General features: G+C 56.0%; 23 protein-coding genes (1 of these 23 running past the window's edge). 18 read left to right on the top strand and 5 right to left on the bottom strand.

Translation table 11 applies throughout. The annotated features are described in order from the left end of the window. The 4 genes from IDH45_RS19000 to speE form a co-directional block, all read left to right on the top strand. Positions 1-951: the 3' portion of an ABC transporter ATP-binding protein gene (locus tag IDH45_RS19000; RefSeq protein WP_190929701.1), read on the top strand. It extends 33 nt beyond the left edge of the window; 951 of the gene's 984 nt are visible here — the last part of the coding sequence; the start codon falls outside the window, past its left edge; the stop codon is at positions 949-951. Beyond that, positions 948-1,928, top strand: a complete 981-nt coding sequence (locus IDH45_RS19005) for an ABC transporter ATP-binding protein (RefSeq protein ID WP_190929702.1) — start codon at positions 948-950, stop codon at positions 1,926-1,928. The genes IDH45_RS19000 and IDH45_RS19005 overlap by 4 nt, the downstream gene beginning before the upstream one ends. Beyond that, positions 1,925-2,740, top strand: coding sequence for a metallophosphoesterase (locus IDH45_RS19010; RefSeq protein WP_190929703.1), 816 nt, complete (start codon positions 1,925-1,927; stop codon positions 2,738-2,740). The genes IDH45_RS19005 and IDH45_RS19010 overlap by 4 nt, the downstream gene beginning before the upstream one ends. Before the next feature lie 458 nt (positions 2,741-3,198). Further along, the gene (gene speE / locus IDH45_RS19015) at positions 3,199-4,089 is read left to right on the top strand and encodes a polyamine aminopropyltransferase (RefSeq protein ID WP_190929704.1); all 891 of its coding nucleotides are present in this window, start codon (positions 3,199-3,201) and stop codon (positions 4,087-4,089) included. 125 nt (positions 4,090-4,214) lie between these two features. Here speE and IDH45_RS19020 read toward each other — a convergent pair whose 3' ends face one another. Beyond that, positions 4,215-8,888 carry an S-layer homology domain-containing protein gene (locus tag IDH45_RS19020; protein ID WP_190929705.1) on the bottom strand — a complete coding sequence of 1,558 codons (4,674 nt, stop codon included), beginning with the start codon at positions 8,886-8,888 and terminating at the stop codon, positions 4,215-4,217. 474 nt (positions 8,889-9,362) lie between these two features. On the opposite strand from IDH45_RS19020, the gene IDH45_RS19025 reads away from it, so the two are divergent. The 4 genes from IDH45_RS19025 (at position 9,363) to IDH45_RS19040 (ending at position 12,811) form a co-directional block, all read left to right on the top strand. After that, complete coding sequence (locus IDH45_RS19025) at positions 9,363-10,271, top strand: GNAT family N-acetyltransferase (protein WP_190929706.1); 909 nt, start codon at positions 9,363-9,365, stop codon at positions 10,269-10,271. 136 nt (positions 10,272-10,407) lie between these two features. Beyond that, positions 10,408-11,808 (top strand): hypothetical protein, encoded by a 1,401-nt coding sequence (locus tag IDH45_RS19030; protein ID WP_190929707.1) that lies wholly within the window; start codon positions 10,408-10,410, stop codon positions 11,806-11,808. Positions 11,809-11,898: 90 nt separating this feature from the next. Next, positions 11,899-12,342, top strand: a complete 444-nt coding sequence (locus IDH45_RS19035; RefSeq protein ID WP_190929708.1) for a GNAT family N-acetyltransferase — start codon at positions 11,899-11,901, stop codon at positions 12,340-12,342. 76 nt (positions 12,343-12,418) lie between these two features. Next, complete coding sequence (locus IDH45_RS19040) at positions 12,419-12,811, top strand: GNAT family N-acetyltransferase (protein ID WP_317891235.1); 393 nt, start codon at positions 12,419-12,421, stop codon at positions 12,809-12,811. A 946-nt stretch (positions 12,812-13,757) separates the two neighbouring features. Here IDH45_RS19040 and IDH45_RS19045 read toward each other — a convergent pair. Next, entirely contained in the window at positions 13,758-15,269 is a 1,512-nt protein-coding gene (locus IDH45_RS19045) for a diguanylate cyclase domain-containing protein (protein WP_190929710.1), read from the bottom strand. 149 nt (positions 15,270-15,418) lie between these two features. Between IDH45_RS19045 and IDH45_RS19050 the strand changes: the two genes are divergently transcribed. From IDH45_RS19050 to IDH45_RS19065, 4 genes are all read left to right on the top strand, one after another. Next, positions 15,419-20,452 carry an AAA family ATPase gene (locus IDH45_RS19050; RefSeq protein WP_190929711.1) on the top strand — a complete coding sequence of 1,678 codons (5,034 nt, stop codon included), beginning with the start codon at positions 15,419-15,421 and terminating at the stop codon, positions 20,450-20,452. Between the two features lie 17 nt (positions 20,453-20,469). Further along, positions 20,470-21,114, top strand: a complete 645-nt coding sequence (locus tag IDH45_RS19055; RefSeq protein WP_317891236.1) for a response regulator transcription factor — start codon at positions 20,470-20,472, stop codon at positions 21,112-21,114. A 136-nt stretch (positions 21,115-21,250) separates the two neighbouring features. After that, positions 21,251-21,979: a Stf0 family sulfotransferase gene (locus IDH45_RS19060; RefSeq protein WP_190929712.1), complete on the top strand. Its 729-nt coding sequence runs from the start codon at positions 21,251-21,253 to the stop codon at positions 21,977-21,979. Positions 21,980-22,801: 822 nt separating this feature from the next. Continuing rightward, positions 22,802-23,743 carry an aminoglycoside phosphotransferase family protein gene (locus IDH45_RS19065; protein WP_190929713.1) on the top strand — a complete coding sequence of 314 codons (942 nt, stop codon included), beginning with the start codon at positions 22,802-22,804 and terminating at the stop codon, positions 23,741-23,743. A gap of 155 nt (positions 23,744-23,898) precedes the next feature. On the opposite strand, the gene IDH45_RS19070 is transcribed toward IDH45_RS19065, so the two are convergent. Together IDH45_RS19070 and IDH45_RS35010 are read right to left on the bottom strand one after the other, a co-directional pair. Next, positions 23,899-25,719 (bottom strand): sensor histidine kinase, encoded by a 1,821-nt coding sequence (locus tag IDH45_RS19070; RefSeq protein WP_190929714.1) that lies wholly within the window; start codon positions 25,717-25,719, stop codon positions 23,899-23,901. A gap of 11 nt (positions 25,720-25,730) precedes the next feature. After that, positions 25,731-27,032 (bottom strand): response regulator, encoded by a 1,302-nt coding sequence (locus IDH45_RS35010; RefSeq protein WP_190929715.1) that lies wholly within the window; start codon positions 27,030-27,032, stop codon positions 25,731-25,733. 328 nt (positions 27,033-27,360) lie between these two features. Here IDH45_RS35010 and IDH45_RS19080 point away from each other — a divergent pair, with 328 nt between their 5' ends. The 4 genes from IDH45_RS19080 to IDH45_RS19095 all read left to right on the top strand — a co-directional run bounded on the left by IDH45_RS19080 (position 27,361) and on the right by IDH45_RS19095 (position 34,365). Further along, on the top strand, positions 27,361-29,037 hold the full coding sequence (locus IDH45_RS19080) for an extracellular solute-binding protein (RefSeq protein ID WP_190929716.1): 1,677 nt from the start codon (positions 27,361-27,363) through the stop codon (positions 29,035-29,037). A gap of 61 nt (positions 29,038-29,098) precedes the next feature. After that, positions 29,099-30,952 (top strand): hypothetical protein, encoded by a 1,854-nt coding sequence (locus tag IDH45_RS19085; protein WP_190929717.1) that lies wholly within the window; start codon positions 29,099-29,101, stop codon positions 30,950-30,952. Between the two features lie 140 nt (positions 30,953-31,092). Then, positions 31,093-32,454: an ABC transporter substrate-binding protein gene (locus IDH45_RS19090; protein WP_190929718.1), complete on the top strand. Its 1,362-nt coding sequence runs from the start codon at positions 31,093-31,095 to the stop codon at positions 32,452-32,454. 36 nt (positions 32,455-32,490) lie between these two features. Then, positions 32,491-34,365, top strand: a complete 1,875-nt coding sequence (locus IDH45_RS19095) for a tail fiber/spike domain-containing protein (protein ID WP_190929719.1) — start codon at positions 32,491-32,493, stop codon at positions 34,363-34,365. 732 nt (positions 34,366-35,097) lie between these two features. Here the strand turns inward: IDH45_RS19095 and IDH45_RS19100 are convergent. After that, the gene (locus IDH45_RS19100; RefSeq protein WP_190929720.1) at positions 35,098-36,198 is read right to left on the bottom strand and encodes a PRK06851 family protein; all 1,101 of its coding nucleotides are present in this window, start codon (positions 36,196-36,198) and stop codon (positions 35,098-35,100) included. A gap of 977 nt (positions 36,199-37,175) precedes the next feature. Here IDH45_RS19100 and IDH45_RS19105 point away from each other — a divergent pair. Both IDH45_RS19105 and IDH45_RS19110 read left to right on the top strand, forming a co-directional pair. Then, the gene (locus IDH45_RS19105) at positions 37,176-38,525 is read left to right on the top strand and encodes an ABC transporter substrate-binding protein (RefSeq protein ID WP_190929721.1); all 1,350 of its coding nucleotides are present in this window, start codon (positions 37,176-37,178) and stop codon (positions 38,523-38,525) included. Positions 38,526-38,742: 217 nt separating this feature from the next. Continuing rightward, positions 38,743-40,674: a carbohydrate binding domain-containing protein gene (locus IDH45_RS19110; RefSeq protein WP_190929722.1), complete on the top strand. Its 1,932-nt coding sequence runs from the start codon at positions 38,743-38,745 to the stop codon at positions 40,672-40,674. Positions 40,675-41,467 lie beyond the last annotated feature (793 nt).

Genomic DNA, 41,467 nt, shown 5'->3' on the forward strand with positions numbered 1-41,467 from the left:
GAAGTGGCGTTTACGATCGGGAAGAAGACCTATCCGGCGCTGCAGCAAATTTCGTTTCAGGTGAAGGAAGGAGAGACGGTCGGAATCGTCGGGGAATCCGGCTGCGGCAAAAGCTTGACGTCGTTGTCCGTGATGGGCTTGCTGCCCGAGACGGCGGCGATGACCAAGGGCGGGATCGTGCTGGACGGCAAGTTTATGGAGCCGGCCTCTCCGGAAAGGTGGGGCGCGGTCAGAGGCAAGCAGGTATCGATGATCTTCCAAAATCCGATGTCGGCGCTGAATCCGCTGATGCCGGTCGGCAAGCAGATCGCCGAGATGGCGATGACCCATCTGTCCGTCTCGAAGCCGGAAGCGAAGCGGCTCGCCACGGAGATGATGGTCAAGGTCGGCCTGTCCCGGGTGGAGCGGTTGTACGACGATTATCCCCACCAGCTCTCCGGGGGCATGATGCAGCGGATTATGATCGCGATGGCGCTCATCTGCAGCCCGAAGCTGCTGATCGCCGACGAGCCGACAACGGCGCTCGATGTGACGATCCAGGCGCAAATCCTCGATCTGCTGCGCGAGATGAACCGCTCGACAGGCACCGCCATTTTGTTGATTTCCCACGATCTGGGGGTCATTCGCGAAGTATGCGACCGGGTGATCGTCATGTATGCCGGGTATATCGTCGAGGACGCTCCGGTCGGGGATATTTTGGATCATCCCAAGCATCCGTACACGGCGGGGCTGCTGCAATCGCTGCCGGGCGCAGACAAGCGGGGGCGTCCGCTGTATACGATTCCCGGCCGGGTGCCGGCGCTGGCCGACCGGCGGTCCGGATGCCCGTTCGCGGGACGCTGCCCGAGTGCAACGGACCTGTGCGAGTCGGTCGCCCCGGATCTGCTGCAGGCGGCCGCCCATCACCGGGTCCGGTGCCACTTGTATGCGAACGGCGGGAGGGCGGTATGACGGAGGCGCTCATTCAAGCCAGCTCGCTGACCAAGCATTATCCCGTTCCGAGGCAGAAGCTGTTCGAGAAGCGGCACATGCTGCGGGCGGTGGACGGTGTTTCGTTTCGGATCGCGGAGGGGGAAATATTCGGACTGGTCGGCGAAAGCGGCTGCGGCAAATCGACGACGGGCCAACTGCTCGTGCAGCTTGTGAAGCAGACGGGCGGAGAGCTCTTCTACCAGGGCCGGAACATAAGCGAGCTGTCGGACGGCGAGATGAAATCGCTGCGCAGAGACATTCAGATCGTCTTTCAAGACCCGTATTCGTCCCTGAATCCGAAGAAGACGATCGGCTGGATTCTCGAAGAGCCGCTGATCATTCATCGGATCGGCGACAAACGGTCGAGGCGGAAAATCGTCGCGGAGACGCTGGAGCAGGTCGGCCTCGACCCCAGCTATGCGGGCCGGTATCCGCACGAGCTGAGCGGAGGACAGAGGCAGCGTGTCGGCATCGCCGCGGCTCTCGTGCTTACGCCCAGGTTCATCGTCATCGACGAAGCGGTCTCCGCGCTCGACGTATCCGTGCAATCGCAAATTTTGAACCTGCTCAAGGAGCTGCAGCAGAAGCGGGGATTAACGTATTTGTTCATCTCCCACGATCTGAACGTCGTCGAATATATCAGCGACCGGGTAGGCGTTATGTATTTGGGGAAAATGGTGGAGATTTTCACAGTCGGCGAGGCCGGGGACGGCCCGCTTCATCCTTACACGCGGGCGCTATTCTCGTCGATCCCGGACGTGAAGATGAAGCGGGAACGGGTGACGCTCCAGGGCGAGGTGCCGAGTCCGATCCATCCGCCCGGCGGCTGCGCGTTCCATCCGAGGTGTCCGCTGGCGACGGACAAGTGCCGCGTAACCGCTCCGGAATTAAGGCGCGTTGCGGCCGGGCACGAAGTCAGCTGCCATTTATACGAGGAGGCGAACGATACACCGTGAAATTGGGCGTCATATCGGATTTGCACGTGGATCTTAACGAGCTTGACGGCGAGCCGCCGATCGAAGAAGCACTGCTGGAGGTCGCCGCCGAGCGCGGCCTGGACGGCTTGATTATTGCCGGAGACATCTCGAACGACATGAACCGGAGCCTCGCCGTCCTTCATGAATTAAAGGAACGGTGCGGCTTCCCCGTTATGTTCGTTCCGGGTAATCACGATTACTGGAGCAAGGACAACGGAATCCGCGACACGTGGCACATTTACCGGCAATTGCAATCGTTCGAAGGATGCTTGAGCGAGAGACCCTGCGAGCTGGATAACGGCTGGGTCGTCGTCGGCGGCTCGGGCTGGTACGATTACACGATGGGAGAGCCCGACTACTCGTTCGACGATTTCGAGCGGATGCACGCGATGGACCGGACGTGGCAGGACAGCATCTATGTCGCGTGGGGGAGGAGCAACCGCGATATTCACCGGTACTTCTACGAACGTCTGGAGCGGGAGCTGGCGGAGCACCAGGGTAAGCCGATTGTGATGGTTACGCATATGCTGACGCATCCGTATTTTAAAGTGCCGATGCCGCATCCGCAATGGTCGTACTTCAATGCGTTTCTGGGAAGTACGGAGTATGCCGAGCTCTACCGGCGTTACGGCGTGCGTTACGGAATTATGGGGCATGTCCATTACCGGAAACGGCACACGGATCGGGGAACGGAGATGATCTGCGCTTGTCTCGGATACCGCAAGGAGTGGCGGAAGGCGTCTGCGGTTGAGGAGATCCGGGATTGCTTGCAGACGATTGTTTTGGTTTAACCTATAGATTCGCGCGACAGCGGACCGTCCGGGTGGTTATGACCGGACGGTTTTTCGTCTGTGCTGCTCGGCCTCGTACGTCCCCTGCTTAGGAGCGGGGAAGGAGTCGAACGGGTGAATAGGGGTGGTTTGTACCTCTTATTTTGCCCGAAACCTGCTTGGGTGGCGGAATAAGAGCGGTTTGAGGCTCTTAAAATTCGCGGAAATGGGGCAAACGTGTCCTGCTGGTTGAAGTAAGGGGCGCAAACCGCTCTTAAACGCCTCGGCACCCCGACTAGGCCGAAAATAGAGGGTGCAAAAAACCGTTATTTTCGTGCTGGAGCTGTCGGCGGAGCATAATTTTTTTACCGAGCCGCAGCCGTTAAATAACTCTTTCGCCGAAGCTTTTGGGCTGTACAACGTTCCAACCCCCGTTTTTTTGATACAATAGATTAGATTACGATTAGGGGAGGTTGAAAATGGTACGGTTACCAAAGTATATTCATAACTCACAGGGTACACTGTGGTTGACCGAGGACGAAAGGGACAATCTGAAAATCAGCTACCGCATCAAGGAAGTATTGTTTGAGGAATCGAGCCCGTTTCAGCATGTGATGGTGCTGGATTCGTTCGATTTCGGTCCCATGCTCGTGCTCGACGGCGTCGTGCAGACGACTTCGAAGGACGGACACATCTACAACGAGATGATTACCCACGTTCCGTTAACGTTCCACCCGAAGCCCAAGGATGTGCTGATCATCGGAGGGGGCGACTGCGGCGCCGCCAAAGAAGCGGCCAAGTATGAGGGGGTCGAACGGATCGATCTGGTCGAGATCGACGAAGCCGTCGTGAGAGCCAGCAAGCTGTACATGCCGGAAGTGTCCGGCAACTTGTCCGATTCCAGAGTCAAGTATCATTACGCCGACGGCGTTGATTTTGCCAAGAAGCAGTCCGCCGCCTACGATGTCATTATCGTCGATTCGTCCGATCCGGTCGGACCGGCGCAGCAATTGTTCGAACCCGCCTTCTACGAAAGCCTGCACCGGGCTTTGCGCGAAGACGGCTTGATGGTATGTCAAAGCCAATCCCCGATTTTCCACGGCGACGTTTTGGAGCAGACGTACCGCCGGATCGGGAACATTTTCCCTTACTGCCGCCTATACACGGCTGTCGTACCGACTTACCCGGGGGGCTTGTGGAGCTTTACGATCGGCTCCAAGCGAGAGCTCCCCGCTCCGGAACGAATCCGTTTCGATAAATCAGCGCTGTATGCAAACGAAGAATTGATTCGCCGCTGCTTTTCCTTGCCCGCCTTCCTGAAAGAGAGACTGGAGCTTCCGCTGAACGTAAGCGCGGGCCTGGCTCAATAGCCGGGACCGGGGCGGGCGCGGAAAGCGAAGCCGTGCGGCAGAATCGCATAAACGACAAAACGGGAGGATGGCCGTTCGGCCACTCTCCCGTTTTTTTGTTAGTTGAAGTGCAGTCTGCCTATGTTCTAGCGGTCCATCAAACCGAACTGGATCGCCAGACGTTTCAGGATAACGACGGCTTGCGCGCGGCTCGATTGCTGCTTCGGCTCGAACGCGTCGTCGCTCATTCCGTTCATCAAGCCTTCGGCGACAGCGAAAGCGGCTGCGTTTCTAGCCCAGTCGCTGATCGCGGAGGCGTCCGCGAACGGCTGCAAGGCACTCGCTGTTCCTTTGGCAGGCTGGCTCGTGACGAAGGCGGCAGCGCGTTCGGCCAGAACGGCCAGTTCCTCGCGGCTGATCACCTGGTTCGGACGGAACGAGCCGTCCTCGTAACCGTTGATCAGTCCGGCGCCGGCTGCCGCAGCTACCGCTTGCGCATACCAGTCGCCCGAACGCACGTCGTGAAACGAGGCGTCGTCCTGGCGTTCGGTCAGACCGAGCGCACGGACGAGCAGCGCTGCGAATTCGGCCCGGGTAATCGGGCGGTCAGGAGCGAATTCGCGATCCGTAACGCCCTTAGCCAGCAGCTTCGAGGCCAGCAGATCGATATCGGCCTGCGCCCAGTGGCCTTGCGTATCCTGGAAAGCTTTGTCGGCTGCAACAATCGCGTACAGGCTGTTGCCGGTCCGCTTGATCGTTACGATCGTTTTGCCGTCTGCTTGCTTGAACCGGGCCGGTACGAACGTCATCTCCCCGGTGACCGGATCGAATACGACTGCGGTGGCATAGCTCGGTACACCGCCCGAAAGGGCAATCGAGCGTTCCACGTACCGGTTGCCGAAATCACGGACTTCCAGCGACTCGCTTCCGGCTTGGACGAGGATACGGAAATCATAGACGTCCCCGATCATTTCGCCGCCTTCCGCTTTTATCGCATCCGCGACAGGTTTTGCATCCGCTCCGGATTTTTTCTCGATCGAGAGCGTAACTTGAAGGTCGTCCACTTTGGCGCCGAGCCTGGCGGCCAGCGCAGCGCTATCAAGCAGATCGGCCGGCAGCTTGTAGCTGACATCGCCGACTTTTACGGTAAGCACCGCGCCCGCTACCGAATCGGCGGCCTTGACGAGATCTTGCAGGGAAAGCGTCACGAGAGCGGTCGGCTTCGTGGCCGGCACTTCGACGACGATTTCTTTCGCTGCGCCGCCTTGCTTCTTCAGCGCGTCCAGCGCTTGAGCGATCGCCTTCGCGTCCAGGGCTACTTTCATGGCAGGCTTGCCTTGAGCGTCGGTCGTCTCGGATGCGGTCGAAGGCAGGACTACGCCGCCGTCAACCGGCTTCGGCTCCGGAGACGGTGTGGACGGTCCCGGTCCGAATCCTCCGCCGGTGGAAGGGGAGGTCGAATCGTCCGGCTCTTCCGTGCTGCCCGGCGTGTACGTCAGCTGGATCGACTTCTCGTTTGTTTTCATCCCATCGACATAAACGGCGAAGGTGACGGTGTTGCTGCCTTGCTGCAGTTGGACGGTACCGGTGAAATCACCGTTCGTTGCGACTGCAGCGGCCGTATTGTTCAGGCTGACGGCGACATCGGTTCCGGCGCCGAGCAGTTTGACATGTCCCTTGATCTGCGGGTAAGCGGTCGATACGGTCTTGCCGTCGTACGCCATGTATCCGGAAAGGGCGGCGGCCCGGATGTCGTCCCCGACGTTGTACGAATTGGCTACGAGCTGACGCTTCGTGCGTACCCCGTTCTCGTCGAGCGCGGAGATGACCATGCCACCCGCAGGAATCGCGCTGTTGTTGTCCTCTGGTGCGCCCCAGTTCCAGCTGATCGCCTGCGTTTTATTGGCGATCTTCGTTACTTTGCCGGTCGCGTCGGCTACGACTTCGACGCCGAAACGGTTCGCGCCGGTCGACGTGCCGAACTCTTCGTTGTACACGTTCAAGTCGCCGGAATTCCGGCTGACGTTGTAATAGCTGCCTTCGATAAAGGAAGAAGGATGGCCCGGCTTGCTCATGCCGATCTGATAATCTTTCACATACGCTTCGTTGTCGATGGACGCTTTCACAATCGGCCAGTTGGCGAGCGAAGCGTCAAACAGCATCAGGCCGTTCGAGCCGCCCAGCGCCGTTTGGAAAATTTCCCGCTGCAGGGCAGGGGACTGCAAGTCCGCAAGCGCCATCCCGGCATACAGCGGCACTTCGCCGTTCGTGACGATCGAGTCCAGCGTCAGATACCGCTGAATCTCCGGCGTTGTGCTGTAGTAAGTGCCGACCATCAGGAAATCCAGCGCATGGATATATCCGGTCTGATAATACTCATTCGTATAAATCGAATCGTTCGGGAACTTCAGACGGCTGTCATAGCGGAAGTTTTTGCTTCCCCAGTGAACCCCGTTCAAGTAATAAGACTCAAACCAGGCGCCGACATAGGCCGACGTTTGGATCTTCTTCCCTTTGGAGGACGAGTAGCGGTCGACCAGGTCGCGCGTTTCCTCCACGAAGCTTGCGATCGTGCCGGAGCGGAACTCCCACCAGTCCTGGAGAAGCGGACCGTCCACCCGTTTGCCGTCCACATAACGGAAGATATCGTCCGGCCATTTCGTAAGCGTTTTGCTGCGCTGCTGCAGGAACGTTTCGAACTTCGCTTTCGTCAAATCGCTGAAATCGGCGGTTTCGTTGTCGTAACGGCCGCGGTCGAGAATGATGCCGTCGACGTTGTAGTTTTTCAACACTTCCTCGAACGTCTTCAGCTGGAAGTCGCGGACTTCGTCATTCGAAGGATTGACGAACAGGACCGCTGCGCCGCCGGAACCTCCGGTTAGCCCTTTTTGGCCGTAGGCGCTTTCTCTCAGACGTTTGATTGCCCCGTTGTCTTCCGGACGGAAAACCCGCTCTTCCCAGTCCAGATGCTGGTCGATCACGGCAAAGTCTTTCACCGCGATGGACCCTTCGGCGAATACGTTAAAGGCTGCATGTACTTTCAGTCCGAGCGCATGGCCGTGCTGTAAAAACAGCTCCAGCAAGTCCAGATCGGGATTGGAGCCTTTCCGGTCGCTGGCTACCATCTCGCTGACGTAAGGGCGATGGGTCAGATCGCTTTGTTTGTAAGAGACGTAACCTTCAACCCCTTTGACGTCAAACGCGATGTCGGTCACGCCGGCTTCCTTCGCTTGGGTAAGGAAGTGAAGGACGCTTTGGCTCGACTGGAATTTCTTCGCGTTGGCCGCCTGGTCGACCCACAAAATGATTTGCTTGTCCGAAGTCAGGGAAGGCCGGCTGAATACGACGATCGATTTGCGGTCCAGCTCGTTTCCGTTTTTGGACAAGACGGCGTCGAGATAATTCGGTCCGGCCGCGAGCTCTGCGGTATGCTGGAACGTGCCGTCCGGTTGCAAGGCGACCGTATTGCCGCCGATCGTCAGGGAAGCGCCGGTCGGATTCGTAATTTTACCGGCGATCGTCGTCCGCGTATCGGCTGTCGTAAACATCGAGAGCCCGTCCAGCTGCATTCTCGGGACAGCGCCCGTACCGCTCATTAGGTCGGTGACGGAGACGACGTTGCCGTTTTTGCGCAGCTTCACCAGATCGCCGACTTTGAATTTGGTCGCCAAATATTTCTTGATGTCATACGAGTTGTAGCTGTTGTCTTGCGCCATGACGACATAGCCGCCCTGCGGAATCTCCAACTCGCCTCCGACCCACGACGGCGCGCTGTTGCCGCTGGCCGGATTGATCATCTTGGTTACTTTGCTGTCCTTGTCTACCTGAATCGCCACGTTAAAGGCGGGCACTTGAATTTTCGAGCCGTATTCGGGAGTGAACAAGGCAATAATATTGGATATGCTCGTCACATCTTTGTCGATGTAATTGATCGGTTTCTTCGGTCCTTCGACGACGATCGTAATGTCCTCCGGAGGAGCCTCGATCTCGATCAGGTCGCCGCTCTGCTTCTGATACACGAGCTGCAGCTCCGTTTCTTGCAGTACGGCGGCATTTTTCAGCAGCTGGACGGATACGGTATTGCCACCCTCGACCAGCGTCACCGTCTGGCTGAACGCTCCGTCGGCCCCGACTGCAACCGGCGTGCCGCCTACTGTGACGGACAGCCCGGCGTCCGGCTTATAGTTCAGCACCTTGCCCTGCACATTGTATGTGGCGGTCGTTACCGTCGCTCCCTCTGCCCCTTGGACTTGCAGGCTCGGCAGGTTCAGGACGTATTCCGGGGTGACCGGTGCTCCGCCGTGCTGGAGGAAAACCGTATCGCCCGCTTGGAACGCATGGTACAGCGCTTTGCGGAAATTTTTACTAGCCCAGCTGTTGTCGGAGGCCAGAATGATGAACCCGCCCGGCGGAATCGCGACAGTTTGATCAGGTTCCCATGCTACAGGCGCGTTGTTGGTCGGATTGAGGCCTCCGGTCGGGCCTGCGACCTTAAGGACGACGCCTTGTGCGTCCACCTGGATCGCTGCGTTGTTCTTTTTCACTTTCACCACGTTGCTGTTGCCTGCCACATTGGTGACCGGCGTCCCGCTTGTAAAGATCGCGAGATAGTCCGATTTCTGAGGATTGTCCACATCGACGTTAATGTGGTTTACTAACAGCTTCTTGCTTCCGTCCTGCGTCACGGCATACACCGCATTGCTGACGGCAGCGCTTTCATCGCCGCCCGCCGCTTGCGCCGTCGTTCCGAGATTCGGAAACAGCGAGACTAGCAGACAGACGACGAGGAGCACGCTCCACCTGGCCGTATTTTTACGCAATTTTTTCCACCTTCCCTTTTCTGGTTGTTTGGAATACGGTTTCATTATAGGTGGGCGCGGTATCCTCTTATAGAGCAGATGATGACAACTTTTGGCACTATGATGACATTCTAATTCAAGTCCGCACTTCGGCGGGACTCCCCCGAAGCCTTAGTGTTACGGAAGTCCCGATAGGCTCGGGACGTTGGAACTACTTGTACTGCCGGTGGAGAAAACGGCTGATTTTTTTCGGATACAGCTATTGACCCTCCTCTGAGGGGAGCCCCTAAATTTGATTTATACGGTTAGATATGCTGGATTCGGTGGAAGTGGACGCCCAAGGCGGCCTTTTCGCGATTCGCCGGCGGTCGCGCGTAGAAATCTAATAAATAGGATTTACAACTTGACCGGACGGAGGAGGGAAAATTATCCTGTTACTGAGAGCGATACTACCTGTGATTGAAGATTCGGAGCGCGAATTAAAGGAGACATGTCGTGAGTCACAACTACCAGTATGATTTCGAGTGGAATTACAATGCGGATGAACCGAAAAGAGAGCGGCTGTTTCCGTTGTTCAAAGCGGTATTCAATATGAAAGAATCGGACCTCAAGGCGTTATACGCAAGCGGATTCGCTAATCCTACGTACACCCCGTTTACTTATTTCCATGATGGCATTGCGGTTGCCAACGTTTCAATGTTCGAGCTGCCGATGAGGATCGGCGGGCGGAGGGTGAATGCGGCGGGCATCCAATCGGTCATGACCGACCCCGGGCACAGGGGGAGGGGATTGTTTCGTCAATTGTTTGAGACGATGCTGACTGAGCTGGACCGGCGGCATGAGGCGGGCTTTTTATTTACCGATTCGCCGCGGCTGTATGAAGGCTTCGGTTTCAGGGAAGTCGAAGAAACGTTCTTCGTCTCTCCCTATCGATATCGTCCGGGCGGACCAAGCACACGAAGCATACGGAGCATACCGAGTTTAAGGAAGCTGAGCTTAACCAATGCAGAAGATGTGCAGGTGATCCAGGAACAATTCCGGCAACATGCGCCCGTATCGTCTGTTTTTGCTCCAATGTCGCACGGCGCATCCTTTTATTTGAACATGCTCGATCCGCAGTTGCAGTCCAACTTGTATTACTCCGAGCAGCTTAAGGCGTTGATTGTTTGTAAATTTGAAGGCGAGACCCTGAAGCTGTACGACATCGTCGGGAGGCGGATACCGAAACTTGATGAAGCGGCCGCGGCGATTGGCGAACCGGTATCGAAGGTGGAATGTTATTTTCATCCGGACCTGCTTCATCCGGGGCCATGGACGCCGATACCTTCTCCGGGTCATTTGATGGTAAGGGGGGCTATCGAGCTTCCGAAGCAGATTCACTTTCCGATTACGGCTGCTTTTTAAGTCTTTTTGAAAAAAATATATCGGTGAAGGATGTGCTTCCAGTGAAACGCCATATCGCGCTTCTTATGCGGAGTCTAGTTCTAGTCGTCCTGTTGTGCGGGGAACTCCTTCGGTCGCTCACGCGGCGAATGTGCGGGTGTCCGTGACAGACGATCCGGTCCGAATCAACGGTCAGCTTATAGATAATGTCCACTCCAAATATCCGTTTATCACTTACGGCGGGATTACGTATTTGCCCTTGACATGGGACCACGCGATAGCGCTTGGCCTTGGTCTGGGATGGGACGCGGACACAGGTTTGCAAATTGATTCAGCATCCCCGCCGGCTTATGGAACGTCTGCGGCTTGGACGAAACCGGCCTTCAAACAGGACTTGTCCGCAAGCCGAGTACTGCCGGCCAGCTACACCGCCGTCAAATCGGCTTACCCGATCTCGATCGCGGGGACGTCCATCGACAACAGCCGGGAAGAGTATCCTTTTCTCGAGCTCCAAGGAATTACCTACATGCCTTTGACGTGGAGTGTGGTGAACGATCAGTTGAAGCTGACGATCTACTGGGACCCCGAGAACGGATTGAACGTAATCGGCGGTCAGCGGCAGGTGCTGGGGAATATCGTATTCGATGATGCGAATGATTTGTATATCTCTCCATCGGTCATGCCGCCGGCCGGACCGGGCAATCTGGTTAAGGTAAGCAAGTCGCTGTCGGGCGAACCGGTCTGGATGAACCAAGAGGAATCGCAAAAGATACAGGAGCAAATCAAACGGACCCGACTGGCCGATCCATATCGCGGAACAGCGGCGGAGGTGGAGGAGCGCGAGGATGGGCTTTATTACAAGGGGCTTAAGCTGCTCGAAAAAACGGAGATGGTTGAACCTTCGGGAGTCTCGTCTAAAGTTGAGTTCAGCGGGACCCTGTTCCAACTGAACAATAATCGTTCGCTGCTGGCTGTTCAGAAGAGGACGGTTTTTACTTCGGCTTCGTTGCGCACAGGTTATGTGTACATATACTCGGATGGAAACGCAATACCACTCGGCGAATTTCCGCAAGTTCCGGACAAGGTTATCCCGAATAAAGACGGCAGCTTTTGGATTGCTTCCGATATCCAATTCGTCCACGGGCATGGTTTGCTGGATACGCTTCGGCTGGCTCATTTGAATGCTGACGGCGAACTGAAAAGCATGAACCGGGAGTGGAATAAACTCTCTGTAAAAATGCTGGGTATCGGCAGCAGATCCTTCGATTTCGGCGAAATCGGGTATGCCAATCCGCAAACGGAGGAAGGTCGCATCTTCGTTCAACTGACCCCATATCCGCTGGACGGGGAACGACCGACGATCGAAGCGGGCTTGTACGCGGTGGATTCCGCTCAGAACCTGACGCTGCTCAGCGAGCCGGTTCCAGAGTCGGCCCAACTGTACGTAAGCAGCGACAAACAGCTGTATTCGCTGGGGGAACGGGTCAACACGCTCCGCAATATCAGTACCGGGGAAGCGGCCATGTGGTACGACTGTGAGCTGCTGGAGACGGAGTGAGGTAAGGTCTGTGGCGCATTTGTTTCAGATGTTATATTCTGGTAGGCAATTGAGAAAAGCGTATAGGCGGGCTTAACGAGGAGGATCGGCATGAGCCCTCACTACAGAAGAGCTTCTCTTCAAGATGAAGACGAATTATTCGATCTAGCGACACGATTAGCGACAAGCTTTACCCTCTGCAGGGCGGATTTCTCCAAGACTTTCCGACATGTGATAACGGATGCCCATGCGGATCTGTTCATTGCTGAGATGGATTCTAAACTGATCGGATACGTACTGGCTTATCGCCATTCAACCTTTTACGCAAACGGAGTTGTAAGTTCGGTGGAGGAGCTATTTGTTGCAGAGGCGTACAGAAGAATGAACATCGGCAAGAAGCTGATGGCCCTGGTGGAGGAGCAGGCCGCCGCTCGAGGTTCCAAGCTGGTTGCTCTTGCGACTAGAAGAGCCGGCGAATTCTACAAGTCTATCGGGTATGAGGAGTCCGCCGCTTATTTCAAGAAAACGCTCCCTTACCGAAACGAGCAGGAGTGAGGCAATTTCCATGATCATTCAAGAAATAAACGACATCCTAAGAGAGCGAATCCGGGATTTCCGAGGGGCCATTGTTGTGTCCAGAGGACGAGTCCATGCCTTGGACCAATTGCCAGGATATGCGGCGTGCATCGCTGATGAGATCAAGGGACTCATCATGTATAACATGCAGGACGACGAGTGCGAGATCGTGTCTTTGGACAGCAAGCTGGAGGGCCAAGGGATCGGTAGCCAATTGATAGAGGCGGTTGTCCGCCGGGCCCAAAAAAGCAATTGCAGCAGGGTATGGCTGATCACGTCCAACGATAATACAAAGGCGATCCGTTTTTACCAGAAAAGAGGGTACGATCTGAAAGCGGTCCACCCGCACGCGATAACGGAAGCTAGAAAGGGAAAGCCATCGATCCCGCTCAACGGCTTCGACGGCATTCCCATTCGCCATGAAATCGAATTTGAATACCGGTTATGACCGTAACCTGCGAGGGGAAGCAGATCTGTTCGATAGCAGACTGCTTCTTTTTTTATATACGTCAGATATATAAACGCTTCACTGTGGTCAAGCGGAGGAAGGGTCATCGCCCTTTGTTGAGCCAGCAAGTGTCGCAAGCGGCTCATAGAGGGGGGCCGTTTGGCCCACTGCCCTGCTTCACGCGGGGAAGGAACCCAATAAGAGCGGTTTGTACCCTTTATTTTGTCCGAAAACCCGCTTGGACACGGAATACGAGCGGTTTGAAGCCGCTAAAATCCGCGAAAAGGGTGCGCTCCCCATCAGTTGGCTGAAATAAGGGGTACAAACCGCCTTTATTCGTCTCTATCGTCCTCCTATGCCGAAAATAGGGGGTGCCAAAGACTCCTATTTGATTAGTCAACTCGTACGCACTGCGTTTCAGCGCGCAGCTACACATGATCTGCTCACAAGAATGAGGGGTACACAACGGACTTCATCCGGAGTCGAGCAGTTCCCGCAAACCCCCATCGACGAGCGGCTGGAGCGAAGGTCCCCATCCCCTCCCGCGCACCAACGTGTGGGTCTGCACGCGAAAGGTCATTCCGGACGCATGAACCTGACTATTTCCCCCTAAAAAGTACTTGCTTCCCATTGTCATATGACAAAGTAATGACACTGATCACTATGGGATAACCGCGATATGAATTAAGATTAGTCGAACCCTAATTAAAGTGCTGAAATGGGGGCTTCACCTATGTCGAGATTGAACTGGCAATCGACAGCTTTTATTCGATTGGTGAAGAAGCGGGATAGGTACAGATAACTAGGCGGAACTGTTATTCGGACATCGACATCGATGTTCTTTTGACAGTTCCATATTAAAGGGTTACTCCAACTGCGGATCGTCTGCTTGGGAGTAGCCCTTTTCAGATTCAGATTCAGATTCGCTTCAGAACGACGCGGCAGTTCAAGCGCGCAGCCGCTTCATCTCGAACATCGCATGGTCTGCAAGATTGATGAGCGCTTGCCCTTCGGCGGCATCTGCCGGATAATAGCTGACTCCGATGCTCATGCCTAGAGGCAAGCTTCCGTATTTCACGAGAAATGACGCGAATTGATGCTGCATCTGTTGAATTGTATTCTGAACGTCCTGCGGGGACGGAGAACGGCCGATGAATACAATAAATTCGTCTCCGCCCATACGTGCGGCCACGCCCCGGTCTCCGATCGTTTCCTGCAAAATCTGGGCCGCCTTTTGCAAAGCTTCGTCGCCCGCCAGATGCCCGCGGGTATCGTTCAGTATTTTGAGCTTGTCCAGGTCGATCAGAAGCAGCGCCACCGTCTCCCGATGCTGCTCCGCATACTGCAGGGCTTCGTCCAGACGTTCGTAGAAATATCTGCGGTTCGGCAGCCGGGTAAGCGGATCGTGGTAAGCCAAAAACCGGATCTCTTCCTGGTGCTGCTTCTGGGCCGTAATGTCGCGCAAAATCAAAAGGACATGATGCTCATTGTCCACCCAGACGTAATCGGCATTGACGAGCAGGGACATCCGCTTGCCGTTATGTTGAATTTCGGATTCATATTGCTTGATCGGCACTTTGGACGTTATGCGGTTTTTAATCTCGGCGTCAAGCAAATGTGTAATTCGGACGTTGTCTATGACCATGGAACCGAACAACTGCGAGGCTCCCGGGTTTGCATTTTTGATCCTGCCGCTGCTGTCGATCAGGAGAATGGCGTCGGGATTCAGCTGGAACAGCTTCTCGAACCGTTTGTCGTACAAATTCAAGAAGTCGTGTTTCTTCATCGTATGCCTTAAGAAGTAACACCAGACGATGCCGCTGTACAGATAAGGGTAAGGCGGCAAAGTATCCCCGTAGTTGATATAGCCGAACGCGACATGCCACAGGATGGACACGGCTACGCCCCAGATCAACTGGTTGTAGATCGACCTCTGCTCCGGAATGACCGATCTGGACTTGGCGATCAGAAGCGGGATCAGATAAATAAGATCGGTGAATATGCTCGCGGTCATCGCTATATAGTAGCCGGCATTATAGACGGGCAGCTTCCACAAACCGGCTTGAGTAAATTCTTGAGCCGCTATGAAGCCTGCTCCCGATGCAAGATTGACGGCGACAAATAAAAGCGGCAAGTAAAAGATGTAGGGATATAGAAACCGCGGCATCTTTTTGTCAAGCTGCGAAAATTTGATCAGAAAATGAAAGCAAATGCCGGGAATCACGATCCCCACGCTGCTCAGCCAAAGCGATGAAAGAACCGGGCTGTATTCGATGGATACTTGGTTTCTCACATATTCTTCGACGAACAGCAGCATGTAGCAAACGGCGATCAGGGATAGCAGAATGTGCTCCGTTTTTTTCTGATTCCGCAAGAGTACATCCGTAGCCATGTACATAAAAAATAAGATCGGTATTCCGTGTGTGAACAGCAGGGTAAACGCATCTTGTATATTCATGGGGTTCACCAAATCTTTCCTGGGTAGTAAACGAAGGAGGTGTGCCTTACCTATTGTAAACTATTTTAAGAGATTCGTTTTATGGAAAATTTAAATTTTGATATGATGTGCGTAAAGCTACAGTTTCTATATGACAAAGCAGGTGAATCATGTTTCAGCTATTGGGATATCAAGTTGTCGAGAAAATCGGAAGCAACGAGACTATAAGCATCTATCGCGTTTTGCGGACGAAAGACAATGCCCGGTATATAGCCAAAACGACAAACGATAGCTCCGCAGGAACAGAGACGGCTGCTTTTCAATATGAATACGAAGGGCTGCTTCAATTAAAAGGGAAAGGCGTGCTGGAGCCGGTAAGTCTCGAAACGGCTGCCGACCGTCCTGTTCTCCTCTTCCGGGACCCCGGAGGCACAACGCTGGCCCATCTGCTGCATACGCGAAGAGCTTCTCTCAAACTGCCCGCTCTTCTGGAAGTCGCTATTGCGCTGGCGGATTGCATCCGGGAATTGCATCATGAGCAGATGAGGATCAACGAGCTGACGCCTTTTCATTTTATGATTAGCGATGACCTGACGAAGGCGAAGTTCATCGATATCCGGTCGTGCTCCACGGATAGCCGTTCCTTCTCGCGCGTTATGCGAAGAGCGGCCTCCGTTCTGCCCTATTTGTCTCCGGAGCAGACGGGACGAACGGGGATGGTCCCCGATTACCGTTCGGATTATTATTCGCTCGGCATTTTATTATACGAGTGGTTTACCGGCAGCTTGCCGTTCCAGTCACCCGATGCGCTGGACATCGTGTATCACCATATCGCGACCACGCCGGAGCCGGTGTATCTCAAAAATAAATCGATACCCAAAATGGTCTCGGATATTGTTGCCAAATGTATGGAGAAGATGCCCGACGCCAGGTATATAAGCGCTTACGGCATCCGGTCGGATCTGCAGGAATGTCTGGTTCAATTGCGGGTCACCGGCAAGGTGCAGCGTTTTCCGCTGGCGAATCATGATGTTTCCTATACGTGGGACAAGCTGGAGGGGCTGTTTAACAGACGGATCGAGCAGCAGATGCTGGTACAAGCGGTTCAGCGCGTCTCGGAGAGCAACAGCGCCGAGATCGTCTGGGTCAGCGGACAAGCCGGACTTGGGAAAACGTCCTTGATTATGGAGACGATCCGCACGGTGGTGCCTGCCCACGGTTATTTTGTGTCGGGACAATGCCAAGCTGCGTCAGACGGTAATCTGGCTCCCTATAGAGTGTGGGGGCAAGTGATCGACCAGCTGGTGTCGCACTTATTAACGGTAGGTGCCCTTCAGTTGGAGGAATGGAAGCGTCACCTGGTGGAAGCTTTGCAAGGGGACGGGCGGCTGCTGATCGAGATGGTGCCGAGATTCGCTCTGCTGATCGGCGAACAGCCCGTAGTGGCAACCGTGTCCGAGGCGGACAGGCGGCGGAAGCGGCATGCGGCCATGAACCGTTTCTTTCAAGTGTTTTGGCGGCGGGATCAGCTCCTGGTTTTGTTTCTGGACGATCTGCAGGACTGTGACGAAGCTTCGCTGCGTTATGCGGCCGATCTGATGAGCGACCCTGCAACTGAGCGATTGTTACTGGTTGGGGCGTACCGGGATAACGAGCTGTCTGCACAGCATCCGCTTAGAACGCTCATGGAGCGTCTGGAGACGAACACGCATGTGCAGACGATTCACCTCTCTGCATACGGGCACGCGGAGCTGAAACGATCGATCGCCCGGCTTCTCCAGGGGAGCATTGAAGGAATCGATGAGTTAGTGGATGTGCTGCTGCTTAAGACGGAAGGAAATCCTTTATACCTGAAGCATACTCTGCAAACGTTGCTGGACCGTAAAATGATCGCCTTTGACGAACAGGAGCGCATCTGGAATTGGAATATCCGGAGCATCGCGGATCTTAGCGTTCACGAGTCTCTCGCCGCTTCACTGTCGGAATCGGTCGGTCTGTTGCCGGATCGGGAAGCTTATATTCTTGGAAGAGCGGCTTTTCTGGGCAAACAATTTCATCTGCCGATACTCTCGATTATTACAGGCGTGCCGGGACAGCAAGCGGCGGAATGGGCGAGGAAGGCCGCCCGCCAGCGGCTCATCCAGCCTTCTTACGGGGAACCTGATTCCTACAGGTTTCAACATGACCAGATCTGGCAGCGGGCGTATGAAGCCGTTCCCGGGCAGGAGCGAATGAAGCTTCACGGGGAGATTGGCTGGCTGCTGGCCGCGCGGATGACGGATCATGCCGATGTGCGTCTGGATGAAGTACTGTATCATCTGAACCAGGCTGCAGCACATATTACAGTCCCCGCGGAAAGGCGAAAGCTGGCGGAGCTGAACTTGCAGGCAGGCTTGCAGGCGAAAGCGGCGCTGGAGCTGGAAGCATCGCTCGACTATTTGCACAGAGCGGCCGATGCGTTGGACGATCCATGCTGGCAGGAGGATTATCCGCTTATTTATCAGGTATATCGGGAGTGGGTGGAAGCGGAGTTTCAAAGCGGTCATCTGGATAACGCCGCAGGCCTGTTCGATCTTCTGCTCGACAAAGTGAACTCCGACTCCGATCGCGCCCAAGTGTACATGCTGATGATCCAAATGGAGCTGAACCGGGAAAATCATAAAGAAGTCATCCGACTGGGAGAGAAAACGTTACAGCTGTTAGGCATACCGTTCCGCACCGCTCCCGGTTACCCGCAATTGCTGCGCCAATTGATGCGGGTTCGCTGGAAGCTTCGCAAGCACCCTGTCGAGAGGTTCGATGCTTGCCCTCCGATGACCGGTGAAAGGCGCAAAGCGGCGATGTCGGTATTTGTGTACATCGCTCACGCGACTTTTGAAAGTGATAAGAAAGGCTGGCTGCACAGCATTTTAACGATGCTGGAGATGACCCTGGAATACGGGCTGACGCCAGAGGCGTCGGAAGGGTTTGCGGGATATGCGCTGCTGCAGCACTACTACTTTAACCGGTACGAGGATGCCTACAAGTGGGCGAGGTTAGCCTGTTCGGTCGCCCAGGACAATCCCAGGCTATACGCCCAGGCTTATAACGTCTTCTCGCTCTGTTACCGCAGCTGGCGCAAGTACGAACCCCAGTTGCTGCTTCAATTCGAGGGGGATAACAAGAAGCCTGCTCTGCAATGGAGCGATTTGGGGCATTTTAACATGAGCATGCTTATTAATTGCGGGCTGTTGTTTCATTTCAGCTATCCGCTTCCATATATATACAACCAGCTGCTGGCTCATTCGGCTCAATTGCGCAAACAGAATAATCCGACCTACTGGAAACTGGCAGCGGTAACGGCGGATTTGCTTGTTACGCTGATCGGACACAAATCGCCCAACGACCCTTTCGAACGGATCGATCCGGATGCCGGGCTGTCGACAGGAGAAGCGGCCAGTTCTGCGGAGAAAGATATGATCCGAACGGCGACGACTTCCCGATTCGTTACCGGCTACTTGATGGGGGATTATCGGAAAGCCCGGTCGGCGCTGGCATCGACGGCGATAGAAGAGTCGGCGCATCACTATTACACCGTACTGGTGCTCAAACAATTTTATCCGGGCAGCAGCAGGCAGGAACAGGCGCAGCTCATGCAGCAAATCCGAAAAAGCTTACGACGGTTAAAGCGGCTGTCACGTAAAGCGGCGGACCTGTATGAGCATAAATATTTGCTTGCTGCGGCGGAAGCGGCGAGTATGGGTAACCGCCACAGCCGGGCCGAATCGCTATATGAACAAGCGCTGGAGTCCGCCCGCGCCGGCAGGTATACCCACGACGAGGCGATCATCTCGGAATGCTTCGCCAAGTATGGAATCAGCCGCGACAAGCCGACGCTCGCCAAAATGTATATGAACCAGGCTTACGAGTCGTATCTGAAATGGGGGGCGCTCGCCAAGACGGAGGATCTCGAAGCGCAGTACGGCCACCTGCTGCCCAGGAAGCCGGCGCCGGAGACGAATCTGGAGCAGATTGACTACCGCTCGGTGATGATGTCCGCCCAAGCGTTATCCGGCGAGATGGAGATGGACAGGCTGCTTCATATGCTGATGCGCATTATGATCCGCAATGCAGGGGCGGAGTACGGTGCTTTGTTATTCCATGATGAAGAACAGTGGAAGGTGGAGGCGTACGGCACGATCGACAAGCTGAACATCGAATCGGTCCCGCTCTCCGAAGCGGACAATCTGGTTCCGACCGCCATTATTAGCTACACGGCAAGAACCCGGGAGACGCTCGTGCTTCATGATGTGGCGAGCAGCGAAATGTTCGAGCGAAGCGAGTATGTGAAAAACAACGGGCTCAAATCGGTGCTCTGCCTGCCCATTATGCATCAAAATAAATTAGTGTGCCTGCTGTATCTGGACAACAACCTCTCTACAGGCGTTTTCACGGAGACCCGGCAGGACGTGCTGAAGCTGCTAAGCTCGCAAGGTGCGATATCCATTGCCAATGCCAAGCTGTATTCCGGTATGCAGCATCTGAAAAATAATCTCGAGGACCAAGTGGTCGAGAGGACGCGGGATCTGGAGAAGTCGATGCAGGCCACGTCGGAGGCGCTTGCGGAAATGACGGTTTATGCAGAACGGACGCGGATCGCCCAAGAGATTCACGATATTGTAGGGCATACGCTTACGTCGACGATCTTGCAGATCGAAGCAGGCAAGCGGCTGCTGCACAAAGATATGGACAGTGCCACGACCAGACTGGGTGAAGCGCAGGATCTGGTCCGCCACAGCTTGAACGAAATCAGAAATTCCGTCCACATGCTCAAGGAAGACAAGTATTACGATATCGAGGCGGCGCTGCAACTGCTAATCGAAGATACGGAGCGGAATACGGGGGTCCGCATTCATGCCGCAATCGACCCGATCTCACACGTCTCGTTCATGCACAAAAAGGTGATTTACCATGCTTTGCAGGAAGGGTTAACAAACGGCATCCGGCATGGCGGGGCCGACGCCTTCAGTTTCAGTCTGAGAGACGAAGGCTCGCAGCTGTTGTTCCGTCTTGCCGACAACGGAGCGGGCGGCGGAGAGATCGAGATGGGCTTCGGGCTTAAAATGATGCGGGATCGCGTAAGACAGCTAAGAGGCATTCTGGACATCGATACCGAGCCCGGCAAAGGCTGCATGCTGCGAATTAATTTTCCGTACGGAGTATAACGAATGGGGGCTGGCTTGTGATAACAATTGTGATCGCGGATGATCAGATGCTGATCCGGGAAGGTCTGGGGACGATTCTGAATCTGGAGGAAGATATGAGCGTTGTCGGTTTGGCCACGAACGGGCTGGAAGCCGTAGAGATAACGGCCCGGCTGCGTCCGAAGCTGGTCATGATGGACATACAGATGCCTCACATGGACGGGATTACCGCCTTGAAGCAGATTAAAGCAAGCTCTCCGGAAACGCTGGTGCTCATCTTGTCTACGTATCTCGAAGATAAATACATCGTCGAGGGCATGGCGAACGGCGCCAGCGGTTATCTGCTGAAGGATATGGATACCAACAAAATGATCGCGGCGATTCGGGATACCGTGTCGGGCCAATACATCCTGCCGGCGTCCGTAGCGATCAAGCTGGTGCACAAAATAACGGAGCTGTCCAAAGGCCAGAGCGCTGCCGAATCGTGGAGCAAACGAATCGAACTGACGCAGCGGGAAAGGGAAGTAGCCGAGCTGATCGTGCAAGGTTATACGAACCGCGAAATCGCTTCGGAGCTCCATATCGCGGAAGGGACAGCCCGCAATTATATCAGCCAGCTCTACAGCAAGCTGGAGGTTCTGGACCGTGTGCAGGCGCTGGTGAGGCTGCAGGCTTTGCTGTAGGGGGCCGGCGCGCAGCGCTTGGCCAGATAGAGGATAGTTCGACTAAAGGAAATCTTTATTACCGAATTTTAACTATTTTGTGAGATCATTTTGGGAAGAGGCGATTTGGCTCAGAACGACCGGGAAGGGTGAGACGATGAGACCGACACAAAGCTATACGATTTGGTTTTCACAGCGTACGGGCAGCACGTTGCTGAATTATGCGCTTTCGTCGACGGGGGTAGCGGGCGATCCGTGCGAGTGGCTGCATTTCGGCCACCGAGATCCGAACACGATGACCAGGGAAGACATGGAGCAGATCTGGAAAGAGGGGACGACGCCGAACGGCGTATTCGGGTTAAAAACGTCATTTGATTCCCGCTGGATGGATTCATTTCGAACGATCTTCGACGTGCCGGCTGCGGCTACCCGAGCCAAGGTATGGAGCGAAGCTTTCCCAAACTGCAACAAGCATATCTTTATGACCCGGAGAAATAAAGTAAGATTGGCGGTGTCCTGGTGGAGGGCGATCGTATCCGGAGAGTGGCACCGGAAGCACGGGGAGAAACCGCAGGAGCACGATATTGCGGATAAGTACAAGTTTGACGCTATTGATCATTTGCTTACTGAATGCGCTATGCGGGAAGCCGCTCTGGAAGATTTCTTCTCCGAGGCGGGGATCGTTCCGCTTACGATTGTCTACGAAGATTTTATTTTAGACTACGAAGGAACGGTTATGGACGTATTGAAGTTCTTGGATATTCCGACGGATCATGTAGCAGTCGCCCCGCCGGCGCTGGAACGGTTAGCGGATGGTGTAGCCGAGGAATGGGTGCAGCGGTTTCACGAGGAGCGCCAGAAGGAGTGGGAGCGCAAGGCCTGGTGAAAACCGAATCGGGGACGATAAGTGAGGGAGCAGGCTGCCGGGCAGGGCAGCCTGTTTCGTTGTACATATAAGAATTTATAAAATTTCGTGGGTAGAAGGGCTTCTGATCTGCCAGAAAGATTGAGATTATTACTGATTTTTACGGTGCTAAAGGGAACGGAGGAGTTTCCTTCCTTGGCGTTTGAGAACGTATACTCAAGTACAATGCCTAACGAATCGTAGGGTGCTTATTGCTGAAAAACGACGTTATTCCAGACGTAACGAATCCGGGGATCGTTATTGAACCCAAAGTGGAGAAAAAACGATCCGATTTGCGGAAATAACGATACGAGAGTTCGTTGCAAATTCAAACACTCGCATTCGGCTCTGATAACGGTTGCTGGGTTCGTTAGCGATACCACCGCAAAAAGACAACACGACCTGAGGGCGAGCGGCTGGAACGAAGGAAGGAGATCCATTCCCTTTCACGCGTTAGCGTATCGGTTTGTACGTCAAAGGAACGTCCGCCCGGACGGTTTTTCTTAATAGATGGGGGAAATGATGCACACAGCCGGGCACGGGAGGTGCGAATACTCGTTCCATAGAATATAAACAAGCAACCATTTGGTCTCCTTCAACGTCATATTGTTAATAATTGTTAGCGTAATTCGAAACAGCGGGAGGTAAGGGCTGACGATGAAGAAGATGATGGTGAAGCTTGTAATCTTTATCGGGATTATTGTACTCCTGTATCAAGTGACCCTATATTGGAATCCGGTAGCCATTCAAAACTTAGATTCTTGAACCGGCAATCCAATACAGAAAGCAGAGGGAACGATAACCGTGAGCGATACCACGAACGACTATGATCAGCTCCGCCTACAAATTCCTGCGCTTCGCAACAGCGCCAAACTGGAGCGGATCAACAAGGGATATTCGAGCGACGCGAAGTATATCGTCTATGACCCGCAGGAACGTCCGCTGTGCCTGTTAAGAACGTACAGCATCGAGCAAGACGCCAACAAAAGGCTGGAATTCCGTGCGCTGGAGAGGATGGAGGAGCAGGGGGTGCGATGCTCCCGACCGATTGATATCGGCACTTTGCCGGATCAGAGGCTCGGCTATATGATCGTTTCCTACATACACGGAGAGGAGGCGTCCGAGCAACTGCCGCTGTTGTCCGTAGAGGATCAGTATGCGATCGGCGTCGAAGCCGGGTTGGAGCTGCGGAAGATTCATCGGATTCAAGGTCCGGCGGACATGAAGCCGTGGCAGGAAAGGGCGGAGGCCAAGCACCGGCGATACCGTCAGGAGTATGCCAAGTGCGGAGTCCGGATTGAGCACGAGTCCGCGGTGTTCTCCTTTATCGACCGTCATTTGCCGCTCATGCGAGACAGGCCTAATCGGTTCCAGCACGACGATTTCCATACCGGTAATCTGGTCGTAGCGAGCGGCAAGCTTTCGGGAGTGATCGATTTCAACCGGTACGACTGGGGCGATCCTGTTCATGAATTTCTGAAGGTCGGCTTCTTTAGCGCGGACGTGAGCCGGCCGTTTGCAGTCGGGCAGATCCACGGATATTATGATCACAGCGAACCGGACGAATCGTTCTGGCGGCTGTACTCGCTTTATGTGGCGATGACGATCGTGTCTTCGGTCGTCTGGATTCTGAAGGTGAAGCCGGAGGAGCTGGACTCTATGCTGGGTAAAATCTACAAAGTGATCGACGATCATGACCGGTTCGAGTTAACGGTGCCGAGGTGGTATAGGGCGGATTGGCAATAGGCCTCGGCAAGCCGCAATGGCATTTTTGTTCGGAGCCTACCGTTCTGCGGAAACCGGGCAGCGGTATTCGTTGACGACCGCCTTTACGCCGTGGTCGAAGCTGCGCCCTACTATTTTTGATACGCGCAGCGACTATATCTAGGTCCTGCAATCCCTCACTCCACCACCGGCATCGTCAGCCGCACCGTCGTCCCGATCCCCGGCTCGCTGCTGATGGCGAGACCGTACTCGTCGCCGAACGTCAGCTTGATGCGCTGGTTCACATTTTTGATGCCGATATGGTCGCCGGGCTCGCTGTAGTCTTCTCTCATCGCCGCATTGATCCGCCCGGTCTGCTCGGGGCCGATACCGACGCCGTCGTCGGTTACGTCCAGCACGATCTGCTCCCCCTGCCGGCGTCCCGTAATTCGTACGACGCCTTGGCCGCGCTTCGGCTTGATGCCGTGGTAGATCGCATTTTCGACGATTGGCTGCAGCGTAATTTTCGGTATCCGGCACGAGCGGATCGACTCCTCAATCTTCCATTCGATGGCGAAGCTGTTTTTGTAACGGACCGCCAAAAGGTCGAGATAATGCTGGACATGCTCCAGCTCCTCCCGAATCGGGATGAGATTCGTCGGCGTCTCCAGGGACAACCGCAGGAGCATCGCGAGCGAGGCGATCATCTCCGATACTTTGTTCTCGCCGCCGGTAAGCCGGATTGCGTTCCAGTTGATCGTCTCCAGCGTGTTGTACAGAAAATGCGGATTGATCTGGGATTGCAGGGCGACGTTTTGCGCCTGCTTCAGCAGTGTCAGCCTTTTGCGCAGCTCCTGCTCCAGCTCGATCCGCTCTCCGTGCGAGCGGACAATCGTCGCCGCGATCTGGCGGATCTCGTTCAGACGGGGCTCCCGGCGTTCCAGCTCCACCGCCGACCATTTATCCGGATCTTCCACGATCGATAACACTTTGCGGATCGGCTGGAACACCTTCGCCGCGATGATCAAGGCGAGGAGCAGCCCGACGGCCAGTCCGGCCGCGAAGATGACGAACACGTACCGGCGCAAGTACGCGTTTTTCTCCTGAACGACTTGAAGCGGCAATACCGAGATGAACGTCCAGTCGTTATACTGGGAGCGCAGCGAAGTAATCGAGCGCGTCGTCCCTTCCGAAGACAAGGAGTCCGGCTTGCTTCCGCTATTCTGCATCTGCTGCCGGAGCGGCGCGATATCCGACAGCTGACGGTTGATCAGGGACAAGTCGCGGTTGTACAGCACGGTTCCGTCGCGGTCGGCGATATAGATGTCCTCCAGGTACGGGTCGCTGACGTTGTTTATAAACTGGCCCAGCCGGGCGGCGTCGACATTTACGACGATGGCGCCTTGCTTGTTTTTCTTATCGAGGGGGGCGGTATAGAAGAATGACAGGAAATGCCGCTCGCGCTGTTCCCCGACATACTGCGTGGCTTCTCTTGCCGATACCCAGTAGCTCTCCGACGATTTGCGGCGTTCGTACCCCGGTATCCAGCCGCTGTCCAGAAACCACTGCGAATCCCACAGCCCGAGATTGGTCGACAGCACATACCCGCTCGTATCCATGTACAAGTAAACGGAATTAATAAATTGGCCGCTAAGTTTCGTAACCGGTGTCAGCCGCTGGCGGAGCAGGTGGATATGATTGAATAAATCGACATCCGCCCGGTCCGGGCGGAGCTCGGCGAACAGCCGTCCGGCCGCCGGGTCCGCAGCCGCCTGCAGGGCGAACTCGTCCACCTCGCGGATCGTCATATCGATCATGTCGCGCAGCCGGGATAAGGCGATGTGATGGACGGCGCCGATCTCCTCCTGTATGACTTTGCCGTAGACGACATATACGGCGGCGCTCATGCCGGCCACGGGCAGGATCATCAGACAGACGATGATGAGGAAATTGCGCAAAAAGATGCTGTGGATCTTAAAGTGCTTAATATAAAACCAGATGTTGGACCGCTCTTTCATCGGCGGGTCTCCTATGGCAGTGTATTGCGATACTCGGTCGGCGTGCAGCCGGCATATTGCTTGAACAGCTTGAAGAAATATTTGGCGCTCCGGTAGCCGACGATCGAACCGATCTCGTATACTTTATATTGAGGCTGACGCAAATACTCCATCGCCCGGAGCATCCGGATCTCGGTTACATAGTCGGTGAAATTGCGTCCCGTCTGTTTTTTGAACAGCCGGCTGAAGTAGACGGGGCTTAAATACACGTGCTCCGCCACATCCTCCAGCGAGAGATCCTCATTATACTTTTCTTGAATATAGGACTTGGCTTTCTGGATCACGAGCGGATCGAAGCGGGACGCGTCCGGGTCTTGGGGAGAGGAGGCCGCGCCGCTGCGGGTCGCGACCGGCTCCGGTTGTGCGCCGGTACGGGCTTCGGGCCGCGCAAGGTCGAGCAGGCACGCATATGACTGAACCTGCTCCAGCTCGGAGGTGGTCCCCAGAACGGCGTGAAGTCTGCTTTTTACCGTGTCGAAATGAAGGGCGACCTTCTCCTCGATCTCCTCGATAGAAGCGGCATCCGGCATTCCGCTTCCCAGGCCGAGGGCCGCCATCCGGATCACCCCGGCCTCGGCGTGCAGCGGGATATGCAGGAGATGGTCCTGCTCGTGCTTGTAGGCATGCCGGACGAAACGGAGAATCCGGTTCGCATCGGGGTCTGCGGCACCCGGGTCCGGTAGCGGGCCATCCTGATGAATTCGGATCGCATACAGGCAGCAGGGGCTGCGTTCCGGATCGGCGGGCAGACTGATCAGTTGAAGCCGCCGTTCGATCTCCTCCCGGCCGGTCAGCGCGCCCGAGGCCAGCTCGGCAAAAAACTGCCGGCGCAGCATGAACAGCATCTCCTCGTTCCGGCTCAGGAGGCCGAGCGATTGTTCTTTCTCCGCTTTTTCCTTGTCCAGATTCGCCTTCACGTCGCGGAACACCTGATGAATTTCCTGCAGCTTGGTCGGCTTCAGCAAGTAATGGGTCACCTGGTAGCTCAGCGCCTGCTGGGCGAACTCAAACTCCTTGTAGCCGCTGATCAGGACCAGTTTGATATCGAGCTGCCGGTCGTGCACATATTTGGCCAGCTCCAGTCCGGAGACGAACGTCATCTTAATATCGGTCAGAATCACGTCCACGGGATGGCTCTCGATGTACGAGATCGCATCCCGGCCGTCCTCGAGCCGGGCCACGACGGTATACCCGAGTCCGGCCCAATCGACCAGATCGGTCAAGCCTTCCCGGATGTCCTCTTCATCATCGACGATTACGATTCGATACGGCATGGCGGCCCTCCGGTCTTAGGATGATTACATGTCGTACGATCATTATGTTGATAAAATGAATGCGCTGTCAACGGAATTTCCTTTTTTGGAAGCTCCGGTTAAAAATGTAGGATCAAAAGTAGAAAAAATGGACTTGTCATTCCGGGTGAGGGGGCCTTTACCTATCGTTGCAATCCGGAGTTTTTGCCGCATACCGGTTGAAGCCGCTTGGGAGCGTCCGGGCTGCGTACTAACGTCCGTTCGTCCAGAGCGGCGGCTTGGAAGACGCTGTAATTTTGCACCATAACCAGAGATCGTGCCGTTTCCGCACGCCAGGGAGGTTGCTACAATGAAGATGAAAGCGCTGTTATCGCGACAGCATGAAACGATCTGGAGGATATGGGGGATGAGCAGGGCGCTTCTCATGCGAGGTTCGCTGCTTCTCGCGGCGATATCTCTCGCGGGCGGCTGCACGGCGGCAGCTCCGGCGGAATCGGCGGAACCGGAAGCGCCGGAGCGCGCCGGCGGAACCGAGTTGCCGATCGTGGCGGACGGTTCGGTTACGCTGCACTATGCGGGATGGGACAATTGGTATGCGCCCGCCAGCTTGTCGCAGCAGTTGCCGGTCTGGCAGGAGGTGGAGAGACGGACAGGCGTGAAGATCCGATGGGAGGTTTCGCATTTCAGCCAGTACAGCGCGGCTATGCAGACGAAGCTCGTGACGGGGAAAGACGTGCCGGACATTTTCGCACTCCCGGTCGATCTGCGCAAAGCGATCGAGGAGGAGTTGATCGAGCCGCTGGACGACCTGATCGACCGGTACGCCCCGAACATCAAGCAGTTTCTGGCAGATAACCCGATGGAGGCGCAGAAGATGCGGGCGTATGACGGGAAGCTGTACGCTTTGTCTTCGGTCACGACGGGAGGCGAATATTGGGACCCGTTCGGCTTCCTGATCCGCCAAGACTGGCTGGATAAGCTCGGTCTGGAGGAGCCGAGAACGCTTGACGAATGGTATGCCGTATTGAAGGCGTTCAAGGAGCGGGACCCGAACGGCAACGGCAAGCCGGATGAAATCCCGTTTATGCCGCACTACGGGTACCGGGGGCTGGCGATGTTCGGCAATGCGCTGGGGCTGCATCTGTTCTACAGTGTGGGCTATTACCCGGACGAGTCCGGACGGGTCCGCGCCGAATGGCTTACCCCGGAGGCGGAGAAGCTGGTGGTCTGGCTGAACAAACTGTATGGAGAGGGGCTGATCGACCCCGGATTTCTGCATCGGACGGAGGAAAGCATCATCGCCGGCGTATCGCGGGATCAGGTCGGAGCGAGCATGCACTTTCTGAGCCGGCTCGGCCAGCTCGACAGCTTATCGCGCAAAGCGGCGTCCCCGGATGCGGGATGGCTGCTGGCCCTTCCGCCTCTGGAGCCGGGCTACAAGCCTTTGTACGAGAAGTACGGGCCGGTCAGCGGCAGCTTCGTCATCTCCAGGAAGTCTCCCCACAAAGAGATTGCGATCCGCTGGCTCGACTATATTTATGCGAGCGAGGAAGGCAACCGGCTGATGACGTTCGGAATCGAAGGCGTCACCTACAACATGGTAAACGGACAGCCGGAATATACGAAGTATGTGCTGAACAACCCGGGCGGATTGGATTCCGCCAACGTGCTCCGCTCGATCGGCGCTTATCCGCCGACACCGTGGGTCCGAGCGGCCAAGGGGCCGCTGTCCAGGTCGCCGGCGGCGTTGCTCGGCAACAATTCGAAGGCGTTCGGGATGGCGCAGCGGGTGCGGAGCATGATGGTCGACAACCAGCCGTTCGCAGAGCCGACGCCGCAGGAGCTTACCGTCGCATCCGGGTTGATGCCCGGCATACTAGGTTACATGGACAAGACGATTACCGGCTTTATTACCGGCGATGTGCCGATCGATTGGGAGACGTTCACCCGCACGCTGAAGGAGCTCGGGATCGAACGAATCGTGGAGATCAAGCAGCAGCAGTATGAACGGTTGGTCGGGAAGTGACAGCGGGTCCGGAACGCTAGGCGGTCCGGTTCTTATACCGGAGAAACGGAGGGATTCCAGAATGGAGCGAAAAGACGCAACGGCTCCCGAATCGGCCGAGTGGAAAGTCCCCGGTTTGCGGCATTCCGCCAGCAGAAGAGCGATGCTGGGCGCGATCGGTGCAGGAGGGCTGGCGGCTTTGGGAACGATGTATGGCGGCCGTGTCTACGAAGCTTACGCGGCGGAGAATAACGGCGGCTGCGCGGAGCCTTGTCCCGCCCCGATTGCGTCCATAGCCGCTTTGCGCTTATACGGGGGAGTTCAGGACGGACAGATCGTCGAAGTGATCAGCTACTATGACGATTGGGCAGCCGGGGTTCGGGGACCGCAGGGCGGGGGGGTGTTCGTCCGGGTGACCGACGGTTCTCTGGCTGACAACGGAGGGACCATAATCGCCGTGACCGGAGGCGGTAATACACGCTGGCTCCGCAAAGACGTCACGGTGCTGGACCCGGTCGATTTCGGGGCCAGAGCGGACGGCGCGACGAACGACCGGGCTTTTATCGCATTGGCGATTGCCGTGCTGGGGGACGCTTTCCGGGTGTTGGACTTTCATGGGAGAACGTATTATATCGGCGAGATCGCCGTTAATGAGCAGCCCGTGTTTACAATCGCCGGGAAGGACGGAATCCGGATTCAAGGAATGCCGACGATGCTCGTTACGAATCGGCTAACCGGGAACCTCCACTACTCGCCCGTATTCGAATTTGTCGATTGCAACGATCTGTACGCGGAATGCCATGCCGTCGGCGACGTATTTAACCCCCAGTCCCCTTACTCGAACGGTCCGGTAGCCGTGCAGTTGAAAAGCTCGTCCAAATCCGTTTGCGGAGCGCGGATCGAAGCCAAAGTTACCCGCGGTCTCGCCGCCCTGCAAACCGTTCGAATGACGAATCGGAACGCCAGGAGGCAGCCGGCCGACCCGACTTGGACGATGATCGATTACAACGTCGAGTCCGTCGATGCGGAGTATGGAGTAAGGTTTATAGCGTCGGGCGACGACGCTCACGGAGTTATTCGTACCGATCGGGTAGCCCGTTCTTACTTCATTGTCGGGGTATCGAATCATACGGCTATCGTAAATTCGATTCGTCAGCGTTATTTCATGGACGTCCTGATCAAAGCTTATTACGACGATGTGAGCAACGTGCACGTCATTATGAACCAGCGTTCGTCGGAAGGAGCGGAGTGGCCCGTCTGCATCGAGCATCAGAACGATACGGACGATACCGCCATCCGGAATATGACGATCGACCTTAACATTATGGATAGAAAAAACCCGCGAGCCTACGCCAGCGAACTCGTCAGCATAGGCCGGTCGATCACGTTAGGGGGAACTGTGAGACAGTCGACCCAATGCGTGACGGACGCGATTACGATCCGGGGCGCGATCCGGCAGCAGACGGGCGTCAATCTGCTCATATTGCCGACCCGATCCAATACGGGAGGCATCCTCTACCTGGAGCCTTACACGGCAATCCCCGATACGAAAGGATTCACGCTGTCCCGGGGAGGGAGCCGCATGGGCAAAATGCGGGGCAATCTGGAAGCGGCACCGGTGAAGCTGTCTATGGACCATTTGTATCCGGATGGAATTACGCTTGTCGTCGACACGTTTATGAATGCAGACTTTACGGATATGACCGGCGCCGCCAGCTGGCGCGTCCGCGAACATGTGCTGCTGTCGCTCGTATCGGACGGGAGCGGCGTCGTATCTGACGTGTATCGCATCTTCAGCCGGCTGAGGGGCACGGCGGCTCCGACGATCACGTATTCGGTCGCGGGCGGCCAGCTGTTCGTTCAAGGCAGCGCCTATACGGGAAGCAACGCCGAAATGACGGTGAAAGCCGAAATCATCGGCGGGCGCACGATCTGATCGAAGCGTTAGAGCAAGAGGACTGAAGGTGCCGCCCAGGCGGAGCGACGCCGCTTGGGAGCAGGGATAAGGGAAACGGCATGACGGGTGTTTTTATCAAATTGAAGTAATCGATTACTAAGCCAACAGGGGGAATAAAAATGATTAAACGATATGGAACGGCTTTGTCTGCAAGCGTGCTGCTGCTGTCAGTACTGTCCGCATGCGGCGGTTCAGGAACGGCGGAGAACGGGGCTAACGGAAGCAAGGACGGAACGGGTGAGGGGGCAGCGCCGGCTGCGCCCAAGCAGGAGGAATCCTGGGCCGACAAGCCGGCCGAGCTCGTCTTCCACAACCTCGCCGGCGGGGCGGAGGAGCAGTTCAATAACACCTACGGCAATCTCATCCGCAAGAAGTTCCCGAACTACACGATCAAGTTCATCCAGTCCAAGCCGGGAACGACGCTGCCGGAGCTGGTGGCGGTGAAGGAGCGCGTCGACATCGTCTACAATACGATCGAATATATTGCCGAGCCGCTGCTCGGGACCGGTCTGGAGTACGACATGACGGAGCTGATCAAGAAGCATAACGTCGACCTGAACCGGTTCGAGCCGACGATCATTGACGGCATCCGGGGAATGGCCGGCGGTAAAATCTATATGCTCCCGATTACGAACATGAGACAGGTGCTGTTTTACAACAAAGGGGTGTTCGACAAGCTGGGCGTCGCTTATCCGAAAAACGGCATGACGTGGGACGACGCGTTCGAGCTGTCCAAGAAGCTGACCCGTTCCGAGGGCGGGATCAACTATTTGGGGCTGTCGGCTTCGCCGGCGCATATTTTGCGAACGAACCAGCTGTCCAAACCGTATCTCGATCCGAAGACGATGAAGCCGACCTTTATGGACGAAGAGTGGAAGAAGCTGCTCCAGACGTATTTCCTCTCCTACGGCCAGGTGGAATCGTTCGCGAGCCGGACGGCGGAATTGAAACGGCTGCCTTATTACACGGAGATGACGAACACGTACGAGCTGGCTATGTTCGTCTTCAACTCGCAATTTCCTTGGGACGGAGCGAGCGCGGTCAAAAACATCGATTGGGATCTTGTCTCCATGCCGACGTTCAAAGATAAGCCCAAGGTTGGTTCGCAGTCTTCGCCGTTCTCGTTCGCGATTACTTCGATCGCCAAGGACAAGGACGCCGCGATGGAGGTTATCAAATATTTGACCTCGGACGAGACGCAGACGGAGTTTTCCAAAAACGGCTTGATGCCTGTGCTCAAATCCGATGCGGTCAAAAAAGTGTACGGCACGGCGAGCCAGTACAAGGATAAAAACTGGTCGGCCGTTTACTACGACGCTTTTGCCCCGCTGTCGTACAAGAGCATCTACGAGCTTGGCATCGAACGGCAGTACGCGCCGCTTATGGCGGATATCGCCACCGGCAAAGTCGATCTCAATACGGGACTACGCAATATTCAGGAGCTGGCGGAGAAGTATATTGCGGAGCAGCAGAAGAAGTAGGGAAGCGAACAATCGAGCATGCGGGAGGAGATCCTTATGACAGAGGACCAGCACTTCACCGGTTCACAGCCGCAGGACGGGCTAGATGGAGAAGGCCGCACAAGGAACGAAGAAGGTTCGCGCACGATCAGCAGAAGGGCGCTGATCGCAGGTTTAGGGGCTGGCGGGATGCTAGCAGCCGGCAGCTTGTATCTCGGCAGCGTGTACGGCACGTCTGTTACCGAATCCGTATATGGAAGCGAAGGGGAATGCTGCGGCATGAAGCTGATGGGCCATTTTCGGGCCGGGGTCGAGATTGGCTCGGCTGAGCAAATTTTGGAGTTCGCCGAAGCCGACGGCTGCCGGATCACCGGCTATCGCTGGACGGGGACGCTTCCTCATACGACCGTATCGGGCAGTCCATCCGGAGACGGCGGGATCGGAGAGGGCGCGTGGGCGGCCGTGTATGAGCGGGGCGTCGGCGAAGCGCTCGGCGACAGCGGAATTTACGAGTATGCCCGTGTAAAACCGGTGCCTCCGGCCGGCCAGATCGCCAACGAATCGGAAGTGATTATTCCTTACAGAGGCGCGCTGTACTGCTTGTTTAAGGGCAGCTATTCGCTGGCCGACCAGTCGTATATTTGCGTCGTCAGGCCGACGGGTGATAACGAGCTGAAGGTCGTGTCGCAGATCGAGCTTGGAGTCGGCGCCGATGCCCGGGCGATGACGATTCATAACGACGACCTGTTCGTTTTTACCGGCGGCAAGATCAAGGTGTACCGGATTATCGACGCTTCGCTGCAGTTCAAGCTGGAATATACCCGCAAGTACAGCGGCTTCGTGCAGTCGTGCCGGATCATTAACGGACGCTTGTACGCCTGCAATTGGGGGGCGGGGAAGATCGACCGGTACGATCTGGTGAACGGCGTGCCGTCCCGCGAGACCCAATTCAGCGCAGGCGCTGCGGGCAACGCGTCGATCGTCTCGTACGGGTCGGTTCACTACCTGATCACGCATACGGATACGAACAATGTCACGAGGCTGGATATCGACCAGAACGGCGACGTATTCGCCCGGGGCGTCTATTCGTTCCCCGGGGTGGTCAAGCCGCGGTACGCCGCGATCTACAACGGCATCATGACGCTCGGCGGGTACAGTACGCTGTATGCCAAAACGGTTGCGCTGGACATCTCCTCCGGAACGCCTGTGAAGATCGGCGAGTATCTCAATATGGCGACTCATGTGAGGGTTGGAGACTACCTGATCGGAACGTCTTACGACCAGACGTCGCCGCTGTACAGCGCCTATTATCACAAGCTGGTCAAGGTTTCCGTCAAGGACGGCTCGATTGAAGTGTTGTCCGACCGGGCGCTGCTTTATCCGCTGTTGTACCGCTCTACGGTGTTCGGGTTTTTGCTTGGCCGGGACGGGAAGCATCCGAGCGGACACGCGGCCGACAGCCAGCTCGGCCAGGAGATCGTCTGTTATTCGACGAGCGCGATCCCGAAAGGGATCGATCTCCCGCTGGATACGGACGCTTACGCGCATCAGGACGGCATCCGGTATACGGGCGTGAAAAATATGGCGGCCGGCGGCGTGATCGCGAGGTTCCAAAGCTTTAGTCCGGCGAGGCTCGGCTGGCTGAGGCTAGATGTATCGTATACGATCGTAGACACTCAGAACGTCCCCGGCCAGACGGTAACGGCGCAAAGGGTGTATACCGCGTTCAAAGCGTCGAACGGTAGCTGGACGATGACTTTGCCGCGTGTGGACGTGGCGCAGGCGGGGGCGCTCGCAGTCTCGTTCGATTTCGTCGTATCCGGGCCGGATGCGTATGTATCGTGCAGCGGAGCGCTGACCAACGCGCTGGTGACGCTGTCGCTCGATTATCATTTGACGGACAACAACATGGGGTCGTTTTATTTGGTGTAAAAGAGGAACGGAACGCTTTGCCGGTGCAAAGCGTCCCGTTTGGCGTTCAGCGGGGGGCCGGGGTAGGCGGGGACAGAGGCGGAGGCGAGCCGGGGGCCGGGACCGGAGCAGCAGCCGCAACTGAAAGCAGAGCCGGAGCTCGAACTGGTGTCGGAGCTGAAGCCGGAAGCCGGAAGGCCCCGGCTCCCCCACATCAACTTGCGGGTGGAGCTAGTGCAACGCTACGTAAAATTCCCAACAGTTGTACGAGCAGATTTTACCGAAGCGGCGAGTTTGCGCAGACGGGGCGATTGGATGTACTAGTCGGCATATAACAAGCGAGCAGTGGTCGTTTGGTAAAGAATACGGTTCAACCTTGTTCTGCTCTCCCTGCAAATGAAGATAGAGAAACATTACTTCCGCTAATTCGTCGATCAAACTCTTTTATGGTCGTTAGCGGAAGTTTTATTTCCTCTATACAAAGGATTCCTCTGTATTTCAAGCAAGTTTCCATAAATAACGGAAATAATCGTTCCGCTCTCCACCTTTCTGTACGGTTTCAGGCACATTAGCGGAAGTCTTTCTTCCGCTAATCGCTTCCCCCTGCACAACCCCTTGCTATCCTCATTCAGCGTGTAGGCGTAAATTCATTCGCCGCGCCGTATCAGGACACCGATCTCCGCTACCCATACGCTGGTAGATTTATCTATTGGTCTAATTTCGAGGTCTGGCACTAGCGTCCCGCCGCCCGGCTCAAGTCGCGTCTGCGGTCAGGAGGCTGATCTCCCCGATGATCCGGTCCCGGATCTCTTCGACCAGACGGAGATCGACGGCCGAACGATACAGCGCCGTCTGCTCATCCTGCAGCGTTTTGGCTTGCGCCAAATGTCCGATGGACTCTTTCATTTTCGCCGAATACCGGTCCTTGAAGCCGCTGATCGAAGCCGCGTACTTCTCGTCCGTTCCGGGCTTGATGCAATGTGCATACATATCGACGATGTCGTCGGTGTCGCGCTCGGGGAAATATTCGTGAGGCGCGGTGCTGTCGAAAATCGCGAAGCCGAGCTCCCGCACGATGACCATATCAAGGCTATTCGGATCGAAGCCGCAGTGGTACACTTCGACGTCGAATCCGCGTTCGGCTCCTGCGGCCGCAAGCTTCTTCAACATTGTAGATTTGCCGGAGCCGGGCCGGCCCTTGATGAAGTAGCGCTTCAGTCCCTCCGTCAGATTCGGGACGAAATCAACCGCGCCGCGCGGTGTAGCCGCTCCAAGGAAGCGGTGGTCCACCCGGCCCGATTTCCCCGGCCGGTTGTCGCCGAACAATTGCCGGATATACCGGGTGGTCAACTGATCCGCCGCCTCGAAATCCATATTGGCAATATAGACGGCTTCCCAATCGTCATGGATGCGGAGCGCTTCGGCAAAGCCGGCGTAGGCGCGGGTGTGCGCAAAGGAGATTTGCTCGCTCAAGCTGTCGATTGCGGACTTACCCGACGCGAGACGGCCCTCGTCGAACGCATCGTCCAGATTGACGTAGCGAACCTTGTCGGCCGGCAGTCTGGGATGGACGACGCGCGGCGGCATGCCGTTGACGACGCCGGTTTTTAGCGCCGGAATGATGACCCCGTCCAAGGCGTCGTTGTCCGACGGCCGGTGGAGGAGCCAAATATCGAAGCCGCTCTCCGTCATCCGGGCGCCGACCTCGCGTATGATCGTCGATTTCCCGGTCCCCGGTCCTCCTTGCAAAATGTACAGCCGCTCCAGTCCCTGGAGGGACGAATCGATCTGGTTCGCGAAGCCCCGGGCGGTGTTGCCGCCGGCGTAATAATGGGTAACGTGTCCGGTCGTCATAGTTCTCCATCACCTTTCTAGGCTAATGTCAGGGTGCATGGTATATGGTATTGCTTTCGGCTTGTAAAGGTGCGGCGGATTGGAACAATAACGGGAAAGGGAGCACAGCGCCGCTTCACCTCCAGATTTCACCTTAAGGATTCACAAAACAAAGGCGCAGAGGAAGAAAAACTTCCTTTATTCCGGAATCGGCACTGCATTTCCGGCTGTGAAGAAGGAACGTTTCCATTATTTCGGCGGTTGGAGGCTGATCTGCCTTATTTGACCCAATTAGCGGAAATAGTTTTTCCGGTTTGCCGGCTTTTTCAGTCTGTTACCCGGTTAAGCGGAAGTTTTACTTCCGTTTCCCTGCACATAGGGGAGTCGGATGGTTATAAGCAGGAAAACGCACTCCTCCAAAAGACGCTGAAACGTATTGTATCCCCTCCTCTTCCGAACGGTGCTGAAACGGATCGTCGACCCTTTAATTTCCTCTTCTTCCGGTCTGCCGCAGCACGTAAAAAAAATCTATTTTCGCACTCCAATAATTGTTGACAATATTACTTTGCGACAATACACTGAAGGTGGATTCACGCGAGGAGCAGATCAAGTAAATGACGCAGGGGCACACTTTGCCGCGTCAGGATGGAGCGTGCCCGGAAGAAGATCGATTAGGGACGCACGGACCCGCAATAAAGTATAGCTCGATGCAAAGTACAGCTCCATACAAAAGTATAGAAACGAGTGTACGGCCCGATCGGACAGTTCCGGTTTTACGATCTCCATGCGCAGGCTGGGGCGAACAGATTCCTTGGATCACAATACTCAGGGGAGGGGTTACGTCACGAAGTTACGGCAAGGACAACGTCAGAAGTGCAGAAAAGTCAAGGACTGGACCGCTAATATAAAGCGCTTACATTTGTCTGTATAACTCGATATCTCTAACAACATTCCAGTTTTTGTCTGGCAGTCATCTATTAGGATGGAGGGAATCGAAAATGACAAATCCAAACAGACCTAGATATTGGACGAATCCTGCGTTGCCGCTGCTTCTCGTCTCGCTGCTTCTGAGCGTCGCCGCATGCGGAGGCCGGGAAGAGCCTGCCGCATCGGACCCGGGCAAAGCGGATCAGACGCCGGCCGTCTCCAAGCCGGAACCGGTGGAACTGACGATGTTTTATCCGTGGAGCGGGTATCCGAGGGAAAAATTTATGGAGGATGCGGGCAACAGCATCGTCAAAAAATATCCGCACATCTCGATCAACTATGTTCAGAACGAGAAGGGGAGCTCCTACGAGTCGTTAATCGCAGGCGGGCTGAAGCCGGACCTGATCATGACGACAGACTCCTCCTTCGCGGCCGTCAAGGCGGTCGGTTGGGACGGGGATATTACGGAGTTGGCTGCCAAGAACAAATATAATTTCGATGCGATCAATCCGGGCGTGATGCAGGGGCTGCAAGCGGTCGATCCGGGGAAAATAGCCGGTCTCCCGTCACACGTCAACTCGCTCGCGTTATTTTACAACAAAGACTTGTTCGACAAGTTCGGCGTTCCTTATTTGACCGACGGCATGACTTGGGACCAAGTGTACGAAGTGGCGAAAAAGCTTACGCGCCTGGAGGCGGGAACGATCTACCGCGGCTTCGGCATCCGGACGGGCAACTTTATCGGGATGAATCAGTTGTCGCTTCCCGTCGTCGACAAGTCCAATAAAGCAGTCTTTGACACCGATCCGTGGAAAAATTACATCTCCAACTTCGTCCGGTTTTATCAGGTTCCGGGATATGAAGCTACGGAGGAAGTAGTATCGGGGGCCAAGGCCTACGACATGTTCATCAAAGACCAGACGCTGGCGATGCTCGTACAGATGCAGTCCGATTATCCTCGGGAAAGCCTCGGCGTGAAAATGAACTGGGACGTCGTTTCTTATCCGACGCTTGCGGCGAATCCCGGCGCAGGGCCGCAGCCGAACATCGTCTTTTATGTCATCCCGAAAACAAGCGGCAAGAGGGACGCCGCCTTTCTCGCGCTTGCGGCGATTCTCGAGGGAGAGCACCAGCGGTCGTTTGTGAAGACGGGTCTCGGAAGCGTATTGAAGCAAAATCCGGCAGCATCCGCAGGCACGGAAGTTGTGCCCGATCTCAAAGGCAGAAACGCGAAATCGCTCTTCCCTGCCAAATACGCCAATCTGGTTGAGCCGAACAAGTACCTGGGCGTTGCACAGGGTGGAGTGTATCAAGCTTTCCTGTCGGCTATTCTGGGCAAGGACGATTTGAATACCGCGCTCCGCGTAGCGCAGGAGAATGCGAATAAAGCGATTGAAGCGCAGCTGGCGACCCAAAAATAACGGGCGGCTTCGCAAAGTGCCGGGCTTAGAGCGGCTGGAACGAAGCAGCGTGCGGACGAAAGCGGACTCTACGTCAGCCGGACACCCGGCGGTGGTGTCCGGCTGACGATTCGAGGGACACAGCGTGCCAATCCGGCTTCCTTCGAAACGTACCGGCTCGTATTGGCCGGAGCGAGTTCTAAAGTACCGGAATTCGGGATAAGGAGCTGCACAAACGATGATTTTCGCGATTGAGGTCAATGGGGAGGAACGAAACGGTCCGGTTGTGCCGGCGTCCGTCCTCGGAACGAACCTGGAGGTAGGGAAATTCACGGACGGCCTGCTGCTGTCGGACCGACTGGACAATCCGAAATTTTTCGGCCCCGAGGGGGCGGACGGCCTGGCGCCCGGCTGGCAACCGCGGGGCAATCATTATGCCGGCGTCCAGTACCGGCTCGTACCGGGGCTGGGCATGAACGGCGGGGACGCGCAGACGATTTTGGTGTATGCGGGCCGCGCCAGCGGAGCGATGCTGCAGACCGGCCGGAGAGTGAAGGCCGGGGAACGGCTCGTCGCGGAGGTATGGGCGATGGCGAAGCATCAGCCCTTCGGGCTGGAGCTGTCGCTGAGGCCGCTTCCGGTCCGCGACCCGGATTATGGCACAGCCCGGGTCACCGTGGATACGGCTTATTGGAAAAAGTACACGGCTGAATTCGAGTGCCCCGCGGACGATCCGGAAGCCGTATTCGTCGTATCGGTCGACGGTCCCGGCTTCGCCTGCTTCGACCAGATTCATCTTCGTCCGGCAGGGCAGCCGGCGGTTCACGCGGAGCTGATGGAGACGATCGAATCGATGCGTCTGCCGGTGCTGCGTTTTCCCGGAGGCTGCACGTCGACGGCGTATCACTGGCGGCTCGGAACCGGCCCGGCTCACCTGCGCCCCGTCTGCCACGATCCTGTTAATAAAAGCCGGCTGGAGTATGAGTTCGGCACCGGCGAATATTTGGACATGTGCGTAGCGCAGGGCATACAGCCGTTTATAACGGTGAATATCGGCACGGGCACGCCGGAGGAAGCGGGAGAGTGGGCCGGCTATTGCAAGGACTGGTACAGCCGGCGCGGGATGGAGCTTCCGGACCTATATTTTCAGATGGGCAACGAGCAGTATGGCCGGTGGGAGCTGTCGCATATGGATGCGTCCATGTATGTCCGGGCTCTGCGCGATTTCGTCCCCCGGGTGCGCGAAGGTTACCCGAAGGCGGTTATCGTGGCGCTGGGCGAGCCGACGTCCGTCGGCGTGTGGCAGCCCGATTCCGGTTGGCGGGAAACGCTGCTGAAGGATGGCCGCGACTTGTTCGACGTCGTCTCGATTAACCGGTACAAAGGCCAGAAATTCGCCGATCCGCAGCGGCAGCTAGACAATGCGGCGGACAGCGTGGAGAAAATAACGGACGACCTGCGGACCTTAATCCGGGATTGCCGGGAGGCAGGCTCGCAGGCGAAGGTTGCGCTGACGGAATGGAACTATTGGATGTCCGCCTCCCACTGGGACGGGCGGGGATTTTACGAACCGGACGACGTAAGCCACGGCCTGTTTTACTCGGGCATGATTCATGCGCTGGCGCGCCTGGCACCCGATCTGGCCGTTGCGAACTACTATCATTTGCTTAATGTGATGGGCATGATCCGCTGCGACCACGGCGATGTGTCCGCAACGTCGATCGCCGCGCTGTACCGGCTGTACCGCCCGGTTTTCCCGGGCGAGTGTCTTCCGCTTTCCGTAAAGCCGCTTGCGCAAGCCGGGGAAGGTGGGGGCCGCGAAGGGGGTGGAGTCCTGGACGGTGACGCAAGTCGGGCCGAAGTCCGGTTGGTGAGCGTGAGCGTGGAAAGCCAAGGGGAAAGCGCATCCGCAGCGGAAGAGGGAGCCGGAAGACAGCTGGACGCCTTTGCGATGCGAAGCGGCGGCTCGGTATGGCTGTTTGTAAGCAACCGCTCCGTAATCCGCCCGGCTCAAGCGGCAATCCGGATGGACTCGTCCCGCTGGCGTTCCGCTGTGCTGATGACAGCGGCTAACGAGCGATCGTCTCTCACGGAGTCGATGGCACAGACCGCAACAGAGACGATCGAACTGCCGCCTTTATCTCTGATCCGCATCGAGTATGAGGGGTAACGGCCCACGAAGTGGATAATTACGTTGAGGGAAGCCCTGCAAGCTCCGGCGATAGCCAGGAGATCGCTTCCATTGTCGGCGACTGGCTGACGGACAGTTTGGTTTAGGCGCGACTATAGATCAGGGGGCGGGCTACGAATTTTTTTGCAATAGATTGAGTTCGACTTGGAACAGGTTATTCTCGGGAAAAAGGACCCCAGACTCCACTTGTAGTGGAATTTGAGGTCCTTTCGTTTCAAAAGCAGCCCATTCCTGCCGGATGTTTCGTACTTTGCCCGAGACGACCGACTTGAACCGGAGGGTTTTGCGGGGATGCAGCGAATCCGTTCGACCGCGTGGGCGTACCTTGCTGCTGATGCACGCTGCGGCTCCCACCGGCAACATTCCTGCCTACGCGCAGGTTTTTGGCCTGCGGAGCAGGTAAGGTGGATGGAGCGCTTTCCTGCACAGCCACAGGAATCGAAGCCGGTTGGCGTTGGTTTGGCTTATTTTGAGCAAGATCCCTGCGTTTAAGCAAGAGAGCTTGGTTCACTTTTTATCTATTTTCAGGAGGATTCATGCATCCGCTGGGGAGGGCAATTTGTCATTCCGTTATCCCGTTACTTTGCGGATGTTATGATGATTCAAAATCGGGCCAAAACCTATTTGAACGAGTAACAGCAGCCGGATTATCAGACAAAGCCTGTTCGCGAGGTTATCTGCAAACTCACATTCCGCACCCCTAGCATGTGGTAGCGAATGGAATTATTAGAGGTCAACCAGCCGCTAAACGGGTGTAGCGATGGTCCAAGGA

Origin of the sequence: Paenibacillus oceani (assembly GCF_014705615.1) — a bacterium.
GTDB classification, from domain to species: Bacteria; Bacillota; Bacilli; order Paenibacillales; family NBRC-103111; genus Paenibacillus_AB; species Paenibacillus_AB oceani.

Excerpts from the sequence above, each read along its gene's own strand:
- IDH45_RS19005 (WP_190929702.1), top strand. The coding sequence starts at position 948 with ATGACGGAGGCGCTCATTCAAGCCAGCTCGCTGACCAAGCATTATCCC.
- speE (WP_190929704.1), top strand. The coding sequence starts at position 3,199 with ATGGTACGGTTACCAAAGTATATTCATAACTCACAGGGTACACTGTGG.
- IDH45_RS19035 (WP_190929708.1), top strand. The coding sequence starts at position 11,899 with ATGAGCCCTCACTACAGAAGAGCTTCTCTTCAAGATGAAGACGAATTA.
- IDH45_RS19045 (WP_190929710.1), bottom strand. The coding sequence starts at position 15,269 with ATGAATATACAAGATGCGTTTACCCTGCTGTTCACACACGGAATACCG.
- IDH45_RS19050 (WP_190929711.1), top strand. The coding sequence starts at position 15,419 with ATGTTTCAGCTATTGGGATATCAAGTTGTCGAGAAAATCGGAAGCAAC.
- IDH45_RS19060 (WP_190929712.1), top strand. The coding sequence starts at position 21,251 with ATGAGACCGACACAAAGCTATACGATTTGGTTTTCACAGCGTACGGGC.
- IDH45_RS19070 (WP_190929714.1), bottom strand. The coding sequence starts at position 25,719 with ATGAAAGAGCGGTCCAACATCTGGTTTTATATTAAGCACTTTAAGATC.
- IDH45_RS35010 (WP_190929715.1), bottom strand. The coding sequence starts at position 27,032 with ATGCCGTATCGAATCGTAATCGTCGATGATGAAGAGGACATCCGGGAA.
- IDH45_RS19080 (WP_190929716.1), top strand. The coding sequence starts at position 27,361 with ATGAAGATGAAAGCGCTGTTATCGCGACAGCATGAAACGATCTGGAGG.
- IDH45_RS19085 (WP_190929717.1), top strand. The coding sequence starts at position 29,099 with ATGGAGCGAAAAGACGCAACGGCTCCCGAATCGGCCGAGTGGAAAGTC.
- IDH45_RS19090 (WP_190929718.1), top strand. The coding sequence starts at position 31,093 with ATGATTAAACGATATGGAACGGCTTTGTCTGCAAGCGTGCTGCTGCTG.
- IDH45_RS19095 (WP_190929719.1), top strand. The coding sequence starts at position 32,491 with ATGACAGAGGACCAGCACTTCACCGGTTCACAGCCGCAGGACGGGCTA.
- IDH45_RS19100 (WP_190929720.1), bottom strand. The coding sequence starts at position 36,198 with ATGACGACCGGACACGTTACCCATTATTACGCCGGCGGCAACACCGCC.
- IDH45_RS19105 (WP_190929721.1), top strand. The coding sequence starts at position 37,176 with ATGACAAATCCAAACAGACCTAGATATTGGACGAATCCTGCGTTGCCG.
- IDH45_RS19110 (WP_190929722.1), top strand. The coding sequence starts at position 38,743 with ATGATTTTCGCGATTGAGGTCAATGGGGAGGAACGAAACGGTCCGGTT.